Genomic DNA, 57,671 nt, shown 5'->3' on the forward strand with positions numbered 1-57,671 from the left:
CAGGAAGTCGGCCTCCTCGCTGCTGTGCACGCGCGCGCGGAAGTCGATGTCGTTGGTGTCGGTCCCGGTACGGGACCCGGCAGCGGCCGTTGGGCTCGTCAGTGCCGGTGACCGAGGGCGTGCCGGCGGTCGGCGTCACGGCGGTGGTGCACGCCCCAGGACGCGGAGTCGACATAGCGGCCGTGGTCGTTGCGCAGGGTGGCGGTGTCGCTGTCGTGGCCCCACACGGACTGACGGCGGTCCTGGTAGAGGTCCGTCATGGTGTCCCGGCCCTGCCCGGTGTGGACGCGGACCGTGGCACGGCCCGCCAGCCGGTAGTGACGGAAGGTGTAGCTGTGGCCGTCGGCGTCCGACAGCGTCCAGCCGCTGAGGTTCACGTCACGGCGGGAGGTGTTGGTGACGTCCACCCACTCCCGGTTCAGGGCGCGGCCCGAGAAGACCCCGCGGCCCTGCAGGTCATGCTGTACGGCGCTGATGACGACCGCGTCGCGGGGCGGCGTCGCGGGGTGCGGGGTGGAGGCCGCGGCGGGCAGGGCCAGTGCGCCCACCAGGGCGGCCGCCACGGCGGTGGCGGAGCCGAGACGACGGGCGGTCGCGGAGACGGATACGGACACGAGGTCCCCCTTTGCGGGGTTCGGGCACACCCGACGCGTGCGGTGCGAAGCCGCGGGTCACGAGGGTGTGTGGTGCGAGGTGGCGGCCGGGCGGCCGCGCAGCCACACCCTGCAACCGGGCGGTGGGACGCACGGAGCGCGCACCACGCCCATTACCGATCTTTCGCATGGCTATGACACTCGGCTGTAGCGTCCATTTATTAAGTGAATGGGAGGATTTGCCCCATATATGGGACCCTGCAGCCCCGCAGAAACCGTCAGCTCACCCGAAAGTGAGTAACAGTCAGCGGCCGATCGGTGCCGCCGACAGAAGTTGACCTTCCGGTCGTCATATGGAATTCCCCGATTGGTCGGCCGTGACGGGGGTTGAGGGAAAGCGTTTGCCATTACTTTTTGACATGCCCACACCCTTTCAGCGCACACCTCCCCGTAGGAGAGACCCCCATGCGCAGACTCGTTGCCTGCCTGGCGGCCGCGGTCGCCACCCTCGGCGGGCTCACGGCGACGGCCACTCCGGCCGCGGCGGCCGGCTCTGGCACGTTCAACGTGCTCACGTACAACGTCGCCGGGCTTCCGGAGTCGCTGTCGAGCGCATCCACGCCGCGCGACACCAGCACCACCGAGATCGGCAAGCGGATCGCGTCGTACGACATCGTCAACGTCCAGGAGGACTTCAACTACCACGCGTACCTGTACTCCACGGACACCCACCCGTACCGCACCGCGACCAGCGGTGGCGCGGGTATCGGCAGCGGGCTCAACACCGTCTCCGACTACGCCTGGGACGGCGACGACTTCGAGCGCGTCGGCTGGAACTCCTGCCAGATCGACTCCGGCGACTGCCTGACGCCCAAGGGCTTCACCTTCATGCGTGAGCGGCTCGCCGAGGGCGTCTACGTCGACTTCTACAACCTGCACACCAACGCGGGTACGAACGACGGCGACGAGGCCTCCCGGGCCGACAACCTCAGCCAGCTGACGTCGTTCATCAGCACCCACTCGGCCGGGAACGCCGTCGTGGTCATGGGTGACACCAACACCCGCTACACCCGCTCCGCCGACACCATCGCGGAGTTCGCCTCCAACAACGGGCTGACCGATGCCTGGGTCCAGCTGATCCGCGGCGGCAGCGCGCCGGCCAAGGGCAGCGACACCCTGCTCTGCGACCAGACCGGGGCCACCGTGCCCAACACCTGCGAGGTCGTCGACAAGGTCCTGTACCGCAGCAGCAAGCTGGTGACCCTGAACGCGACCTCGTACAACAACGAGCACGCCAAGTTCCTCAACGACGACGGTCTGATGCTCTCCGACCACGACCCGATCACGGTCGGCTTCTCCTGGTCGCAGAACCCGGACTTCCAGCTCAGCGACCAGTTCGGCGGTCCGCACGGCGACTACTACCAGGACCTTCCCAGCGTCCCGGCCGCCGCCCGCGCCACCAGCATCTCGCTGCGCTCCGGCTCCCGCGTCGACCAGGTCGGCATCACCCTGGGCAACGGCACCACGCTGACCCACGGCGGCACCGGCGGAACGGCGTCCTCACTGACGCTGGGCAGCACCGAGTACGTGACCACGGCGTACCTGTGCGAGGGCAAGTACAACAACACCACCCGCATCTTCTACGCGAAGTTCACCACCAACCTGGGCCACACCCTCGCCGGTGGTACGACGACCTCGGACTGCGTGACCCGCACCGCCCCGTCGGGCTGGCAGATCGCCGGCTTCCACGGCCGCTCCGGTGACGAGCTGGACAAGGTCGGCTTCATCTACACCAAGCGCTGACCGCTCCCGGCAGGCCGGCGAACGTCACCAACGGTTCGCCGGCCTGCCCTACGGGGTGGGCGGGTCCGTCGGTGATGATGGCCGGTATGCACATCCGCATCGACGCGACCGACCTGCCCGGACGGTCCTGCCCGGCGCCCGGGGACAGCGGTTTCTCCGAGTACGGCGGCATCCATGTGGCCGTACAGCGCCGGAACCGTCCCACCGAACTGCTCGACCCGCAGCCGGGTGACGCAGTCTCCGCGACCTGGACCCTGCCCTGCACCCCGGCGATCACGGCCACCGGGGTCGACTTCAAGGGCCCTTACGTCCAGGGCGGTCCGAGCGGCCGGTTCGTTTACCTGTCCTGGGGGACCGTGGACGCCGACGGCGGCTTCACGATGTTCCGCCGGGCCAAGCTGCTCCTCGACGCCGTCCCGGACCCGGTGGCCGAGGCGGCGGTGCGGGACGGCCTGCTGGTCGGCAGGCTCGGCCTGACCGACGCCCGTGGCATGCCTCGCTGTGCACGTGTCGTACCGCCGGTCGTCGTCTGGAGTGCCGGGAGCGATCCGCGGCCGCAGGCCGTGCGGTAGTCGGCGAGGGCGGTCGCGAGGGGGAACGGGCGCCCAGGTGCCCGTCGGGGTGTACGACGAAGCCGGTGGGACCGCCGGGGCGGTAGAGGCGAGCGAACTCGCCCGCGCATGCGCGGGTGTTCGGGCGCCAGGGGTGCCAGGTGCCCGGTCTGCGCCCGATCGGCCAGGGGTGCCCGGCGGATCAGGTCGGCTTTCCGAGAAGCGGGCCCTCTCGGCCGGGCCGAGCGGGGGCGATGAGGGTGCCCCCGCGCGAGCTGGTTCGAGCGCGGTCGATCAGCCGCTACCGCGGCGGGCGTTCCCCCGGCCGCAGACGACAACGCGGTTGGGACCCCTCTGGCGAGTGCGTGCCAGGGCCCGCGACACCGGCACGATCCGCCGGACACTCCCTACGCGCGGGAGCCGTAGGTGCGCAGCTTCCGGTAGAGCGTCGCGCGGCCGATGCCCAGGGCTGCGGCCGTGCGGGCCTTGTTGCCGCCGTTGCGGCGCAGGGCCTCCAGGATGGCGGTGCGCTCGGCGTGCTCCATGGGGCTCAGCGGGCGGCCGGCGGGTCCCTCGCGTACGGGATCGGGCAGTTCGGCCCGCCGGACCGGACCGGTTGCCCGGCGGCGCTGCGCCAGCGACCGTACGACGTGGGCGAGTTCGGTGACATTGCCGGGCCACGGGTACCGCTCCAGCGCGCGCCGGGCGTCGGGCGTCCAGGTGAGCGGGGGCTGTCCCGGATCGGGCGCCGGAGTCACGGCGGTGAGCAACTCCCTGATGTCCTCCGCGCGTTCCCGCAGGGCGGGCAGGGTGACCGAGCGGGCGGCCAGGGTGTCGAGGAGCCGTTGGAGACACGGGCCGGGTGGCGCACCCGGTGTGTAGGTGACCAGCAGACGGGTGGTGGGCCGGGTTTCCAGGAGGGCGACGATCGCCGCCACGTCCGGCTGCGCCAGGCGCTCGGCATGGCGGAGCACCAGGCCGCGGGGTGCTGCGGGCAGGGCCTGGCGCAGTTCCCCTTCGGCCGCGTCGAGGACGAGCGGGTCGCCGTCGCCGAGCAGCTCACGGGCCAGGGAGGTCTTCCCGGTGCCCCGTTCGCCGACGAGCAGTAGCGGGGCTCGGGCAGTGGCCAGTTCGGCCGCGCGTTCGGTGACGTGCCGCCAGGGCACCGAGTGCCCTGCCAAGGCGGTCGGCGGCCGTCCGGTGGGGGCGGCGGATACGCGGTCGTACGCGGGTTCGAGTACGGCGACGGCACCGACGACCGCTCCCAGGTGCCTGACGGGTGTCACCTCGGCGCCGCCCGGGAGCCGGGTGCCGGGGCCGTCCTGGCACGGCTCCGTGTGCACGGTGCGTTCCAGGTCCTCGATGTCCCGGGTCGACAGCAGCCGGCCCGCCGCCTCGCTCACCAGCCTGCTGTGGCCGGCGAACGCCACCACCGGCCGGTCCTGCCCCTCGCACGCCGCGAGGAAGGTGTCCAGCAGAGCCCGCTCCGGCGGGCGGGCGTGGGCCCGCAGTTCCGCCTCGATCGCAGTGGCCGTCGCCTCGGCCAGGGCCGCCTGCGGGTGCGGGGCACAGCCGCCGCACAGGGCCGACGCCACGGTGACCGTGCCGACCGGCTTGCCGTCGCCTGGGGCCCGCAGCGGCACGCTCACCGCGGACACCTCCTGCCACACGTCGAGGAAGTGCTCGGGCCCGTGCAGCTCGGCGCGGTGGCCGGTGCGCAGGGCCAGAGCCGCGCTGTTGGGCCCGACCCGCTGCTCGGAGAGGTCGGGGCGGAGCGTGTCGTGCGGGGCGTGTCCCGCGGCCCACAGCACCCGCAGCCGGGCGTCGGTGAGGACGAGTGCCGCGTACTCGTGGGCGAGGACCGGGCGCAGGCGCTCCAGCACCGGCCGGGCCGCATCCAGGAGTGCGGGGGCGGGTGGCGACGGGGCCTGGGTGGCGAAGGGTTCGTCGTCGTCGGGCCGTACGCCGAAGAAGCGGGCCCGGCGCCAGGCGGCGGCGACCTCGTCCGGCACGTCCTCGGACAGGGAGTGGCCGGCGAGGAAGCGGGCGCGGGCCCGGCGCAGTTGGCCGAGGGCGGGGCGGCCGGAGGCGTGCCGCTCGGCCGTGGGGGGATGCTCTGCGGTGGTCATGGCGTCCCTCACCGTACCGGGAACAGTTGAAGGAGCAACGACCGGTGTCCCCCCCGTCGGGTTCCGCCGTACGCCGCGTGTCTCGGATTGAGACACCCATGACCGCCCCGACCGTTTCATGATCTTGAACGGTCGGTTTCCGTCCTTCCCCCACCGGAGCGTTCCCCGTGCACACCGATGTCGTCACCGACGTCCTGATCGTGGGCAGCGGCCCCGCAGGCGCCGCCGCCGCGCTGGCCCTGAGCACCTACGGCGTACCGAACATGGTCGTCACCCGCTATGCGAGCCTCGCCGACACCCCGCGCGCCCACATCACCAACCAGCGCACGATGGAGGTCCTGCGCGACCTCGGGGTGGAGCAGGAGGTGGTGGCCAAGGCCACTCCGCAACACCTGATGGCGAACACGACCTTCTGCACCAGCCTGGCCGGTGAGGAGCTGGGCCGGGTGCGCTCCTGGGGCAACGACCCACTGGTGCAGGCCGCGCACGACCTCGCGAGCCCCACCCGGATGTGCGACATGCCGCAGCATCTGATGGAGCCGGTGCTGGTGGACGCGGCGATCGCGCGCGGGACCGTCTTCCGCCACAGCACCGTCTACAAGTCGTATACACAGGACGCGGACGGCGTGACCGTCACCGTCGAGGACCGGGTGCGCGGGGACGAGTACACCGTCCGGGCCAAGTACCTCATCGGCGCGGACGGCGGGCGCTCCAAGGTGGCCGAGGACGCAGCGCTGCCGATGGGCGGCCAGATGGGCGTCGCGGGCAGCATCAACATCGTCTTCGACGCCGACCTCGGCAAGTACACCGCCCACCGCCCCTCCACCTTGTACTGGGTGCTGGCCCCGGGTGCGACCGTCGGCGGCATCGGCGCGGGCCTGGTGCGCTGTGTGCGCCCGTGGACCGAGTGGATGATCGTGTGGGGGTACGACGTCACGGCGGGCGCCCCCGACCTCACCACCGAGTACGCGGAGTCGGTCGTCCGCCAGCTGGTCGGCGACGACGACATCCCCGTGACCGTCAGGTCGTCCTCGGCGTGGACGGTGAACGAGATGTACGCCGAGACGTACTCCAACGGCCGGGTCTTCTGCGCCGGTGACGCCGTGCACCGGCACCCGCCGTCCAACGGGCTCGGCTCGAACACCTCCGTCCAGGACTCCTACAACCTCGCCTGGAAGCTGAAGCTGGTCCTCGACGGCACCGCCGGCCCTGGCCTTCTGGACAGCTACACCGCCGAACGCGCGCCCGTCGGCAGGCAGATCGTCACCCGGGCCAACAAGTCGATCGGCGAGACGGCACCGATCTTCGAGGCGCTCGACGGTCTCACCCCGCAGACCCCCGAGCAGTTGTGGGCCAACATCGCCGCCCGCAAGGAGGCCACCGACGCGGCCGAGAAGCAGCGGGCGCGGCTGCGCGAGGCGATCGCGTACAAGGTGTACGAGTTCAACGCGCACGGCGTCGACCTCAACCAGCGCTACTCCCCCGAAAGCTCAGCCGCGGTCGTCCCCGACGGCACCCCCGACCCCGGTTTCGCCCGCGACCCGGAGCTGTACCACCAGCCAAGCTCCCGCCCGGGCGCCAAGCTCCCGCACGCCTGGATCACTTCGGGCACCCGGACCGTGTCGACCCTGGACACCGTCGGCAAGGGCAGGTTCGCCCTGCTGACCGGTATCGGCGGCGCCGGCTGGCTACGCGCGGCGGACGCCCAGGACCTCGACATCGCCACGGTCGTCATCGGCCCCGGGCAGGAGTACGAGGACCCGTACGGCGACTGGGCCCGGCTCAGTGAGGTGTCCGACGCGGGCGCCCTGCTGGTGCGGCCCGACGGGTATGTCGCCTTCCGGCACCCCGCCGCCGCCGAGAACGCGGAGGAACTCCTCACCCAGGCACTGCGGCAGATCCTCAGCCGAGCCTGACCGATCCGGAGTGACGGCCCTGCCGTCCCCGGAACCACGCGACACGAAAGGTGAACAGCATGGCCCTCGGGCTGCTCAGGCGCCGGTGGTCCAAGGACTCCCCGGCCCGTTCGGCGGGACTCACCCTGCCCCTCCCGTCCGGTGCGGGCGGCGTCGCCCGGACCGTCCTGGACCCCGTCGACCAGCCGCTGGGCGGCGCGGAGGTCACGGTCACCGCGCTCGACACCCACCAGGTGGTGGCACGGGGCACCACCGATCCCTTCGGTTTCTTCATGGCCGCGTTGCCGCCCGGGCGCTACAGCCTGCTGATCGTCGCCGAGGGCCTGGATCCGCACCGGGAGACCGTGGAGATCGTCGCCGACAGCTGTCCGGCGCCCGGGCAGATCCGGTTGCAGCCGGCCCGGCAGCTGCCGTTGCCGCCGACCGGTGGTTGGGTCTTCGATCCGCCGCACACCGCGATCCGGTTCATCGCCAAGCATGTCGGCATGGCTCATGTGCACGGCCGTTTCGAGCGTTTCGACGGCGCGATCAGCGTCGCCCCGGACATGGGCCAGTCGACCGTACGGGTGCGCATCGACGCGTCGAGCATCAACACCGGGAACACGACCCGCGACAACCATCTGCGTTCCGGGGACTTCCTGGACGTCGAGCGGTATCCGTACATCGACTTCGCCAGCACGCGCTTCGCCTACCGGGGCGGCAGCAAGTGGACGCTCCTCGGCTCCCTCACGATGCACGGTGTCAGCCGGTCGGTCTCCCTGGACACCACCTACCTGGGCACGGTCAACGGCGGCTACGGCGAGGAGCTGCGCTGTGCCGCGCTCGCCACGGCGGAGCTGCACCGCGAGGACTACACCCTCAACTGGCGGTCGATGCTGGCCCGCGGCATCGCGGTGGTGGGTCCGACGGTGCAGCTGGAACTGGACGTCCAGGCGATGTACCGCTCGCCGGACACGCCCACTCCCCCGGAGTGACGATCACGCCATCTCATGCTGTGCGCCGGAGCCTCCCCGGCCGGGGCGTAGCCGCAGGCAGCAATCGGCGCACCAGGTGCGAAGGAGTCACCGACCACGTGCGGATGCGCGGACACGGAGCCGTCGTTCACTTCCCGACTCCCTGCTGGGGGGATCCGACGAAATGCGCTGGTCAGGCACGACATCAGGGTCCCTGAAGATCGTTTCCCGCGACCTCACTGATCATTTCCCACAGCCCTGACCAGGGGCGCTTCGACGAAGGCCCGACTGGGTCTTGCCGGTGCCCGGGCCGAGGAAGACCACGTTCTCCTTGCCGGTGATGAAGTCCAGGGTGCCCAGATGGGCCACCGCCTCCCGTTTCAGCCCGCGCAGGTGATGGAAGTCGAACTCCTCCAGGGTCTTGCGGGCGGGGAAACGGGCTGCGCGGATGCGGCCTTCTCCGCCGTGGGACTCGCGGGCGGCGACCTCGCGCTGCAAGCAGGCGGCCAGGTACTCCTGATGCGTCCACTGGCGTCGGCCTTACGGAGCTTGGTCATCATCGGCAGCTCCTGCGAACGCCGCAACGACTCCACCAGCGCGCCCAGCAGAGCGTTCAGGAAGGGGTGCAGCTCCTCCTCGTCGAAGGACTTGAACCGGTAGCCGAACCCCGTCAGAGCGATGGTGTCCAGGGTGAGCCGGGTGAAGTCGTCGGTGATGTTGACCGGCTGACCCGCCCTGCGCTGACCTGCTCGATGCCGGCGATGTCCATGCCGTAGATGCCCTCGGGTGCGCAACCCCGACCGTGAGCGCGACCACTCCCGCCCGGCCTGTGATCGAGTTCATCCCCATACGTCGTACGAAACCCGTTATCGTACGGGGTGTGGAAAAGCCGAAGCGTCCCCCGCGGGGAACCAGGAAGAGAGACGTGCCTCTGACCGAGGCCGGGATCTACGCCGCCGCCCTGCGGCTCATCGACGCGGACGGGGTCGAGGCGCTCACCATGCGCAAACTCGCGACCGTGCTGGACGCGAACCCGATGTCGCTGTACCACCACGTGCCGAACAAGGAGGCCGTGCTGCGCGGCGTGGCGAGGATGGTCGGCGCCCAGTTCCGTACCGTGACGCTTGAGGACGCTCCCTGGCAGGAGCGCATCCGCCTGCTCGCCACGGACTTCCGGACGCTGGCGCACCGTCATCCCAAGCTCATGGGCTACTCGTTCAGCCACCAGCCGGGCTTCATCCAGCGCGAGGACCCGTTCCTGGTCGCGCTGACCGCCATCCTGGCCGCCGCGGGGGTTCCGCTCTCGGAGATCCCGGAGATGTCTGCTGCCGTGAGCGCCGTCGTCACAGGTGTCCTCACCGCCGAACTCAACGGCGCGCTCCACCAGTGGGCGAACATCAAGCCCCCCACCGTCCCCACCGCCGACGAAAACGGTCACACGAGTCCAGGCCCCGATGAGGACCGCATCTTCCGCCTGGTCCTGGACACGATCATCACGGGCCTGGAAGGGCGATTCGCCGCCGAGCGCGACGGCCAGGGCGCCGGCCGTTGAGTCCGTGGTCCTCAGGCGCTGCGGCCTGAGGCAGGCTCGTGGTCGGGCGACCCGGGCCGCAGCGCGTAGTAGAAGAGCACGGGAGGCACCCATCACCACCGGAAAGGCCGTCTCGGTGCGGCCCCTGCAGATACGCGGTGTGCTGCGGCTGGGCCGGGCGACCGACCTGTGGCCCAAGGCAGCACTCAGTGTCCTGCTCGCGATGGCCGTGCCCAGTCTGGTCCTGCTGGCCGTGGGGCGCGTCGACCTGATGATGTACACCGTCGGCGGGTCCACCTGCGCGCTCTACGGGCACAGCCTGCCCTACGCCGCCCGCGCCCGCGCTCTGGCCTGGGTGGTGCTCGGTATGGTCGCGAGCATCGGGGTGGGCCTGGCGACCGCGGCGGCCACCGACAGCACCGCGGTCCGGGTCGTTGTGGCGGCTCTTCTCGCCGCTGCGCACAAGCTGGTGTGCGAGGCCGCCCGGATCGGGCCGCCGGGCAACGTCGTTTTCACCTTCGTCGCCGCCAGCTGTGCCTTCTTTCCGCAGCGCTTCGCCGACATCCCCGCCCACCTCGCGCTCACCCTTGCCACCGGACTGCTCGCCTGGCTGGTGTGCATGGCCCCCGGCCTCGTACGGTCCCGGGAACCGCAGCGCCTGGCGGTGGCCAGAGCCCTCAACGCTGCCGAACGGCTGACCAGCACCCCGGACGACGACCCGGGCCGTGTCTCGGTCCGCCGAGCCGCGGCCGCGGCGACAGCCGAAGCCTGGCGCACGGTGTCGCTGGCAGGTGTCCGCTCTCCGGAGCGCCGGACCCTGGAACGGCTGCTGGTGCTCGCCGAATCCGGCCGCGCGGACGCCCGGGAACTCGGCCACTGGGCGGGACTCCTGCGCGGAAGCGCGCCGCTGCCCGATCTCCTACCGCCCTGGCCGGGAGACGACCAGGTCACCGGCGCTCCCACCGAAACACCGAGCGCGGCCTGGCGCAGACCGCTCGGCGGCGGCCGGCCGAGTCGGCGTCACATCCGCCTGCCGAGCGTCCTACGACCCGGTTCACACCTGCTGCTGCTCAGCGCCCGGGTCGCGGTCGGCTGCGCCCTGGCCGGCTGGGCCTCCATGGCATTGGGGGTCGGCCGCCCGTACTGGGCCGTGGTCGCCGCCGCCTCGATCTTCCAGTCCAGCCTGGTCCTCACCTGGCGACGCGCCCTCAACCGGGTGTTCGGCAACTTCGTCGGCCTCGCGCTGTTCGCCGCCCTGCTGCCGATCACCCGCACCGGACCAGTCGCCCTCGTCCTGGCCGTCCTGTTCTTCCAGGTCGCCACCGAGGCGACGATCAGCCGCGGCTACTGGCTCGGCCAGGTCTGCATCGTCCAGATGTCCTTGCTGATGCCCCAGTTCGCGCATGCGCAGCCGACCGGCGAGTTGCTCAGGGACCGAGCCCTCGACACCGTCACGGGCTGCACGCTCGGACTGCTCGTCGCCATTGCGATCGCCGACCGCCGAGCTGTGGACCGCGTCGAGAGCGCCCTGGCGAAGGTGGCGGCATCCCATGCGGCCGCCGCGCGGTTGATGGACCAACCGTCCACCCCCCAACCCGCCGATCTCGTCCGTGCCCGTTGCCGTCTGGCGAGCGCTTTGGCCGAGTTGTGGGAAGCCGCCGAGGTGGCCTCCGGCGAGTGGTGGCAGCGTGCCCTGCCCGGAGAGCGCATCGCAGCCGCCGAGCAGGAGAGCCACCAGATGCTGAGCTTGCTGGCTGTGTCACTTTCTGTGGAGCAACGGCGCTGAGCACGAGGACGGGGGACCTCCGCGTCAGCGGATGTCCCCTCCGTCCCGTCGAGTGACCACCTCCGGTCGGTCACATCACCTGCACGCCGGTTGCCACGGTGTCCCGGGTGCCGTCGTCCTCCTGGGACAGCAGGCCATGGAACGTGGCCAGCAGGCGTGGCACGTCCGCCATGCCGACGGCGCCGCCGAAGACGTAGTGGTCGGGGCGCAGCAGCAGGGCCTGTTGCCCGGTCCGGGCCAGGTAGCGCAGGTAGGTGCCGTCGAGGTCGATGACATCGGCCGGCCCCTGTGCCGCCTGGTCGTCGATGACCCTCAGCAGGCGGATCCCGATCCCCTCGCACCAGGCCAGGGCGTCCTCGTCGAGCACCTCACTCGGGTCCCGGGTGGCCAGGAGGGTGAACCCGGTACCGACGGCCTGGTCGAACAGGCCGGTACGGCCCTGGTGGCGCACGCGTCCTTGCGGCCCGAGCTGCCCGGCCGGCTCCACCGGTGCGCCGGTGGCGTCGCAGGCCAGCAGGCCGCCGGTGAGGGGGCGGTGCGGCAGGAAGACGTCCGGGTCGCCCTTGCCGTTGCGCCACACGTAGTCCTCGGCGGGTTCGCACAGGGTGGGCAGCTCGTCCAGCACAGAAGCCAGGGTCCCGGCCACCTCGTGGTCGAAGACCACCGCCCGCGGTAGCGGGTAGGCCTGCGGCCAGCGTTCGACCACACCGACCCGCCACCCGCGGATGGCGAGCTGGACGGCCGTGGCCAGGCCGACGGGCCCGGCGCCGACCAGAAGTTCGAGCCGACCTGGTGGCGGCCGAGGCCCCAGACATGCGTGAAGTCCTCCAGGACCCAGGTACTCACGATGTCTTCCATGATCACCTCAGCTGTCGTTCACATGGGCCGCGGACATGGAGCCGGGCAGTGCCCGAGTGGCCCATACGAGTGGTCGACTCCCGCCGCCCGTACCTCGAGTGAACGGCACCGCCCGCGGCAGCTCTCGGTCCGCGAAGCCAAAAAGCATCCTTGCCTTTGCGCCGAGAGGCTGCCGCGGTGTTGGGGGGATAGAGGCGCCGGGGAGGCGGGATCGGCTGCGTCTGGTGTGCGGGACGTCTCCGAGCACCTGGTCGGGCGGGGTTCCCCCAACTCGACATTGCCATACGTCGTACGGTATCAATAGCAGTGCAACTCCGTACAGCGTATGGAAAGTGGTTGTCCTGGCCACTCACCGTGATCAGCCCTGCCGGCAGGCGGCTGGTCCGGTGCGGCCCGGGCCACGCAGTGCGGTTCCGCTCCGCCACCAAGGCCCCCTGATTCAGGCCTCCGTGACCGCTTCTCATCTGTTTCCTTCTTCACTGCTACGAAAGGCACGCCATCATGGCTGACATCCGTCGTCGCGCCGCCCTCAGCAACGCCCTTGCCCAGGAGATCCTGGCCGCCGCCACGAAGGCTGCGGCGGAACTCGGCATTCCGTCCTCCATCGCCGTCGTCGACGAGTCGGGACACCTCAACGCCTTCACACGGATGGACGGCGCGGCTCTGCCCACCATCGAAGTCGCTCAGGACAAGGCGTACACCGCGGCGGGGTTCGGGTTTCCCACCGACGTCTGGCACGACATCATCAAGAACGACGAGCCGCTGGCCGCCGGCGCACCCACCGGCATCCGCCGTCTGATCGTCTTCGGTGGCGGCCTCCCGATCAAGGTCGACGGCGAGATCATCGGCGGCGTCGGGGTCAGCGGCGGTCACTGGTCCGACGACATCAAGATCGCCCAGGCGGGGCTCGCCGTGCTCGGCTGACCGCCGTCCGCTTTACGGACGCGCTCGGCGGAGCCGGCTTCGCACGACGACCCCGGCTCCGCCCCCGCCTTCCCCCTCCGCTCCTGCGCAGGGAACCAGCGACCCAATGAATCAGCCCTGAGATGATCAAGGAGTAGTTCGCCCATGCCTGCAGTTCTGATCCACGGCGTGCCCGATACCCACCATGTATGGGACGGCGTGCGCCGGCACCTGACCCGAAGTGATGTCGCTGCTTGGGACCTGCCCGGCTTTGGAGCCCCGCGGCCGCAAGGCTTCGGCCCCACCAAAGAGGAGTACGTCGCCTGGCTCATAGAGCGGCTGGAGGAAGTCGGCGAGCCGGTGGACCTGGTCGGCCATGACTGGGGCTGCATGCTCACCGCGCGCGTCGCTTCCCTGCGGCCGGACCTGGTCCGTACGTGGGCTGGGAGCAACGCTCCGATCAGCGCTGAGTACGTCTGGCATCCGCTGGCCAAGCTCTGGCAGGACCCCGTCGAGGGCGACCGGTGGGCAAAGCAGTACGACGCCGCTGCCTTCGCCAAGGACTTGACGGACAACCTCCAGGTTCCGGCTGAGCTGGCCAAGGAGACGGCCGGCCGCGTAGACGGGACCATGAGGGACAGCATCCTCAAGCTGTACCGCTCCGCTCTGACGGTGGGCGCGGAGTGGGAACCGGAACTCGCGAACCTGTCGGCGCCGTCCCTGGTGTTCTGGGGGGCTCTCGACCCGGTCTGCCCCATCGAATTCGGCGAGAAATTGGCCGCCTCCGTACTAGCGTCCCGGCTCCTCAAGCTGGACAGCAGCCACTGGACGCCGCTCCAGAAACCGGCCGAGGTCGCTGCAGCCCTCGAGGCGCACTGGAATGCCTGATACTCCAGTCGGAATGTCCTGAGCTGTTGGTCGCCGTGGCCGAGACCCCAATCCGGCCACGGCGCCACCCGTTTCGAGATTCCCCTCAGCCGCCCGCCAGCAGGTTCGCCAGTTCCATGCCCCAGTGTCGCCGATCGGTCAGACAAGGCAGCAGTTCAGGACCCGCGCAGCCACGCGACATCACGCCCGGAATCTCAGTAGGTAGCAGTCAGGGCATGGCTCGGGGCTCGGCCGCTGCAGTCGACGACGGACACCACCGGGTCGGACACCCCCTGACCACCCCGCCGGCATTCAACCCAGCGGAGCACGGTATCCACAACCTCGACCCGCTGGCCTGCGCTAGTGACCAGTGGTAACGGACAGTACTCGCCACGCACGCTCACATACAGCGCCGCGAGCCGTACCACCCTCGACAGGAAGTGGTGCGGGAGCATGCGCGGCCAAAAGGGGCGTAAAAAGGGCGTATGGGTGCACCAGGCATATCCGGAGACCGCCTGCCGGAGGAGCGCGCGGGGCGTGGGCTGTTGGTGATCGCACTCGCGCTGATCGTGGCCATCACTGTGGCGGACATCGGTATCGGAGCCAGTGTCCATCTGGGCCCGTTGCTGGTCATTGCGCCGACTTTGACCGCCTCCTTCGCCGGTCCGCGGCTGACCGCTCTGGTCGGGGCTCTGGCGGAGGTCGCCCTGGTGATCATCTCCATATTCCACGGCGGGCTGACCACGACCAACCACGTGGCGCAGCTCATCGCCCTGGCCGTGCTGTCGGCTCTGGTCGTCTTCATCTGCTACGTGCGGGAGCGGCATGCCCGGGAGCTGAGCCGGGTGCGGTCGGTGGCCGAGACGGCGCAGCGGACTCTGCTGCGGCCTCCACCTCGCCGGATCGGGCCGTTGCGGATGGCCTGGCTGTATCTGGCCGCCGAGGACGAGGCCCAGATCGGGGGCGACCTCTTGGCGGTCGCCCGCGCCGATCATCCCTGCACCCGGGTGTTGATCGGCGACGTTCGAGGCCATGGCCTGGCCTCTATCGGCGAGGCGTCGGTGGTGATGGGCGCGTTCCGTGAGGGCGCTCACCGGTACGCCTCCTTGCCCGAGCTCGTCATCGCCGTCGAAGACAGCGTCTGCCGGAACCTGGACGAGGTCGCCGACACAGCGCACGACGCCGGCGAGCACTTCATCACCGCTGTCATGCTCGACATCCACGATCAGGGCTCACAGGCTGAGATGCTCAACTGCGGCCATCCGCCACCACTGCTGATCCGTGGAGACCAGGTGACCGTCCTGAACTCCCGACGGCCTGCGCCCCCGTTGGGCCTGTGCGCCCTCTGCGTACGGGACTACCGCACCGACCCGTTCACCTTGGAACCGGGCGACATGCTGTTGCTCTACACCGACGGCGTGATCGAAGCCCGCTCACCGACCGGAGCCTTCTACCCGCTCGCCGAACGGGTCGCCTCCTTCCCCGCCTCAAGCCCAGACGCCCTGCTGCACCACATTCACCGCGACCTGCTCGAGCACACCGGTGAGCAGTTCACCGACGACGCCGCTTTCCTGATCATCGAACGCACCCCCTCGCGCCATCTGCACCGGCCGCACCTCATGTCCTATACCGGAGGATCTTCCACAACCGGCTGACCGTCACCGTCGTCGCCACCATGCGGTGTATTGATGGCCATCATGGGGCCGCTCGCCGCCCGCACCAGCGTCCCGTCACGGCGGCGCAAGCGTCAGCGAACCCCGTCGTCGGTGTCCTACGTGGTGAGGCGGACGTTGACCCGGTATGGGGCGGGGAACGTGGAGCTGGATAGTGCCGGACGGCTTGTGGGGAGATCGGTAGGCCGCTGATCCCGGAGCAACGGGTGCGGCCGCAGGGCGGTGGGACGACGAACACGCCTGATGAGACGCTGTTCGCGGCCACCACCTACGTGCTGGATCCTCACCGAACTCCGCACCGACCCCGCCCGCGCGACCGGACTCCTGCGCGCCCTGCTCGTCCTGACGAACCTCGAAGTCAAGCGCTGAGCCCATCTCAGCCTGGCAGGAAGCCCACCGGGGGCGAATGAGGGCCATGGGCGAGCGCATCGAGCCGTACGACGACGCTCTGGACGCCTGTGCTCCCCCTTGCGCCTCGTGGCCTTCGCCGCTGCTACCGGAGCCGACGAACCTCTCCCGACGGCAGTGGGCCCTCCCCACGAGGTGTTCCCGCGGAGAGGGCCCATTCACGCTCGGCGCTCGCATGACAGTGGTTTACCTGCTGTTCTTCACCGGCCGACGAAGCACGTCCCTGATCCCCAGAGGCGTACCTTCAGGCGAGTACCGGGTGGGGGGTTGTTCGACCATGCGTCTCTCCTACGGATTCGGAGAGCTGGTCCCGCATCCTTTGCGCAGATCGTTGTTGGAGCGGGTCTTGGGGCCCCAGCCGATCCCGCTGGCGTAGCCCTGGGTGCGCCGCACGACACCGGTGGCTCGTGCGAGCTTCTCCATCGTGACGTTGGGGTTGCGCCGAGCTCCTGGCGGGCCGTGTCCAGGATGCGCGCCCGGTTGGACCGTCCATTGCGGCGCTGCGGCGCGCGGGCCACAGGCTTGGTCACGACAAACCTCCGATGCTGGACCGGATCGACGAGGCCACCGCCATGGAACAGCGCCTCGCTCCCTCCGGGGCCGGGTAATTGCGTGAAATAAGCCGTGGAGCAACGAGAATTTCCACAAATGGTGGGCAGTCGTCGTCCTCAAGCCAGTACGCGGTCACGGTCCTCTTCAGCTTGCAGCGGGAAGGGGGCGCCTGGCGACGTCGTGGGCCTCATCCGCGGAGAGGCCGAGCATGTGCAGGAGCATCTCGGCCATGCTGTCCGAGGCATGGCTGTTGTCCACCTCGGGCTGGGTGAACCACAGCTCCAGGAGCGCCAGCAGGCTGCCGTTCAGCGCGACCAGGACGAGGACCGGGTCGACCACGGTGAAGCGGCCCGAGGCTATGCCCTGCTCCATGTCGTGTCTCGCGCGCGGAGCCAGTCCGCGGCCGGCGTATATGCGGCCGAGCCCGCTGTGGCACAGGATGCGCATGATCTCCGGGTGTGCTCCGGCCATGCGGGCGCTGAGCCGCACGCCGCCGGCGAGGCGCTCGGCCGGATCGTCGAGGCCGCCCAGACGTTCGTCGATGGCCTGGGCGTACTCCTCCAGGGCGTCGGCCACGGCCGCGTCGAACAGATCCGGCTTGCATGTGAAGTGGTTGTAGAAGGAGCCGAAGCCAACGTCCGCGCGCTCTGCGATGGCCCGAATGCTGGTGCTGGTGTCGCCGGACTCGGCCAGGATCGTCCGCGCGGCGCGGACCAGTGCCCGCCGAGTCTCGGAGCGACGGCGCTCGAAGCGATTCCTGGGTGAGCCTGACATCGTCATCACCCGCACATAAAGGCAACAGTTCTGACGTTTTCATCATTGCATTGCCATCGCCGCCTGTCCAACCCCGGGACGCCTCCACTCGCGACTGCGCGCCTCCACCTCCCGCCTCGGCCCCGCGCCTGATCATTCGATCAGGCCTGAAGGTACTTGACAAGCAAGCCATCGCGTCTGACTATTTCATCAGAACTGGGCAAAGTAGCCTCAAACCGGACATACGCCGCGCTGGGGGCCGTTCCACCAGACATTGCCGTTCCCCCACGGCTGCAGATCAGCCTCCGCGCCGCACCCCGACGCTGTCTCACCTCCGCACCGATGGGATGAACCGCGATGACGAACACCGACCACACCTCACTCGCCGAGCAGGCCGGCTCCCGCGAGATACCCGACGCGGCCATAGCGATGATCGATGCAAAGGGGACCGTGATGGGGTGGACGCAGGCAGCTGAGCAGCTTGTCGGCTACTCGGCCCAGGAGGTGGTGGGCCGGTCCGCCACACACGTGCTGCCGCCCCCCGAGGACGCCGGGAGGGGTAGTGCAGTCGCCGAGCAGTGCCGTGCCGAGGATGGCTGGTCCGGCACCGTGAAGGTGCGCCACCGCGACGGCCGCACGCTCACCATGACGCTGCGGGTCTCGTTGCTGTGGGGGCAGGACGCCGACACCCGGTGGCTGGTGTCCGTGACCGACATAGGCTCCCTGTCCTCGGGGGTGGTCAACGGACCGGTGCGGGAGTCGCTCCTTGCCCACGCACCGATCGGCATCGCCGTTTGTGACCCGCAGCTGCGCTGTGTCTGGGTGAATGACGCCTCGGAGCGGTACGACGGCGTGCCTCGTCATCAACGGTTCGGACGCCGTCTGAAGGACTCGCTGCCCGCGGTCGAGGCCGAAGCGCTCGAGGTGGTGATACAGCAGGTGCTGGAGAGCGGCAGCACCATGGTGCACGAGTTCCGGGCGTGGCCGCCGGCGGACCGGCGCCGTGAGCATGCGTTCTCGGCGTCGTTCTTCTGCCTCCAGGGCGCGGACGGCACACCGCTGGGCGTGTGCTGCATGATCGTGGATGTCACCGGCAACCGGCGGGCGCGTGAGCGCCTTGCCATCCTCAGCGAGGCCAGCACCCGCGTCGGCAGCACCCTCGACGTCATGCGGACCGGGCAGGAACTGGCCGAGCTGGCTGTGCCCCTGCTGGCCGACCACGCCCTCGTCGACCTGGTGGAGTCGGTTCCGTTCGGCGTGGAACCCTCGGCAGGGACCGGCACGACAAGCGGCCGCACCCCGCCGCTGCGCCGGGCCGGGCTGGCCTCCGTCGACCTGAGTCTCCTGGAACTGCCGTGGGTGCGCGAGGAGGTGATCCATCTCCACCCGGCCTCGCCCCTCGCCAACGTGCTGCGCACGGGCAGGTCTCACCTGGAACCGGTGCTGGACCCCCACGGCCCCTGGGTCGACCACGACCCGGTGCGGGCGCAGAAGGTACGTGACACCGGGGTCCACTCGTTGATGGTCGTGCCCATCCGTGCGCGGAGCAGCGTGCTGGGCCTGGCGGTGTTCAGCCGCTCCGAGGAACAGACGCCGTTCCAGGAGGGCGACCTGCTGCTCGCCGAGGAGCTCGTCACCCGGGCCGCGCTCAGCCTGGAGAACGCTCTGCAGTACGCGCGCGAACGTGCCGCGGCCCTCACGCTCCAACGCGACCTGCTGCCCCACCGGGTGCGAGGCGGTGTCGCCGTCGAGGTGGCTTCCCGCTACGTGCCGGCTGACATGGACCGCGGCGTGGGGGGTGACTGGTTCGACGTGATCGAGCTGTCCGGCGCCCGGGTGGCCCTCGTCGTCGGCGACGTGGTGGGTCACGGCATCAACGCCGCGGCGACCATGGGCAGACTGCGCACCGCCGTGCGCACGCTCGCGGACCTCGACCTGCCCCCCGCCGAGCTGTTGGCGCACCTCGACGACACGGTCCGGCGGTTGAACGACGAAGACGTCGACCCTTCCGACAAAGTCCTCAAGGTGGTGGGCGCCACCTGCCTGTACGCCGTCTACGACCCGGTCACCCGACGGTGCACGTTGGCGCGGGCCGGGCATCCGCCGCCCCTGATCATCGACGCGCAGGGCCAGGTCACCATCCCCGACCTGCCCGCCGGAGCCCCGCTCGGCCTCGGTCTTGGCCTGGTCCCCTTCGAGTCCGTGGAACTGGAACTGCCCGAGGGGAGCCTGCTCGCGTTCTACTCCGACGGCCTGGTCGAGTCCCGCGACGACGACATCGACGTCGGCCTGCACCGCCTGGGCGCCGCCCTGGCACAGCCGGGCCCATCCCTGGAGGACCTGTGCTCGCGGGCGATGCAGACCTTGCCGACTCAGGCACAGCCCGACGATGTCACCCTGCTCCTTGCGCGCACCCGCGCACTCGAATCCGCGCAGGTCGCCTCCTGGGACCTGCCGGACGAACCGGCCACCGTCCCGACCGTCCGGCATCTGGTCGCCCGTCAGCTCAGCGAATGGGGGCTGGAGCCGCTCGTGACGCCCGTGGAGCTGATCGTCAGTGAACTGGTCACCAACGCCATCCGCCACGGCGACGGCCCGGGCCGCCTGCGGCTCATCCAGCACCGGGTTCTGACGTGTGAGGTCTCCGACACCCACACCGGTCGGCCACGCCCCCGCCATCCCCGCGGCCTCGATGAGCACGGCCGCGGCCTCTTCCTCATCGCTCAGCTGTCCCGCAGGTGGGGCTCCCGCTGCGCAGGAGACGGCAAGATCGTCTGGGCCGAACAAGACCTGCCGCCCACCGCCGTCGCGGTGTGACGTCGTCGCCCCGCGATCTTCCAGGGAAGGCCAAAAATGACTATGAACCATGCAAATGACACCCATTCGGCAAGCGCCTCCCAAGGGTCGCTGAGCGTCTCCGACGCCCATCCCAGCGGCAGCGCGTACGTCTTCGCGGACCTGGCAGCCGCCGTGCTCGACGGCCGAGGTGCGGTGGTGCGGTGGACCGAGGCAGCAGCGGACCTGACGGGGTTCACCGCCGAGGAGGTCTGCGGCCGCCCCGTGCAGGAACTGGTGGCCGGCCTCCCCGACGAACTGCGCAGCGCCACGAAGATGCCGGCATCCGGCCGGGTACGGCTGTGGCACCAGTACGGCCACACGATCGACGTCGCTTTCCGCACCACCAAGGTGAACGGCTCGGCGGAGTTCCTCGTGCTGGCGGCACCCGCACACCACGTTGCCGACCACGAGAACGGCGCGGCGCTCCTGCGCGCACTGTCCTCACAGAACCGGATCACGGTCGCTCTGCACGACACGGATCTCACCACCGTGCAGACGAACGGCACGCCATGCACTCCCGACGGCCGACCGGTACAGCCCGGCACCCGGCTGTGCGACGTGCTATGCGCCGAGGACGCCGTGAACCTCGAGGCAGTACTGCGCCAGGTGCTCGACACGGGCGCCCCGGTGGTCCGCAGCAGCCTGCAGGTGAGCTGGCGGCACGAGCCGGCGCGGCGGCACGCACTGTGGCTGTCCGCCTTCCGGCTGGAGGACGCGCGAGGACGCCCCACAGGGGTCGTGGCCCTGTACATCGACGCCAGCGACCAGCTGCGCACCCGCCGTCACCTGGACCTCGCCCACCAGGTGGCCGAGCAGGTGGGAGGGTCCCTGGATGTCGTGCGCACCGCGCAGGACCTTGCAGACGTACTCCTCCCCACGTTCGGAGATCTCGCCGCAGTCGACCTCGCGAAGTCCGTGTTCGACGGGGAGGAACCCCCCAAGCGGCTGGGCGGTGGAGATCTCCACCTGCGCACCGCGGCCCTGGCACCGGCCACCGCGGTGTGGCCGACCGGCATCAAGCGCGGCAACCCCGTCCCACCGCTGTCCGACCACCCCCTCCTGCGCAGCTCGCAACGCGGCAGGACAGTCGTCTACGGCCGAGACGACTTCGTCGCCCTGATCGGCGGCAGACAGGTGGCTGAGTATCTCCTCCCGGAAGACGCCCACACAGTGATGGTGGCACCGCTGCACGCCCGCGGTCTCACCCTCGGCGCCATATCGGTCTGGCGTACCGGCCGATCCGACCCGTTCACCAAGGACGAGGTTGATCTCATGACGCAGATCGCCTCACGGGGTGCGCTCGCCATCGACAACGCCCGCCGTTACACCCGCGAGCACCGGGCGGCAGTGGCGCTGCAGCAGAGCCTGCTTCCTCCGCCCACGACCGACACCCCGGCAGCCGAGACCGCCGCCGTCTACCTGCCCGCAGGCGGCGGAGCGGAAATCCGCGGCGACTGGTACGACGCCATCGCTCTGCCCTCTCTCCGCCTGGCCCTTGTCTCCGGAGACGTGGTCGGCCACGGCATGCCCGCGACCGCCACCATGGGCCGCCTGCGCACCGCCATCCAGACCCTCGCCGACCTCGAACTCGAACCAGACGAAATGCTCACCCGGATCGCGGACCAGGTCCAGCGCCTCATGGCCGAAGCCCCACCCGACCACCACGACGTCGTCGGCGCCACATGCCTGTACGCGGTCTACGACCCCGTCACCCGGCGCTGCGCCATAGCCAGTGCCGGGCACCCGCCACCCGTCCTGGTCCGGCCCGACGGGACCGCAGAGACCGTCGGGATCGCACCGGGGCCACCACTCTCCATCAGCGACATGCCCTACGAGACCACCACGATCGACATCGAGCCGGGCAGCGTCCTCGCACTCTGCACCGACGGCGTGGTCGAACGGCGCGACCACGACATCGACCAAGGACTCCGGTACCTGACGGATGCGCTCGCCGCGTCCTGCCGTCCGGATCGCGCTCTGGACGAAACCGGCCGGGCTGTCCTCGCCGACCTGGCCGAGCAGGCGCCGCGCGACGACGCGACCCTGCTGCTGGCCCGCACCCGCACCGTCCCGGCGGAGGACACCGCACACTGGGAGATCCCACCCGATCCGGCCGCCGTCTCCGAGGCCCGAGGATGGGCAACCCGCCAACTCACCATGTGGGGCCTGGACGACCTCCTCTTCACCACCGAACTCATCGTCAGCGAACTGGTCACCAACGCGATTCGCTACGGTCGTGCGCCGGTGGAGCTGCGGCTGATTCGCCACGACGTTCTGGTCTGCGAGGTCACCGACGCCAGCAGCACCCAGCCCCGCCTGAGGCGTGCCCGCACTACCGACGAGGGAGGACGCGGCCTGTTCCTCGTCGCCCAACTCGGCGCGCGCTGGGGCTGCCGCCATGGCCAGAACGACAAGACGATCTGGTCCGAGCAGATCATCGAGTGTCCCCACTGAGGCCGCCAGGCGATCCACGATGTTCGGCCGACCCCGCGTCGGCGACGAACTGTACCTGCGCCCGGCGCCCACCCCACGGCGGTTCGTCACGCTGTGCCGCCCGCCGGCGAGGAGGAGGTGGCCTACGGCCGGGAGGTCGGCCTGGTGTGGGGCGAGCCGAACGGCGGATCCGGCAACCCCGCCGTGGAACGGCACGCGCAGACCACCATCCGCGCCACCATCTCCCGCCGCCCCTTCGCCGGAGGCAAGCGCTGACCGTTCGTCGCGTCCGACGGGCCACCGGGTGCGGGGCATCAGCCCGGTGGTCCGGGCTCCCACACCGTCCGGCCGGTCCCGTCGCGCCCCTAAGCGCGCCCGCCCGCCCCGCCAAGGACGGCTGAGCCTGCGACCGGGTCAGGACCCCGGCGGCGCGGTCCGCAGGGCCCGCACCACCGCCCAGACGACAGAGATGAACGGCACGGCCACGACGGCGCCGATCACCCCCGCGACGATGCTGCCCGCGATGACGGAGACAGCGACGACCAGGGGGTGCAGGCGCACCGCCCAGCTCATCACCAGGGGATGCAGCACATGACCCTCGAGCTGCCCGATGACGACGATGAGCACGAGGACGGCCACGGCCGTGAGCGGCCCGCGCCCGGCCAGCGCGACCACGGTGGCCACACTCAGTGCCACCGGTGAGCCGATCAGCGGGATGAAGGCGGCGAAGAACTCCAGAAGGGTGAGCGGCAGCGCGAGCGGCACCCGCAGCACCAGCAGGGCGATGCCGACGAGTACGGCGTTGGTGGCGGCCACGATGATGATGCCGCGGGTGTACCCGGCGAACGTCCGCCAGGCGGCGTGCCCCGCCCGGTCCCACGCGGTCCTGGCCCCGGCGGGCAGCAGCTCGCGGCTCGTCCAGGCCCACAGCCGTTCGCCGGAGCTGATGAAGAAGACGGAGGCGAAGAGCGCGAGCGCGCCTCCGGTGATCAGCTCGACGAGGGTGCCGAACCCACTCAGCGCCCTACTGGCCAGGTTGGAGCGGTGAGCCTGGATGTAGTTGACGATCTGCTGCTGGAGATGCGAGAGGGCGCCCGGGCCGAGCCGGAAGGGCGGGCGCTGGAGCCAGACCTCGATGCGATGGATGCCGCCGCGGAACTCGTCGGCCAGCGTCGCCGACTCCTGGGCGACCGCGTCGCCCACCAGGGCCAGCAGCCCGAAGAACACGCAGATGCTGCCGACCAGGCTCACGGCCACGGACAGGGGGCGGGGTAGCCAACGGCTCAGCAGATCGGTGAACGGGCGCAGCACCGAGGTGATGACCAGACCCAGGAACAGGGCTACGGCGATCAGCTGGAAGCGGCCCAGAACGATGAAGACGCCGTAGACGACGATGCCGAGCACGATGAGGCGCCAGGCATAGGCGCCGGCGATGCGCAGGCCGGGGACGACGACCGCGCTGACGGAGGCGGAGGCCCGCGGATCGCGGGCGCGCTTCGGGATCCACACCGCGCGGGCGGACCGGGTGCCCGGCGCCGCGCCACGCCCCCGGCGCGCCCGGCCCCGCCCGGCCGTCGGCCCGCCCGCACCCGCCACCGCACCTCCCGTTGCCAGCCTTCGTCACCTCGGGTGCACATGAGGGCACCTCTAGTGCACGTTAGGGGCAATTCGGGCGGGGGGCGGGGTGCGCTGCGCCAAGTGGGTCAGTGTGCCGCCGTGGTGGTCACGGCCGTACGGGCGGCTCGTTCGACGAGTTTCACGCCGTCCGGCATGGACGCGTTGCCGTTGGAGAGGACCGCGACGAGGTAGTGGTGACCGCCGGCCGTGACGCGTCCGACGCTGTTGATGTCCCACAGGTCGGTGGTGGTGCGCATCAGCCAGCCGTTCTTCAGCGCCCACCCGGAGTCGGCGGCGGCCGAGACGCCCCAGGACTGGCCGGCGGCGATCTCGGTCATCAGGGTGCCGATACGGCTTCGGGACGCGGTGTCGAGCGGTGTGGGGCCGGAGCCGAAGATCGCGCGCAGCAGCCGTATCTGATCGCCCGCCGTGGTCCGGGTGAGCCCCCAGCGCCCACCGGAGCCGGCCGTGGTGGCGGTCAGTCCCAGCCGCTTGTTGGCCGACTCAAGGCCGGAGGCCCCGCCGATGGCCCGCCACAGGGCGCTGGCCGCGTCGTTGTCGCTGTCGCGGATCATCACCTCCGCGAGGGCGCTCTCCCGCGCGGTGAGGGCGCGCCGGTGGTCCCGGGCGTGGAGCAGCAGCGAGGCGAGGATGTCGACCTTGACGATGCTCGCCGTGTCGTACGGCGTGTCGTCACCGTAGACCGCGGGTTCCCGGCCGGTGCCGTCCAGGTCGAGGACGGCGGCGGTCACGTGCGCCTCGGCCGGTGCCCGCACGGCCGTACGGAAGTCTCCGGAGCCGGAGACGGAACCGGCCGCCAGGGCCGCCGGCGCGGCGCCGGCGAGCAGGGTCACCACCGTGGCCACGACGGCGAGGGTGCGATTGAGCATGCGGGAGCCTCGGCAGTTCAGGTCGGAGGGACGCAGAACTGCGAACGTAGACAAAATGCGCGGTCGGCGACGTGACGGCCGCCACGAAACGGGCAGTTCCGGGCAAATTGTGAGCAGAGCAACAAGGCCGCAGGCGAGGCGGGCAATCCGGGAGACGGAACACGGATTCCGTAGGCCTCATCCGGACCTTTCCGGGGGAAGAATGTGACCACAGTGACGGACGGACCCCTGGGAGGTGCCATGAGCACATCGGCGGAACCGCGGGTGAGCGGTCTGGAGGTCCGGTCCATCGACTATGTGCCACTGGACGAGCGGCACGGCAAGCTGTGGCACCTGGGTCCGCTGTGGTTCATGTCGAACGCGCAGATCGCCACCCTGGCCGTGGGGCTGATCAGCATCACGGAGGGCGGCAATCTGATCTGGTCGCTGCTGGCGATCGTCGCGGGCACCGTGATCGGCACGTTCTTCATGGCCTTCCACTCGGCGCAGGGGCCGCAGCTGGGGCTGCCGCAGATGATCCAGTCGCGCCCCCAGTTCGGCTATGTCGGGGCGCTGCTGGTGTGGCTGTTCGCGTATGTGCAGTACGCGGGCTTCAACGTGTTCAACACCAGCCTGGCCGGTGAGGCCCTGAACACCACGATCCACGGCGGCGTGAAGCTGTGGGTGATCGTGGTCACCGCCGTCGCGTTCGCCATCGCACTGGTGGGCTACGACATCATCCACAAGGCCGAGCGGTTCCTGACCTACACCTTCCTCGTCATCTTCGGGATCTTCACCGTCGGTGTCCTGGTCACCCTGCACTACCCCCCGGGCTCCTTCGACCTCGGCGCCTTCAAGTGGACGCCGTTCCTCGCCCAGTTCGGCGTGGTCGCCGGATACCAGATCAGCTGGGCCATCTACGTCTCGGACTACTCGCGCTATCTGCCGCCGGACGTGACGGTCCGCAAGACGTTCTACTGGACCTACTTCGGGTCGGCGCTCGGCGGCATCTGGCTGATGGTGCTCGGGACGCTGCTGGCCGCCTGGGCCGGCGACAGCTTCGACACGATCCCCTCGATCAACGCCGCCGGCGACAAGGTCTTCAACGGCTTCGGCGCGATCGTGCTGCTGTTCGCCGCACTGGGCCTGATCTCCGTCACCGCGCTGAACATGTACGGCGGTTCACTGACGCTGATCAGCGCCATCGACTCGTTCAAGCGGGTGCGGCCGACGCTGGGCGTGCGTCTGATCACCATCGGTGTGACCGCGATGCTCTCCCTGGTCGGCGCGCTGGCGGCGACCTCGAACTTCCTGACGAACTTCAACAACTTCCTGCTGCTGGTGCTCTATCTGTTCATCCCGTGGACCTCGGTGAACCTGATGGACTACTACGTGGTGCGCCGCGGCCACTACGCGATCGCCGAGATCTTCAAACCCAACGGCATCTACGGCCGTTGGGGCTGGCGCGGGATCATCTCCTACCTGGTCGGCTTCGCCGTGATGATCCCGTTCTTCTCCGTCGGCACGCTCTATGTCGGTCCCGCCGCCAAGGCCCTCGACGGCGCGGACATCTCGTTGTTCGTCGGGCTGCCGGTCTCGGCGCTGCTGTACTGGTGGCTGACCCGCTCGGTCGACGTCGAGGCGGAGACCCGCATCGCCGAGGCGGAGGCCGCGGCACTGGAGCAGGCCGCGCACGAGCACCGGGAACCCGAGGTCTAGGCGTTCACAGGCGGCTGCGCTCCGATCCCGGCGCTGTCTTCCGGGCGCTGCTCGCGCAGGCCCAGCACGATCCGGCGTTCGCCGGGGAGTTCCGGTCACGTTGCCTGGATCCGCAGCGCCGGCGCGACCGCGCCCTGCTGGAACGGGCCGTGGCGGCGGGCCGGTTGCCCGCCGGGCTCGGCCTGGACACCGAGACGGACCAGTTGGTGGGCCCGCTGTACTACCGCGTACTGGTGTCGGCCGGGCCGGTCGGTGAGGAGTTCACCGACGCCCTTGCCGACGCGTTCCTGCTGCGGCACGACGGGCCGGTGCCGGTCCCATGAGTCACCGGCGCGCTCAGTACGCGGAGTTGACGTTGTCGATCGAGCCGTAGCGGTGGGCGGCGTAGTTGGCGGCCGCGGTGATGTTGGCCACCGGGTCGGTGACGCTCTTCGCGGTGCCGTTGACGTGGTACGCGTTGAAGGTGGGGTCGATCACCTGGAGCAGCCCCTTGGAAGGGGTGCCCTTCTGGGCGTTGACGTCCCAGTTGTTCTGGGCGCTCGGGTTGCCGCCGGACTCGCGCATGATGTTGCGCTTGAGGCCGTCGTAGCTGCCCGGAATGCCCTTGGACTTCATGATCTGCAGGGACTGCTTGATCCAGCCGTCGAGGTTGTTCGAGTAGCCGGACTTCTGCCCGGAGGTGGCGCGGCTGTCGTTGCTGGAGGCCGTGACCGCGGTGGAGGCGTGCACCTGCGTCGCTTCGGCGGCCTGCGCGGTCGTCGGCATCAGCGTGAGGGCGGCGGCTGCGGCACCGGTGGTGGCGAGGCCGGTGAGGCCGAGGGCGCGCAGTCGGGCGATGCGGGTGCGAGTGGCCATGGTCATATAAACGAATCTCTCCGGTGGGGACGGCGTCGGCGCCGGCCGCTGTGTGCGGCGGCGTGGGGCGGAGCCCCGTACAACCGGCGGGAGTGGGCGGACCCGGCGGTGATCCGCTCGGTCCGTCACCGTCTCCCGGCGACGACAGCCATGGTTAGCGGTGGCCGGAGCGGGACGCAATGATGTGACGTACTACCTGACATCGTATAAACCACCGAATTGCCCCTTTTCAGGCGGCTTGCCTGGCGTTCAGGGCGTTCCGGGTCTACGACGCCCGATAGGATGTGATCTGGCTCCTATGGGTGGTGTCACGCTTTCCGGGCCCTTCGAGGGCTGTCGCCGACCCCAGACGGACGTCGCCGCACAGCTCACGTACAGCCCGCCGGGAGAGCATCGTGGGCATGTCTGACACCCCCACACTCGCGGCGGGCGCGATCCGTGTGCTGATCGTCGACGACGAACCCGAGCTGACCGAGTTGCTCTCGGTGGCCGTCACCGCGGCAGGCTGGCGGCCTTTCGTGGCGCAGGACGGGTACGGCGCGCTGAGCACCGCCCGCCGGTACAGCCCGCACGCCGTCGTGCTGGACGGCATGCTGCCCGACCTGGACGGGATCCAGGTGCTGCGTCGGCTGCGGTACGAGAACGCCGGGCTGCCCGTGCTCATGCTGACCGCCCGGGACGCGGTGGAGTACCGGCTCGACGGGCTGTCCTCCGGCGCCGACGACTATCTGACCAAGCCCTTCTCCCTGGAGGAGGTGATGCTCCGGCTGCGCGTGCTGCTGCGCCGCTCCGGGGCCGGCGAGGCCGCCGAGGAGGAAGGGGTACGGATCCTCGGCGACCTGCTGCTCGGCGAGAAGACCCGCGAGGTGCGCCGGGGCGGCACGCCGATCTCGCTCACCGCGAAGGAGTTCGACCTGCTGCGGTTCCTGATGAGCCACCCCCGCCAGGTACTCAGCAAGACGCAGATCCTCAACCACGTGTGGAACAGCTCGTTCGACGGCGGCGGGAATCTGGTCGAGGTCTATGTCTACGGCCTGCGAGCGAAGATCGACAAGGAGCGCCGGCCGATGATCCATACCGTGCGGGGCGCCGGATACGTCCTCAGACCTGCGGACGACGAGGCATGACGGCGGTCCGCCGCGCCCTGGCTCATCTCCGCGGGCGCTCGCTGCGGGCCCGTATGGTCCTCGTCCACGCCATCACCCTGGCCGCCGTCTGTGCGGCAATGGCCCTGTGCGGCAATGGCCCTCGCCACCGTGCTCGTCCAGCGCTACTACCTGATCCGGGACCTGGACCAGCGGGTGAGCGACGCCGCCGAGCACAGCCAGGGCGGGCGGGAACACGGGCCGCCCGGCGCGAACCTCGGCTTCCTCAACGAACGGGGCCAGCACACCGGCACCCTGGCCGCCCTCGTCGACGGGGGCCGGATCACCACGGCCGAGGTGGTGACCGACGACCGACCGCACACCCTCACCCCCGCTCAGCGCGCCGCCCTGAGCGGCCTTCCGGCGGACGGGACCCTGCACACCCGGACCCTCCCCGGCCTGGGCGCCTACCGGCTGACCGCCGTCGGCGAGGGCGGCACCACCATGCTGGCAGGGCTGCCCGTGGGAGACGTGCAGCACATGATCGACTCCCTGGTCGTGGTCGAGGCCGGTATCGCCGGCATCGGGCTGGTGCTGGCGGGATCCGTGTCCGCCGTGGCGATCCGCCGTCAGCTGCGGCCGCTGCGGCGGGTCGCCACCACCGCCGTCGAGGTCTCGCACGCGCCGCTCGACCGGGGCGAGGTCAGCGGGCTCACCCGGGTGCCCACGGCGGACACCGATCCGCGCACCGAGGTCGGCCAGGTCGGCGCCGCCCTCAACCGGCTGATCGACCACGTGGAGTGGTCCCTCTCCGAACGGCAGCGCACCGAGGAGCACATGCGCCGCTTCCTCGCCGACGCCAGCCACGAGCTGCGCACCCCGCTCGCCTCGATCGCCGGATACGCCGAGCTGATGCTGATGGGCGTGGACACCGGGAGGATCGAACCGGAGCTGGCCTGGCGCCGTGTCTCCGACCAGTCGGCGCGGATGACGGGACTGGTCGAGGATCTCCTGCTGCTCGCCCGCCTCGAGGAGGGCAGGCCGCTGGAGGCGGCCGAGGTGAACCTGGCGACCCTGGTCGGGGACGCGGTCTGGGACGCACGGGCGGCCGGGTCCGACCACCACTGGCAGCTGGTGCTGCGCCTGGACGCGCCCGCCACGGTGACCGGCGACCCGTCCCGGCTGCACCAGGTGGTGGCCAACCTGCTGGCCAACGCCCGGGTCCACACCCCCGCCGGGACGCGCATCACGGTGACGGTGGAGTCGGCGGACGGGCACTGCGCGATCCGGGTGCACGACGACGGGCCTGGCATACCCGCCGCTCTGCTGCCGACGGTCTTCGAACGCTTCACCCGGGGCGACGCCTCCCGCTCCCGCGCCCCCGGCGCCGAGGGCGGTGCGGGGCTGGGGCTGGCGATCGCGGCGGCGATCACCCAGGCGCACGGCGGCCGGGTCGAGGTGGACGGCGCGCCCGGCGGCACCGAGTTCACCGTCACGCTGCCGCTCGCCGGCAGCGCCGCCCTGATTCCCCTGAAGGTTTCCTGATCCTCAGCATCCTCATTTGACTTCCTCCCCCGCCTAATGGCGGGGGATTCCAGCGGTCGCCCGCTGGGGTTCCTGCTTCACCGACGACTGCCCCGTCCGGGAGGACTCCCGTTGAGGTCTTACACCGTCTCCGCAGGCAGACGCCGCCAGCCCGGCGGCGAGAATGTTGCGTGCCGCGTTCACATCGCGGTCATGCACAGCGCCGCAGTGACACGTCCACTCGCGGACGTTCAGCGGCATCTTCGCCGCGACCGTGCCGCAGGCCCCGCACAGCTTGCTGCTGGGGAACCATCGGTCGATCACGACGAGTTCGCGCCCGTACCAGGCGCACTTGTACTCCAGCATCGACCGGAGTTCCGTCCACGAAGCATCGGAGATGGCGCGCGCGAGCTTGCCGTTCTTCAGCAGGTTGCGGACGGTGAGGTCCTCGATCACGACCGTTTGGTTCTCACGGACAAGTCGAGTCGACAGCTTGTGCAGGAAGTCGCGGCGCCGGTCGGCGATCCGCGCGTGGACTCGGGCGACCTTCACGCCGGCCCTGGCCCGGTTGTTGGAGCCCTTGGCCTTGCGGGACAGCTCCCGCTGAGCGCGGGCGAGACGGGCGCGGTCCCGGCGCTCGTGCCGGGGGTTGGCGATCTTCTCCCCGGTGGACAGTGTCACCAGGGAGGTGATCCCGGCATCCAGGCCGATCGTCGCGTCGGTGGCGGGCGCGGGGACGATGGTGTCTTCGACGAGCATCGAGACGAACCAGCGTCCGGCGCTGTCGCGGGACACAGTCACAGTCGTCGGCTCTGCTCCTTCAGGGAGCGGACGCGACCAGCGGATGTCCAGCGGCTCCGCCATCTTGGCCAGAGTCAGCTGCCCGTCGCGCCACTTGAAGGCGCTGCGGGTGTACTCGGCCGACGCGCGGGATTTCTTCCTGCTCTTGTACCGGGGATACTTCGCGCGCTTGGCGAAGAAGTTCCCGAACGCCGTCTGAAGATGGCGCAACGCCTGCTGGAGCGGGACGCAGGACACCTCCGTCAGGAAGGCCAGCTCCTCGGTCTTCTTCCACTCCGTCAGCGCGGCCGACGACTGCACGTAGGAGAGCCGGCGCTGCTCGCCGTACCAGGCCCGCGTGCGGTCCTCCAGCGCCTTGTTGTACACGAGGCGGACGCAGCCGAACGTGCGCGACAGCTCGGCCGCCTGCTCGTCCGTGGGGTAAAAGCGGTACTTGAACGCCCGCTTGACCTGCTGCGTCACGCCTCACACCGTATCAGATTCCGTGTGAGTAGCGGGTGTCGGCCGGTGGACGGTGGACGCCGGTCCGCCCTGGCGGCGAACCGGCTTTCCCTGCCCTGCTCGGCAGGAGCTTCGTTTCCTCCCCCGGCTGAAGCCGGGGGTATCCACGAAGGAGAACCCCGATGACCCCAGGTCACCGCCGCTCTCCGGGCCCTTGCGGTCAACTCGCTTCAGCGCAGCCTCAGTTGGCCGCACCAGGCTGGTCGCCCGGTGGCCGTCCACGAAGGGCGCGCCCATGACGAAGGGAGCCGCATGTCCGAGATCGACACCGGCGAAGGCGCGACGCGGATGCCGGAAGCCTCGGAGCGTCCCGAGGCGAGTCGTCGTAACTTCATGCGCAAGGTGTTCTTCGCGTCCGGGGCGACGGCCCTGGTGACCATGGGCAGCGCCGGGGCCTGGACGGCGCTCGCCGACGACAGCACGGGTACGGCCGACGCCTCGGCCAGCCCCTCCCCCAGCGCTCCACCGAGCGGTGGCCCGGGCGGTGGCGGCGCCGGTGGTCCGGGCAACGAGTCGCTGACCGAGGAGTTCTTCGGTCTGACGACTGACGGCAAGCGGATCGACGACCTGTTCACGATCCACTCGACCAAGGTCGACACGGCCCCGGTGATCTCCGCCGCGAACGCCTTCCTGGCCGGACTGACCGACACCCAGAAGTCCGCGACGCGGTTCACCATCCACTCCACCGAATGGCGGTTGTGGAGCAACGTCGACTCCTACACCCGGCAGGGCGTCTCGCTCGCCGATCTCAGCGCCACGCAGAAGGACCTGGGCACGGCCCTGCTGAAGGCCGCGCTCAGCGCCGACGGCCTGGAGACCACGGAGAAGATCCGGAAGATCAACCAGGCGGCCGGCGAGGCGATCGGCAACACGAAGTCCTTCAACGAGGACGCCTACTACTGGACGCTCATGGGCACCCCGTCCGCCACCGAGCCCTGGGGCTTCCAGTTCGACGGCCACCATCTGGTCATCAACTACTTCGTGCTGGGCGACCAGGTCGTCATGAGCCCCTGCTTCTGGGGTTCGGAGCCGACCACCATGGAGATCGACGGCGAGACGGTCACCGTCTGCCACGAGGAGGTGCTCGCGAGTCTCGCCTTCGTCAACTCCCTCACCGCCGAACAGCAGTCGGTCGCGATCGCCTCGGCCACCAAGACCAACGAGTCGATGAAGGCGGGCGCCTTCTCCGACAACGCGGTCCAGGCCTACGAGGGCATCCGCGGCAAGGCCCTCACCCGCGTACAGAAGCAGAAGCTCCTGGGTGTCGTCGAGGCGTTCACCGGGCGGGCCAGGGCCGACGCGGCCAGGGTGCGGCTGGCCGAGGTGCGGTCCCGTCTCGACGACACGTATGTGACCTGGGCCGGTGGCACGGGTGCCGACGACGCGTTCTACGTGCGGGTGCACAGCCCGGTGGTCTGGGTCGAGGTCGACTGCCAGGGCCCCGGTCCGCTCGCCGGGGCGTACGGCGCGAGCCAGGGCAGCGGCCCGACCCAGATGCATGTGCACTCGGTGATCCGTACGCCCAACGGCAACGACTACGGCAAGGAGCTGATCCGCCGGCACTACCTGACGTCACCCCACCACCGGTAGTCCCTCCCCCAGGGGCTTCCACCGCAGGTGAACGCTCTCCCCCGCCGAGTCCGCCCGCAGCAGGGACAGGCGGGGGCGTACCGCGTCGGTGCGTGCGGCAGGCGGCTTGCGGCGGCCGGCCCCGAACTGCACGGGCCATTCGGCGGCCGGTCCCCTGTAGTCCTGGTCGGCGGCCGCGTGCAGGGTCCAGTGCGGGTCGTACAGATGGGTGCGTCCTACGGCGCACAGGTCGGCGCGGCCCGCCAGCAGGATCGAGTTCACGTCGTCGTAGGAGGCGATGGCGCCGACCGCGATCACGGCCGCGCCGGTCTCCGCGGCCACCTCGTGGCGGATCCGGTCGGCGAAGGGGGTCTGGTACGAGCGGCCGTAGGCGGGGCGCTCGTCCTTGGTGACCTGGCCGGTGGAGACGTCGATGGCGTCCGCGCCGTGCGCGACGAAGGCGCGGGCGATCTCCACGGCGTCGTGTTCGGTGTTGCCGTCGGGGGCCCAGTCGGTGGCGGAGATCCGCACGGTCATCGGCCGCTCGGCGGGCCAGACGGACCGGACCGCGTCGAAGACCTCCAGGGGGTAGCGCAGCCGGTTCTCCAGCGGGCCGCCGTACTCGTCGGTGCGGTGGTTGGCGAGGGGGGAGAGGAAGGAGGAGAGCAGGTAGCCGTGGGCGCAGTGGAGTTCGAGGAGGTCGAAGCCGGCCTCGGCGCCACGGCGGGCCGCCTCGACGAACTCCGCGGTGATGGCGTCGAGTTCGGTGCGGGTGAGTTCACGCGGGACGGGCGATCCGGGGCCGTACGGCAGTCCGGACGGGCCCACGACCTCCCAGTTGCCGTCAGGGAGGGGCTCGTCCATGCCCTCCCACATCAGACGGGTCGAGCCCTTGCGGCCGGAGTGGCCGAGCTGAAGGCCGATACGGGCGGTGCTGCGTTCGTGGACGAAGGAGACGATCCGCTGCCAGGAGTCGCGCTGTTCGTCGTTCCACAGCCCGGTGCAGCCGGGGGTGATACGGCCCTCGGGCGAGACGCAGACCATCTCCGTCATCACCAGCCCCGCCCCGCCCATCGCCTTCGAACCCAGATGGACCAGGTGGAAGTCACCGGGCACGCCGTCGACGGCGGAGTACATGTCCATCGGGGAGACGACCACCCGGTTCTTCAGCTCCAGCCGCCCGATGCGGAAGGGCTGGAACATCGCGGGTGCCCGGGTGCTCAATCCCTGCGCCGCGGCGAAGGCTGCGTCGACACGGTCGGCGAACTCCTCGTCGCGGGTGCGCAGGTTGTCGTAGGTGATACGGCGTGAACGGGTCAGGAGGTTGAAGCAGAACTGGGTGGGTTCCTGGCCGGCGTACATGCCGATGTTCTCGAACCACTCCAGCGAGGCCTGCGCGGCCCGCTGGGTGGACTCCACGACGGGCCGCCGCTCGCTCTCGTAGGCGGTCAACGCGCTTTCGGTGTCGGGGTGTTCGTGGAGACAGGCGGCCAGGGCTAGGGCGTCCTCCATTGCCAGCTTGGTGCCGGAGCCGATGGAGAAGTGGGCGGTGTGGGCGGCGTCGCCGATGAGGACGAGGTTGCCGTGGTGCCAGTGCTCGTTGCGGACGGTGGTGAAGTTCAGCCACTTGGAGTTGTTGGCGAACACCTGGTTCCCGCCGAGTTCCTCGGCGAACAGCTCCCGGATCCGGGCCACGGCCTGCTCGTCGGAGACACCGGGCGCGAACACGGTGTGCTCCGTGACGTCGAAGCCGGCCCGGCGCCAGACGTCCTCGTGCATCTCGACGATGAAGGTCGAGCCGGTGTCGGAGTAGGGGTAGCCGTGGACCTGCACAACCCCCCACTCCGTCTCCTTGACGAAGAACTGGAAGGCCTCGAAGACCCGGTCCGTGCCCAGCCACATGTACTTGCTGCGCCGCCGGTCCAGGGACGGGCCGAATGCGTCCGTGTAGGCCGCGCGGACGCCCGAGTTGACGCCGTCCGCGCCGACGACGAGGTCGTGCGAGGCGCGCAGTTCGGTCACCTCGGGTGCCGGGGTCGAGAAGTGCAGGGTGACGCCCAGTTCCCGGCAGCGCTCCTGGAGGAGGTGCAGCAGTTCCTTGCGGCTCATCGCGGCGAAGCCCTGGCCGCCGACGGTGTGGCTCTCGCCCCGGTAGTGGATGTCGATGTCCGTCCAGCGGGCGAAGCGGCGGGACATGGCCTCGGCGAAGACGGTGTCGGCGTTCTCGATGCCGCCGAGTGTCTCGTCGGAGAACACCACGCCGAAGCCGAAGGTGTCGTCGGGGGCGTTGCGTTCCCACACGGTGATCTCGTGGGCGGGGTCCAGCTGCTTCAGCAGCACCGCGAGGTAGAGCCCTCCCGGGCCACCGCCGATGATCGCGATCTTCAAGGGAGTTCCTCTCACCGCTCAGCGGCCTGTTCGGCTTCGATGATCTTGCGGAGCGCGAACCGCTGTAGTTTCCCGCTGGTGTTGCGCGGCAGGACGTCGTGGAAGCGGACGTCACGCGGGTACTTGTAGGGCGCCAGGACCTGCTTCACGTGGTCCTGGATCTCCTTGGCCTTCGCCGGGTCCCCGGTGACACCCTCGCGCAGGACGACGAAGGCGCAGACGACCGAGCCGCGCTCCGGGTCGGGGCGGGCCACTACGGCGGACTCGACGACGTCCGGGTGGGTGTCGATGGCGGCTTCCACCTCGGGGCCGCCGATGTTGTACCCGGAGGAGACGATCATGTTGTCGCTGCGGGCGTGGTAGTGGAAGTAGCCGTCCTCGTCGCGGTGGAAGATGTCACCGGTGACGTTCCAGCCGCCCACGACGTAGTCCTGCTGGCGCTTGTCGTCGAGGTAGCGGCAGCCGACCGGGCCGATGACGCCGAGCCGCCCCGGCTCCCCCGGGCCGAGTTCCGCGCCGTCGAGATCCAGGATCGTGGCGCGGTAGCCGGGCACGGGACGTCCGGTGGCGCCGGGCCGGATGTCGTCGCCGGTTGCGGAGATGAAGATGTGCAGCAGTTCGGTCGCGCCGATGCCGTCGATGACCTTCAGTCCGATACGGTCCCGCAGTTCCTGCCAGGTGGAGAGCGGTATGTGCTCGCCGGCCGACACCCCGACCCGGACGCTGCTCAGTTGGCGTTCCTTGCCGTCGCGCACGATCGCCTTGTAGGCGGTGGGCGCGGTCGCGAGGACGGTGACCCCGTGTTTCTCGACGAGGTCGGCGAGCTGGGCCGGTGTCGCCGTCTCGGTCAGCAGGGCGCAGGCGCCGGCCCGCAGCGGGAAGACGACCAGCATGCCGAGGCCGAAGGTGAAGGCGAACGGCGCGGTGCAGGCCACCAGGTCGTCCTCGCGCAGCCCCAACAGGTGGCGGCCGAAGGTGTTGTCGATGGACAGGATGTCCCGGTGGAAATGCATCGTGATCTTGGGGACGCCGGTGCTTCCCGAGGTGGGGCCGAGGAGTGCCACGTCGTCGGCGGCCGTCTCCACGTCCCTGAACTCACCGGACTTGGCGGCGCACCGGGTCACCAGGTCGTCGGGGCCGGGCCCGCCGTACTCGACCAGCCGCACGCCGGGCAGGACGGTGCGGACCTCGTCGGTGAAGCGGTGGTCCACCAGGGCGACGGCGGGCTTCGTGCGTTCGGCGATCGGGGTGATCTCGCGGGCGCGCAGTGCGGCCATGGTGGTGACCACGACCCCGCCCGCTTTGAGGACGCCGAGCCAGCAGGCCACCGTCCAGGGGGTGTTGGGCGCGCGCAGCAGGACGCGTCGGCCCGGTACCAGGCCCAGGTCCTCGGTGAGGACCTGGGCGACCTGGTTGGCGCGGGTGCGCAGTTCGCCGTACGTCCACAGCTCCCCGGCCGGGGTGCGCAGGGCGGGTCGGTCGGGGCCGTGGCGTTCGACGGCCGCGTCGATGAGCTCGGTGGCCGCGTTGAGGCGGGCCGGGTAGCTCAGTTCGGGTGTGGTGAACTCGATCGTGGGCCACAGTTCGGCGGGCGGGAGATGGTCCCGGGCGAAGGTGTCCAGGTGCGAGGAGGGTGAGAGCGGAACAGCCAACGTGGGGTTCCTTCCGGGAGCTCGCCGGTGGCGCACGGCGGGCGGTCAGGCGGGGCGGAGCATGCCCTCCTGGACGACAGTGGCCAGGTGACGGTGGTCGCGGGTGAAGAAGCGTCCGGTGCCGAGGCCGCGGCCCGCGTCGGCGGCCACCGCTTCCTGGGCGTAGAGGAGCCAGTCGCCCACCGGTGCGGGGCGGTGGAACCACATGGCGTGGTCGAGGCTGGCGGTGACCAGGCCGGGATCGGCCCAGGCCAGGTTGAGGACCCGCAGGACGGGTTCGAGGATCGTGTAGTCGCAGACGTAGGCGAGGGCGGCGAGGTCGCGCTGGGCGTCGGTGAGTCCCTCGACGGGGCGCAGTGCGTCGAACGGCCTAAGCCAGACCGCCTGATGGGGCAGCCGCTCGCCCTCGACGGTGAGGTAGACGGGTCCAGGGACATGGCGCATGTCGAAGCCGCGGCCGGTGCGCCAGTAGGACTTGGACTCGTCGGTCATGGTGCCGCCGGTGCGGTCGGCGAGGTACTCGGCGGAGCTGGGCAGGGTCTCGGGGTCGGGGACGTCCCCGGTGAACTCGGCGTGGAAGGAGGCGCCCGGCTCCCCCGCCGCGAAGTTGGCGAGGCAGACGTAGAGCACCTTGCCGTTCTGGTAGCCGCGCACCTGGCGGGTGCTGTAGCCGCGGCCGTCGCGCACCACCTCAACCTCGTAGCGGACCTCGGCGCCGATGTCGGCCGGGCGCAGGAAGTAACTGTGCATGGAGTGCATCGACTTGCCGTCGGTCACCGAGCGCATCGCGGCGGCGGCGGCCTGGGCGACGAGGTCGCCGCCGTAGGCCTTGGGCCAGGGGCAGGGCTGGGTGGTGGCGGTGAAGGCGAGGTCGAAGTGCTCGGGCGCGGCGGGCTTGAGCGTCAGGGCTGCGGTGACGATCGCGGAGGTCGGGGCGGCGATCATCGGTTCAGCCAGTCGCGCAGGTCGGTGTCGGCCACGTCGGGCAGGTTCACCACGATGTTCTCCGGGGTCCGGGTGGTCATCCAGACGAGCGGCTTGGTCCTGGAGAGGTTGCACTCGACGTGCGGCATGAAGGGCGGCACGAAGACCCAGTCGCCCTCCGTCATGTCGACGTAGTCCTCGAACTTCTCGCCGAAGTAGATCCGGGCCCGGCCGGACAGGACGTATCCGCCGGTCTCGGCCTCGCCGTGGTGGTGGGTGACCGAGCGGTAGCCGGGCTCATTGCTGACCTTGCCGTACCACAGGCGGCGCGCCGGGGTGTGCTGGGCGCTGACGCCCGACACGCGGACGGCTCCGCCCGAGTCGGCGGTGTTCACGTCCTCCTGCCCGCCCCGGGTCACGACGGGCGCGACGATGCCGGTGGGCAGCCGGTACATCGCGTTGTCGCCTTCGAGTCGGTACTTACTGAGGTCGGGCTCCATGGAACGGCTCCGTTTCCCTGGAAGGCTGCGGGGGTCCGGAAGAGGACCGCGCTCTATCTCGTATCTTTCACGGTCGTCATTTATTGTCAATACGACCGGCCGTGCGGCCGGAGCCGGACACCACCGAACCGGAGGCCTCATGACTCCCGTCGCCGTGAACCCGCCCGAACTGCCCGCCCCGAGCGGCTACTCGCACGGGACGCTCGCGGGAAACACGCTCCATCTGGGCGGCCAGACCGCACTCGATGCCGATATGAAGATCGTTCCGGGCGGGATCGTCGAGCAGTTCCGCCAGGCGTTCGGCAATGTGCTCACCACGCTGCGGGCGGCGGGCGGTGAGCCGGCGGACCTGGTGAGCGTGACGATCTATCTCACCGACATCCCCGACTACCAGGCGCACGGCAAGGAGATCGGCAGGGTGTGGCGGGAGCTCGCGGGGCCGGTGTATCCGGCGATGGCGGGCATCGGCTGCACCGCGCTCTGGCAGCCGGAGGCGATGATCGAGATCCTCGGCGTGGCCGTGATCCCGGAGGAACGGCTGGTCAGGCCATAGGCCTAGGACGTGTGGATGACCGCAAGCGCGTGTTCGCGGGCGGGGGACCGCAGCGTCCTGTCGAGTTCTTCGAACAGCGCGCCGGCGGTCTCGCCGCGCCAGCCCGGCGGCAGCAGGGACAACGGCAGGCCGGGATCGCGGTAGGGGAGCCGGCGCCACTCGGTGAGCATCGGCAGATAGATCCCGAACGCCTCGTGCGGCGAGATCCCGCCCGCGGCCGCGCGCTCGCGCACCGGCCCGTACCGCGCGAGGAAGTCCGCGTACAGCGCGGTCAGCTCGTCGAGGTCCCACCACTCACGGACCTTCGCCGACAGGTCGCCGAAGGCGAAGTGGTCTCCGGTGAAGATGTCGACGTACGGCGTCAGTTCCAGGCGTTGCAGGGTGCTGCGGGTCTCGTCGGCGAGGATGCCGGGGGCCACCCACACTCCGGGGGCCGCGGTGCCGAAGCCCAGACGGGTCAGGGCCGTGCGCAGGGCGTGGCGCTTGTCGCGCTCGGACTCGGGCACCGAGAAGACGACGACGAGCCAGCCGTCTTCGGCCGCGGCCCGGTTCCGCTCGAAGATGCGTGTGTCGCCCTCCGCCAGCACCTCAAGCGTGCTGTCGGCGACGGCGTACCCGGCGGCCCCCTCGTGGCGCTCGCTCCGCAGCACCCCGCGCCGCTTCAGCCGGGAGACCGCGGAGCGGACGGCCTGCCCCTCCACCCCGAGGTCGGCCATGAGGCGTATCACCGAGGCCACGGAGAGCCAGTTGTGCTCACCGCGCGCATACAGCCCGAAGAGGGTGATGATCAGGGGGCCCAGCCGGCTGTCCCGGCCGCCCGCACCGACGGCGAACGACGGCTCGACCTCCGCTGTCATGTCCACCCACCTCCGGCCGATGTCACCCTTCTGATCGCCAAGCAGCCTATCGCGCGCGTCGGCGCTCCACCGGCGCCGCGGACGCCCGCACCGGCCCCTCGCCCACTCCCGCCGGGCGGCCTGCGAGGCTGCCGCCCGGGCATCGATTTCGTCCGCGCCACCGTTGTTCCCGATACCTCCGGAAGTTCTGGTACTTCTGGTACTTCTGGTGCCTCTGTTGTCTCTGTTGGGGAGTCCGACATGACCACACCCCGGGACCTGTTCATCGTCACCGTGTACGACGCCGCCGCCCGGCCCGTCGAGCAGGGCGACCTCTCGCTGGCCCTCGCGGGAGCCGAACTGGTCGATCTCCTCGGCGCCGGGGCGGCCACCCTCGACGACGAGCTCATCGTGCCCGCTCCCCAGGGCGGCACGGGCGACCGGCTCCTCGACCAGGCGGAGGCGGCACTGAAGCGCGACACACCGTACGAGTCGGTCGAGGACTGGCTGTGGCGCCGGGGGCGCGGCCTGTCCGCCGCCTACCTCGCCGAACTGGAGGAGGACGGGACGGTCACCCGGCAGCGGCGGCGCTGGCTGCCGCTGCCGACCGGGCGGACGGCGCCGGCCGACTCGCCCGAGCATTCCCGGGCGCGCGAGCGCTGGACGTCGGGTGAGCCCGTGCTCGCCGCCTTCGCGGCCGCCGTGGGCATCCAGGACGAGGCGCCCAAGGACCTCGCGAGTGCCGTCTCCGACGCGACCGTGACGGTGGTGGCCGCCGTGGACGACGCCGTGACGGAGCTGGCCGCCGTCCGGCAGCGGCGGGAGATCGAGAACGCGGCCTTCGACAACGTGTGGCGCGGCCTTTGACATGCTCCTCGCCCTGAAGGACTCCGTTGGGGAATCCGCAAACCGGCGTCCCGGGCTCGTTGTGGTTGGCATGATCGTTCTGTTCGCCGGAACGAGGGGTGGGGCTGGGTGTCGCTGGAGTCGCGGGACGACCGTGGGGTGCCGGAGCTGACCGCTCGGGTGGTGCGGGCGTCGTTCCCCAGGGGCACGCTGGCTGTCCGGGTGCGCGAGACGCTCGGCCCGCTGTTCGATGACGAATCCTTCGCGGAGGCGTTTTCGACACGGGGGCGTCCGGCCGTCTCTCCGGGGGCGCTAGCGTTGGTCTCGGTGCTGCAGTACGCCGAGGGACTCACCGACCGGCAGGCTGCTGACCAGCTGCGGGCCCGCATGGACTGGAAGTTCCTCCTAGGGCTGGAACTGGACGACCCGGGGTTCGACTTCTCCGTTCTCAGTGACTTCCGCGCCCGGCTGATCGAGCACGGCCTGGAGGAGAAGGTCCTTGACCTGGTCCTGCAGCGGATCTCCGACCTGAGGCTGCTGCGTTCTGGAGGGCGCCAGCGCACCGACTCCACCCATGTGCTGGCAGCGGTGCGGACGCTGAACCGGATGGAGTTCGTCGGGGAGACCCTGCGTGCCGCGCTGGAGGCCCTGGCCGCGGCCGCCCCCGACTGGCTGTCCCCGCTGGTCACTGCCGACTGGGTCAAACGCTATGGCGCCCGGGTCGACTCCTGGCGCTTCCCCAAGGGCGAGAACGTGCGCACCGAGTGGGCGGTGCAGGTCGGTCGGGACGGCTTCGCAGTCCTTGAGGCCGTCTATGCTCCCGGGGCTCCTGCCTGGCTGCGGCAGATCCCCGCGGTCCAGATCCTGCGCCGGGCCTGGGTCGAGCAGTACCACCGCGACGGCGAGGGGGTGCGTTGGCGGGAGGGCAAGGACCTCCCGCCGGCCAGAGAACGCCTGGCCTCGCCCTACGACCCCGACGCCCGCTACGGCACCAAGCGCGGCTCCGGCTGGTGCGGCTACAAGACCCACCTGAGCGAGACCTGCGAGCCCGACGCCCCGCACCTGATCACCCACGTGGCCACCACCGACGCCACGGTCACCGACACCGAGATGACCGAGCCCATCCACCAGGGCCTGGCAGCAAGGGAGTTGGTGCCAGGCGAGCACGCGGTGGACGCCGGCTACGTCACCGCCGCCCACATCGTCACCGCCCGCGACGACCACGGTGTCGACCTGCTGGGCCCGGTCGGACTCGACACCTGCCATGAGCGCTCGGGTGAAGAGCACTTCGCCCAGAGCGCCTTCACCGTCGACTGGGAGCGCCGACAGGTGACCTGCCCCCAGGGCCTGACCAGCGTCAGCTGGTCCGACCAGCGCAAGGCCAGTGGTACCCCGCTGGCCCGCATCCACTTCGCCGTCACCGACTGCGCGGTCTGTCCGCTGCGGGCCAGGTGCACCACGGCCAGCAACGGCAAGTGGGGACGCAGCCTGACCCTCCTGCCCCGCGAGCAGCAGGAAGTCCTGACCCAGCACCGCCGGGAACAGCAGACCGAGGAATGGAAGAAGCGCTACAACGTCCGCGCGGGCGTCGAGGGCACGATCTCGCAGGCAGTCCGCCGCACCGGCATCCGCCGCACCCGCTACACCGGCCTGGCCAAGACCCATCTCGGCAACGTCCTCGCCGCCACCGCGATCAACGTCATCCGACTCGACGCCCGGCTCACCGAAACCCCGCTCGGCCAGACCAGAACCTCCCACCTTGCCCGCCTCGACCTCGCCGCCTGAAACCGCGATCACGACCACCGGTTTGCGGACTCCCCAACGGAGTCCTGAAGGGCGAGGATTCTGGCCTTCTCGACTGGTTGCTGTGCCGCTACGCGGCACGCCGCGCCGATCTTCGGCAGGCTCGGACGGCCACTGCCGGTGATGTTCCAGCGGGCGTTGGCGGTGAACCGGATCGACTGCCGCGTGTCCTTGCGGGACTTGAAGCGGGTGCGCCCAGCTTCCGTCCCTTGCGGGTGCCCGTGAGGGAGGCGAAGAAGTTGCGGTACGCGGTCTCGGCGTCGCGCAGGGACTGCTGGAGCACCACCGCGGAGACCTCGCCCAGCCAGCACCGCCCGGCTGTCCGTTTCGCCTCCGTGATCAGGCGCGTGGACAGCTGGCCGGCCGTCAGGAACGGCTGCCCGGCCCTGCGGGCGTCTTCACGGGTGCGCCCTGGCCGGCGCGGCCTGCTGAGCGGCATCGGGGTACAACCGGAAGGCGTACCGGAGCTGCATGACGATCACGCTAGGCAAGTCGAACCCACGTCGTCACCGGGAACATGCGAACGACCCGTCACCGTCACGAGCAGGGGTTCGAGAAGCCGACGCAGGGCTCCGATGTGCCGCTGGACGACGTTGACGGCGCTGTCCGGCGGGTCCTGGCCTCAGAGCGCGTCGACGATCTCGTGGACGGTGACCGGATGCCCCGCCTCGGTCAGCAACAACGGGAGCAGCGCGCGCTCCTTGGGCGGTCCCAGCACCAGTTCCGTGTCGTCGCGCCAGGCGCTGGCGACGCATGGTTGCGCCGCCACGGAGCGTCGCACGCGAGGAACCGGCCACGCGGACGGCGATTCCGCATACCGCCGCCGCCCTACCGGTTCCGGCGAGCCCACGTGCCGCACGCGCCCCGGCGGCTCACCCCCGTACCCTCGTTCGGGACACGCCTCACCCGTCCGTATATCGACCCGGTCGCCGAGAACGAGAGGAATCCGTATGAGGATCGCGATCCTGGACGACTACCAAGGCGTGGCCCTGGGCCTGGCCGACTGGGATTCGCTCCACGCCGAGGTGCATGTCTTCAGGGATGCCTTCGAGAACGAGGAGGCGGTTGTCGCGGCGCTCTCCGAGTACGAGGTCGTGGTCGCCATGCGGGAGCGAACTCCCTTTCCGTCCTCGACCCTGGGCAGGCTGCCGCGCCTGAAGCTGCTCGTGACCACCGGACCGGTCAACGCGGCGATCGATCTGGACGCCGCCAGCGGTGCGGGCATCACCGTCTGTGGTACGGGCTATTTCGGGTACCCGACGGTCGAACTCACCTGGGCGCTCATCCTCTCAGCGGCACGCCTGATCCCGCAGCAGGTCGACTCCGTACGCCGGGGCGGCTGGCAGGAGGGCCTGGGGACGAGCCTCAGGGGCGCCACCCTCGGGGTACTGGGCCTCGGCCGGCTGGGGACCGCGGTCGCGGAGATCGGGCGGGCCTTCGGTATGCGGACCATCGCCTGGAGCCGGAATCTGACGCCTGCGGACGCGCAGGCGAAGGGAGCGGAACACGTCTCGCAGGACGAACTGTTCGCCCGCTCCGATGTGCTGAGCATTCACGTCGTACTCAGCGAGCGCACCCGGGGCCTGGTCGGTGAGCGCGAACTGGGCCTGATGAAACCGACGGCGATCCTGGTGAACACCTCGCGCGGGCCCGTGGTGGACGAGGCGGCACTGATCGGCGCACTGACCGAGAAGAGGATCGCGTCGGCGGCGCTGGACGTCTTCGACCGGGAACCGCTGCCCGCCGATCACCCGCTGCGCACCCTGCCGAACGCCGTGGTCACCCCCCACATCGGGTACGTCAGCCGGGATCTGTACGAGGTCTTCTACCGGGACGCGGTCGAGGACATCGCGGCCTGGAGCGTCGGCACGCCCGTGCGCACACTGTCCTGACGCCCTGATCCCCGTACCGGCATGCCGGTGGGCTGCGGCATGCCGGTCTTGTGCGGATGTGCGGTTCAGGACGGCAGGGTCCAGCTCTGGTTGGCGGCACCCGAGCACGACCAGATCTGCAGCCGGGTGCCGTTGGCCGAGCTGGGGCCGGTCGCGTCGAGGCACTTGCCCGACTGGGGGTTGACCAGGGAGCCGTTCGCGCCGGGCTGCCAGACCTGTGATCCGGTGCCGTTGCAGTCGTAGAGCTGCACCTTGGCGCCGTTGGCCGTGGAGGCCCCGGTCACATCCATGCACTTGCCGAGCGCGGTGAGCGTCCCGGCGGTGGACACGGTCCAGTTCTGGGCGCTGGTGCCGTTGCAGTCGTAGAGCTGTACGGCGGTGCCGTTGGCGGTGGCGGCACCGGCCACGTCCACGCACTTGCCGCCATAGCCGTGGATAGGGCCGGTGGTGTTCGCGGGTGGGGTGACGGGACCGGACTGGCTGGCCGCCCACTTGATCTCCTGGAGCAGGAGCTGGTTCTGCTGTGCGCTCGCGAACGTCGACGACAGGGCGGTGTTGGTCGAGTAGTCCATCGCGTTGTGGCCGAAGTTGTTGTAGACCATCTTGTAGTGGCGGTTGGACCAGACGATCGGGTAGTAACCGCTGTACCAGGTCTGGTTGGGGTCGGTGCCGATCGGGAAGGTGGACGGCGCCATCGAGGCGAGGATGTCGATGTCCGGGTTCTGCCGCAGGTCGTTCTGCCAGCTGTACCACTCGCTGACCGAAGACGGGATGGTGGCCGGGAGGTTCGCGGTCGCGGGGTGGGCGGGGTCGTCGATCTGAAGGGTTTCCGCGGTCGGGCCCCAGGTGTTGCTCTTGAAGGTGCCGGTGCCGAGGAACGTGTTGTGGTACCAGGGCCAGTCGCTGGTGTTGTCGTTGTACGCCGAGACGTGGAAGCCGATGAAACCGCCACCGCCGGCCATGTAGCTCTGGAAGGCGGCCTGTTGCGACGCGGTGTGCGGGTAGTTGTCGAGGAACATCACCACCTGGTAGTTGGCGAGCGTCGCGGAGTTGAGCCGGCTCCAGTCCGTGGTCGCGGTGTAGGTGAAGCCGTTCTGGGCGCCGGCCTGCGGGAACCAGGAGTTGGCCTCGTGGTCGAAGCTGATGTGTGCCGCGTCGTACGTGCCGTCGTAGAAGGCGATCACATTGACGGGCGTGGCGGCCCGGGCGGTGTGTGCGGGTCCGGCCTGGACGCCGAGCACCACGGCGACCAGGGCGAGGAGTCTCAACAGGGTGCGGGGCCAGGCCATGTCCGGGTGGGGGGTGATCATGCCGGGACCTTCCTCATACGTGAACGTCGGAAGACATACGTAGACGTGCCGCATTGAAGGCCCTGGTACGCGTACATGTCAATGGTGCAGACCAAACAGCGGTGGGTGCCGTGTCAGAGGCTCACGCCGTGCGGAAGCGGTTGATGGCCGGCCCGTGCCGTGCGCGCAGTTCGGGGTCGGTGACACCGAGGCCCTCCCGCGGGGCCAGGCACAGCACGCCCACCTTGCCGTGGTGGTGGTTGCGGTGGACGGCGGTGACGGCCTGCCCCGTATCGGTGAGCGGGTAGGTACGCGAGAGGGTGGGGTGGATCCGGCCCTTGACGACGAGCCGGTTGGCCTCCCAGGCCTCGCGGTAGTTGGCGAAGTGGGAGCCGATGATCCGCTTGAGGTGCATCCAGAGGTAGCGGTTGTCGAACTCGTGCCGGTAGCCGGAGGTGGAGGCGCAGGTCACGATCGTGCCGCCCCTGCGGGCCACATAGACGGAGGCGCCGAAGGTCTCCCGGCCCGGGTGCTCGAAGACGATGTCCACGTCGTCGCCGCCGGTCAGCTCGCGGATGCGCCTGCCGAACCGCTTCCACTCCTTCTGGTCCTGGGTGTCCTCGTCCCGCCAGAACCGGTAGTTCTCCGCGCCGCGGTCGATGATCGCCTCGACGCCCATCGCACGGCAGATCTCCGCCTTCTGCTCGCTGGAGACCACACAGATCGGGGTCGCGCCGCCCGCCAGCGCGTACTGGGTGGCGTACGAGCCGAGACCGCCGCCCGCGCCCCAGATCAGCACGGTGTCGCCGACCTTCATGGCGGCGCCGTTGCGCGAGACGAGCTGACGGTAGGCGGTTGAGTTGACCAGGCCGGGGGCGGCGGCCTCCTCCCAGGTAAGGTGCCCGGCCTTGGGCATCAGCTGGTTGGCCTTCACCAGCGCCAGTTCGGCCAGCCCGCCGTAGTTGGTCTCGAAGCCCCAGATCCGCTGCTCCGGGTCGAGCATGGTGTCGTCGTGACCCGCCGCGTCCTCCAACTCGACGGACAGACAGTGCGCGACCACCCGGTCACCGGGCTGCCAGCGACGCACCCCGGGCCCGGTGCGCAGGACCACTCCGGACAGGTCGGAGCCGATCACGTGGTAAGGCAGGTCGTGCCGGGCGGCCGGGCCGCCGGTGCGGGCGTAGCGTTCGAGGAAGGCGAAGGTCGGCACGGGCGAGAACAGCGCGCTCCACACCGTGTTGTAGTTGACGGAGCTCGCCATGACGGCGATCAGGGCCTCGCCGGGGCCGGGCACCGGGGTCGGCACGTCACTGAGGTGCAGGGACTTGGCGGGTTCGCGGTCACCGACCGGGACACCGTCGAACATGTGCTGTTCGTCCTTGAGCAGCACGGTGGCCCGGTAGGACTCCGGTACCGGCAGGGACGCGAAGTCGTGTGTCTGCGCGTCGGGTGACTCGATCGCGGCGGCCAGGTCGGTCATCACCACAGGCTTCCTTCGGTCTGGGGGGCGTGCTCGGGGACGGTTCGGTCAGGCGCCGGACCCCGGCCCGGGGCGGAAGGCCGCCAGGTCCTCGGTCAGCGCCCGGACCACTCCGGCCTGCTGCTCGGCCAGGTAGAAGTGGCCACCGGGGAAGTCGCGCAGGGTGAAGGCGCCCTCGGTGTGGTCGCGCCACTCCCCGGCCTCGGCGAGGGTGACCTGCGGGTCGTCGTCGCCGACGAGCACACTGATCGGGCAGCGCAGGCGCGGCCCCGGCAGGTACCGGTACGACTCCACGGCCGTGTAGTCGCCGCGGATCGCCGGCATGATCATCTGGATGATGTCGTCGTCGAGGAGCAGCCGCTCGTCGGTGCCGTTCAGCCGGCGGATCTCGGCGATGACACCGGCGTCGTCCATCGAACGGACCCCGCGGTCGCGCACCTTCGGCGGGGCGGTGCGGCCGGAGACGACCAGCCCGAGCAGGTCGAGCGAGGAGCCCCGCTCGATCCGGCGGGCCACCTCGAACGCCAGGCAGGCGCCCATGCTGTGCCCGAACAGCACCAGCCGACGCCGTGGCAGGGACTCAAGGACGGTGAGGATCTCGTCGGCCAGCCGGGAGATCGACGTACGGGGCGGTTCGGCACGCCGGTCCTGGCGGCCCGGGTACTGCACGGACAGGACCTCGGCGACGGAGGCCAGCCCGTCGGCGAGCGGTCGGAAGTAACTGGCGGAGCCACCCGCGTGCGGGAAGCAGACCAGCGACACGTCGGCATCCTCGGGTGCCGGCCGGTAGCGGCGGATCCAGAGCTCTGGTGCGGTCAGGGTGTCGGTCATCCCCGTAGTCTCCGTGTGCGGTGAGGCGGCGTGTGCTCGGGTTCGGGACGCCGTGCGGACGCGGTGCGTGCCCACCGGAGACCTCCGGTGGGCGTCCGCCCGGTGTCCTGCGGGTCAGCCGGTCACCCGGACCGGCAGTTCGGCCAGGCCGCGCATGATGATGTTGGGCACCCGGGCCGGGGCGTCGGTGACCGGTTCCAGGTCCAGCGCGGCCAGGGCGGACACCGCGGCCTGTGCGGTGAGCCGGGCCAGCGGGGCGCCGACGCAGAAGTGGATGCCGAGGCCGAAGCCCAGGTTGCGGCCGGCGGGCCGGTCCAGCTTCAGCTCGTCGGGATCGTCGTAGACGTCCGGGTCGTGGCTGGCGGCGCCGATCATCAGCATGACCTGCTCGCCCGGCTGGACGGTCTGCCCGGCGATCTCGGCCTCGGCCAGGGCGACCCGGGAGATCATCTGCACCGGCGTGTCGAAGCGCAGCATCTCCTCCACCGCTGCGGGCACCTGGCCGGGGTGGTCGCGCAGCCAGTCCCGCTGGTCGGGGCGGCCAAGCAGCGCGAACATGCCGTTGCCGATCAGGTTCACCGTGGTGGCGTACCCGGCGGAGAGCAGCAGGGTGCACGTGACCTCCAGCTCCCCCGGGGTCAGTTGGTCGCCGCCCTCCTCGACGGCGACCAGCTCGCTGATGAGGTCGGTTCCCGGCTTCGCCCGGCGCTGCTCGGCCAGCTCGCCGATGTACCGGTACAACTCGGCGCGGGCGTCGTCCCGTTTGGCGATCTCCTCGGGCGCGAGCAGGAAGCTCGGGTCCAGGCCGCGGGCGATGTCGCCGGACAGCTCGTCGAAACGGGCGGCGTGCTCGGCCGGGACGTCCAGGAGCGCGTTCTGCATCCGGCCGGGCAGCGGGTGCGCCACCGCGCTCATCAGGTCGATCGGGCCCTCGCCGGCCTCGGCGCGCGCGGTCTCGATCAGCTCGCGCACGACCCGCTCGGCGATGGTGCGCATCCGGTCCACCTGGCGGGCCGCGAACGCCTTGCCGACCAGGGCGCGGATCCGGGTGTGCTCGGGCGGGTCGGAGAAGATGAACGGCCGCACCACCGTGCCGTCGGCCTCGGTGCGGAAGTGGTCGGCGACGGTGGCGCCGTCGCCCCAGCCGAAGCGCTGGTCGCGCAGTACGGCCGAGCAGGCCTCGTGCCCGGTCACCGCCCACAGCCCCAGGGGGGTGCGGGTCACCGGGCCCTTCTCGCGGATCTGCGCGTAGATCGGGTAGGGGTCGGCCAGGAAGGCCGGGTCGAAGGGGTCGAAGGGCAGCAGCTGCGCTATGAAGCCCGGGTCGAGCATGGGTGCCTCGGTCATCGCTGTCGTTCCCAACCCCGCGCGGGACGGCCGTCGCCACGCGGAAAAGAGTCTCGGTACAGATCTCGGTACGGAGGGGCAAGGGGTGCGCGGGGGAGGTCAGCCGGCGGCGGCCGGGGTGGCCGCGGTGAAGGTCACCGGCAGCTGGTCCAGGCTGTTGGCGACCAGGCTGGGCGTCCAGGTCAGCTTCTCGTCGGGAACGGCAAGTCGGAGGTCGTCGAACCGGTCGAACAGGGTGCGCAGGGCGATCCGGGCCTTGAGCCTGGCCAGGGGGGCGCCGATGCAGAAGTGGGTGCCATGGCCGAGCGCGAGGTGCTTGGAGGCGTCGCGGTGGATGTCCAGCGTCTCCGGGTCGCCGAACTGGCCCGGGTCGTGGTTGGCCGCGGCCAGCGAGATCATCACGTGCTCACCCGCCTTTACCTGGGCGCCGCCCAGCTCCATGTCCTCCGTGGCGAAGCGGTACACCACGGTGAACACCGGGCTGGTCAGCCGCAGCAGTTCCTCGATGGCCGGGCCGAGCCCCTCGGGGTCGTCCTTGAGTTCGGCCAGCTGCTCCGGGTTGCGCAGCAGCGCGAGGATGCCGTTGGAGAGAAGGTTGATGGTGGTCTCGGCGCCGGCGAGGAGCAGCAGCATCACCGTGGAGCGGATCTCCAGGTCGGCGAGGGCGTCGCCGTCCTCGTTGGCCTGCACCAGACCGGAAATGAGGTCGGGCCCGGGGTGGGCACGGCGCTGCGCGGTCAGCTGGGTCAGGTACTCCTCGAACCAGCCGACCGAGGCGACGACCTCCTCGGGGCTGGAGGAGTTGCCGAGGCCCACGAATATGTAGGTGTTGCGCTCGAACTCCTCGACGTCGGCGAGCGGCACGCCGAGCATCTCGTAGAGCACCGTGGAGATCAGCGGCGAGATGAACGAGGCCTTCAGGTCGGCGGTGCCGGCCTCGGCGACCGCGTCGAGCAGTTCGTCGGTGATCTGCTGGATCCGCTCGCCGAGGTCGGCCACCCGGCGCGGGGTGAACGCCTTGGAGACAAGTCTGCGCAGCCGGGTGTGCTCGGGCGGGTCGGCGAGGTTCATGTGCTGGTTGAGGATGGACTTACGGCCGTCGTAGCCCAGGGAGGGCCACAGCTCGGGCAGCGCGTTGTCGAAGTGCTTGCTCAGCTTGCGGTTGTTCAGTGCGGCGAGCGCGTCCTCGTAGCGGGTGATCATCCATACCGGGTTGCCGTCGGGCAGCAGCAGCTGCTCCACCGGGCCGGGTTCGGGCAGCCCGGGCGCCCAGGGGCGGGGAACCGCCGTGGCGGCGGCGTGCACGGGACAGCCGGTGACCGGCGCACCGTCGGGATTGGGCATGTCGTGTCCTCTCGTCGTGGGGTGCTCGGCTCGTGGGGTGCTCGGCTCGTGGGGTGCTCGGCCCTCACCGGTCGATCGCGGCCGGGGATGACGGGGTGGGGACCAGTTCGGTGAGCCGTGCGGCGGCGTCGGGGAACCGGTCGGCGGCGCCGGCGGCGGCCACATAGCCGTCCGGGCGAAGCAGCACGAACTTCTCGGTGGCGCCGTCCAGCGGGAAGTGCGCGACCAGTTCGGGCAGCCGGTCGGCCAACTCGGCAGCCTGATAGGCCAGTTGGGTGCCCTTGCCGCCGTAGGTGATCAGCTGGAACCGGCCGGCCAGTTCGTCGGACGGCTTGGGGATCCACCGGGGGTCCCGGGTGCCGGGGCGGGGCCGGGCCCGTTGTTCCGTGCCGCCGAACAGCACGTCGGGGTAGTGGCTGCGCCAGCCGGCCAGCATCGGGGCGTAGCCGCGGGCCAGTACGCCGGTGGCGTCGAGCAACCGCCAGGTGAGGTTGCGGATCTGACGGGCCAGCGGGCCGACCACGGCCTGCCGGGCCATGCGGCCGGTGGCCTGGAGGGTCTGCGCGATCGCGGCGCGGCGCTCGGGGTCGTAGGTGTCCAGGACCGACTCGTGCAGCCGGCCGTGCACCACGCCGGCCAGCTTCCAGGCCAGGTTACGGGTGTCGGGGATGCCCAGGTTGAGGCCCTGGCCGCCGATCGGGCTGTGGACGTGGGCGGCGTCGCCGACGAGGAAGCACCGGCCGGAGCGCAGCGCGCCGGCCACCCGCTCGTCGCTGGAGAACAGGGTCACGGTACGCACCTCGGTGAAACGGAGCCCGCCGGGGCCGCGTTCGTCCAGAAGTGCCTGGGCCTGCTCGGCGGTGGCCTCGGTGCCGTCCGGGACGGCGCCGGAGATACGGAACTCGCCGCCGGGCAGCGGGGCGATCAGCGCGACGCCGGTGTCGGCGAGGAAGTAGTGGATCTCCTCGGAGGTGAGCCCGCTCATACCGTGCTCGCCGTCGATGCGTCCCTCGGCGAGCAGGAAGGCGGCCGGGAACCGGGCCCCGGAGAAGTCGATGCCCAACTGGGCGCGGACCTGGCTGTGCAGCCCGTCCGCGCCGACCACCCAGTCGGCCTCGATCTCGGTGGTGGTGCCGTCCGCGCGGCTCGCGATGACGGTGACCGTGTGCGCGTCCGGCACGACCTTGGTGACCCGGGTACCCCACTCGACGTCGACGCCCCGGTCGGCCAGTGCCTCGGCGAGCAGCCGGCCGGTGCGCTCCTGCGGCAGCACCAGCGGGGCGTTGGCCTCGCTGAGCGGCACGCGCACACTGCCGCCGGAGCCCAGGTGGTAGTGGAGCGCGGCGGGCTGGACGCTGTCGCGGGCTGCGCGCTCGGCGAGCCCGAGTTCACCGAGCACTTCCCGTACCGGCGGCCACAGCAGGATCGCCCGGGAGCCGGTGTGCGGGTGGTCGGCCGCGTCCACCACGGTGACCGGCACGCCGAGCCGGCTGAGCTGTGCGGCCATGGCCAGGCCGCACGGGCCCGCGCCGACGACCAGAACGGTGGTACGTCGTTGTGTCATCGTTTCTCCAACCACTCGTGCACCGCCTGGGCAGTACGGTCGGCGTGCTCTTCGAGGACGGTGAAGTGGTCGCCGGCCAGCTCCACCACGTCGTGCGGGAACGCCCAGGAGGCCGGCGGGCGGTCGAACCCGGTGAGTGGCTCGGTGGCCCGGGCCACCAGGACCGGCGTGGTCGAGTCGGCGGGTTCCCAGTCGGTGAGCAGCCGCAGATAGCCGCCCATCGCGGTGAGCCGGGCGTCGGTGACCGCGCCGCTCTCGGCCAGCCTCGCGAACATCTGCTCGAACAGGGCGGCGCCGTCGGTGGGGAGTTCGGGGCCGAAGACGAAGGTGTCGATGAGGACCAGCCCGGCGGCCGGCCGACCCCCCGCGGCCAGCCGGGCGGCGACGCCGTCGGCCAGCAGGCCGCCGGAGGAGTAGCCGACCAGCACCACCGGCCGCTCCCCCGCCGCCGCCTCCACCCGCCGGGTGAGGGCCTCGATGGCGGTGGGCCGGTCGGCGGGCAGCGGTTCGCCGTCGAGGTAGCCGGGCAGAGCGAGTGCCGACACCGCGCGCCGGTCGCGCAGTCCGGCGGCGAACCGGGCGTACTGGTGCGGTCCTGAGGTGGCCAGCACCGTGGGCAGGCAGACCAGCACCGGGCCTTCGTCGTGTGCGGTCAGCTCCACCGGTCCGGGCAGCGGGCCGGCCTCCTCGGCGGAGCCGAAGGTGGCGCGCAACTTGGCGGCGGCGCCCAGCAGTTCGACGAACTCGCCGGTCTTCTCGGCTTCGGTCGCCTCGCGGCACAGGCTCGCGAACATCCCGGCTTCGGGGGTGTCGGCCGGGTCCGGGCCGAGTTCGCCCTGCAGGTGACGGGCGAGCGCCTCGGGGGTGTCGTGCTCGAAGAGGGTGGCCGCGGTCAGCCGTACCCCGGTGGCCGCCGAGAGCCGGTTGCGCAGCTCCAGGGTGGTCAGCGAGTCAAAGCCGTGTTCGAGGAAGCGGCGGTCCGGGTCGATCGCGGAGCCGTCCGCGAAGCCCAGGACGGCCGCGGCCTGCCCGGTGATCGCGGCCAGCAGCGCGCCGTACCGCTCGGCGGCGGGCAGGGCGGCCAGCCGGCCGGTGTCCGGGGCGGCCGGCCCGGTGGTCTCACGTCGGCCGCGCTGGGGGGTGAACTCGGCGATGAGCGGGCGCGGCCCGGTGAAGGTGTACGCGGCGCGGAACCGCGGCCAGTCCACATCGGCCAGCAGCAGACGGGTGTCCCCCGCCGTGAGCGCGGCGCCGAGCGCGGCCAGGGCACGGTGTTCGTCGAGGACCGCGATGCCGCGGTCGGCCAGCCGTTCCCGGCGGGTGGCCGCCGTCCCGGTCGTGTCGGCCGGGTCGTCCCAGGGTGCCCAGGCCACCGACAGTGCGGGCAGCCCGGCCGCGGCTCGGTGTTCGGCCAGGGCGTCCAGCGCGGCGGCGGCCGCGGCATAGCCGGCCTGCCCGACGCCGCCGAAGGTGCCGGACACGGAGGAGAACAGCACGAACGCGGTGAGCGGGGTGTCGCGGGTGAGGTCGTGCAGATGCCGGGCGGCGGTGACCCCGGGGTGGGGGGCGGCGGTGCCGTCGAGGGCGGTCAGCGGCGCCTCGGCCAGCGGTACGGCGGTGTGTATCACGGCGGTGACCGGCTGCCCGGCGAGCAGTTCGGCGACCGCCTCACGGTCCGTCAGGTCGCAGGCGACGGTATGTACTTCGGTGCCCAGGTCGCGCAGTTCGGCGACGACGTGCGCGGCCACGGTGGCGTCCGGATCGACGGGCAGCAGCAGCGCGGGGGCGCCCGCCGCGGCCAGCCAGCGGGCCGTGGCCGCGCCGACGGCGGTGTCGGCGCCGGTGACCAGGGTGGTGCCGGTGGGCCGCCATGCGGCGCCGGCCGGTGCGGTGCGCGGGCTGCGCACCAGGCGGCGGGCGAACAGCCCGGCCGGGCGGACGGCCAGTTGGTCCTCGCCGGTCCGCCCGGACAGCGCCGCGCACCAGCGGGTCAGCGCCCGTTCGTCGGCCTGGGCGGGCAGGTCGACGATGCCGCCGGTGAGGGCGGGGTGTTCCAGGGAGACGGTCGGGGCCAGGCCCCACAGTCCGGCCCGGTCGGGGTCGCCGTCCGGCTCGGCGTCCAGGGCCACCGCTGCCGTGGTGGTGAACCACAGCGGGGCCGCCACGCCCGCTTCGACGAGGGCGCGGACCAAGGCCGCCGCGGCCGGCCGGCTCAACAGGGCCAGGACGCCGGTGGGTTGCACGCCGGCCAGCGCGGTGCGCAGGGCTTCCGGGTCCGGCGGGCCTGCGGCGACCTCGACCCGGATCACCCGGGCGCCGTGCCGGGCCAGCGCGTCGGGTTCCGGCCCGGTGTGCCCGGGGGGTACGGCGACCAGCCAGTCCCCGGCCAGCCGGGCGCTCGCGGGGTCGGGTACCGGCCGCCAGTCCAGGGTGTAACGCCAGGAGTCCATGACGGACTGCTCCCGCCGCTGCCGCCGCCACGCGGACAGCGCGGGCAGAACGGCCGCCAGCGGTGCGGTGTCCAGTTCCAGGGCGTCGCTGAGGCCGGCCAGGTCGGCCTTCTCGACCGCTTCCCAGAAGCCGGACTCCATCGGGTCGGACGCTGCCGTGGCGGCGGTGGGGTCGGGGTCCGGCCAGTAGCGCTGCCGCTGGAAGGGGTAGGTGGGCAGGTCCACCCAGGCGGTGTCCCGGCCGGCCAGGGCGGCGCCCAGGTCGACCGGGGCGCCGCGGGTGTACGCGTCGGCCACCGAACGCAGGAAGCGGTCCAGGCCGCCCTGGTCCCGGCGCAGCGAACCGACCGCGACGGCGTCAGTGCCGGCGTCCTCGGCGATCTCCTGCACGGCGGTGACCAGCACCGGGTGCGGGCTGACCTCGACGAAGAACCGGAACCCGGCGGCCAGCAGGGTGCGCACGGCCGGGTCGAAGGCCACCGGCCGGCGGGCGTTGTCGAACCAGTACTCCGCGCCCAGGGTGCCGGTGTCCGTGAAGGTGCCGGTGACGGTGGAGCAGAACGGCACCTCGGTGGCGGTGGGCCGTACGCCGGCGAACATGTCCACGATGCGGTCGTGCAGCGGGTCGACCTGGTCGCAGTGCGAGGCGACGGTGGAGGCGACCAGCCGGGCCCGCAGCCCGTCGGCGGTGGCCTCGGCGACGAACCGCTCGAGCCCGGCCGGCTCGCCGACCACGGTGACCGCGTTGGGTCCGTTGACCCCGCCGATGTGCAGCGCGCCGCCCTGGGCGGCCAGCCGGGCGCGGACCTGCTCCTCGGGCGCGGCCACCGACACCACTGCCCCGTTGCCGCGCAGTTCGTCGGCGAACAGCTGGCTGCGCAGCACCACGATCTTCAGCGCGTCGTGCAGGGTCAGCGCCCCCGCCGTGTAGGCGGCGGCGATCTCGCCCTGGCTGCTGCCGACCACCGCGGCCGGGGTGAGGCCGTAGGAGCGCCACAGCTCGGCCAGCGACACCATCACGGCGAACAGCACCGGTTGCAGGATCTCGATGCGCTCCATGTCGGGCGCGCCGGGCGCCCCGCGCAGTACGTCGGTGAGGGACCAGTCCACGAAGGCGCGGGCCGCGGTGTCGCACTCGGCGAGGTGTGCGGCGAACACCGGGGCGGAGTCGAGGAGTTCGGCGGCCATGCCCGCCCACTGGGAGCCCTGGCCGGGGAACACGAACACCACCCGGTCGTCCGGTGCGGCGGTGGCGCTGACCAGGGTGTCGTGCGACCTGCCCGTGGCCAGGGCGGCCAGGCCGGCGGCGGCGGTGTCCGCGTCGTCGGCGACGACCACGGCGCGGTGTTCGAGGGCGGCGCGGGAGTGCAGCAGGGCCGCGGCGAGGTCGGGCAGCGGGGTGCCGCGCCGTACGAGGGGCAGCAGGCGTTCGGCCTGGGCGTGCAGGGCCTCCCGGGTGCGGGCGGAGACCGCGAGCGGAACCGGTGCGGACACGGGCGGCGGAACCACTCCGGAACCCGCGAGCGGAACCGGCGCGGAGCCCGGGAGCGAAACCGGACCGGAGACAGGCGCGGGAACCGGCACGGAGCCCGGGGGCGAAACCGGACCGGAGCCCGGGAGCGAAACCGGACCGGAGACGGGGGCGGGAACCGATGCGGAGCCCGGGAGCGAAACCGGTGTGGAGCGCGGGGGCGTAGCCGGTGTGGCTGTCGGTGTGCCCCGGCCGTCGGTGGGGGCCTCGCGGTCCGGCTCCGGGGCCGCGAACTCGTCGGCCTGTTCGAGGAGTACGTGTGCGTTGGTGCCGCTGATGCCGAACGCGGAGACACCGGCACGGCGCGGGCGGCCGGTCTCGGGCCAGGGTTGCTCCTCGGTGAGCAGCGCCACCGCGCCGGAGGCGAAGTCCGCCTCGGAGGTGGGCGCGTCCACGTGCAGGGTGCGCGGCAGCCGGTCGCCGCGCAGCGCCATCACCGTCTTGATGATGCCGCCGACCCCGGCGGCCGCACCCGCGTGGCCCAGGTTGGACTTGAGCGAACCCAGCCACAGCGGGCGGTCGGCGGCCCGGTTGCGGCCGTAGGTGGCGAGCAGCGCGTTGGCCTCGATCGGGTCGCCCAGCGCGGTCCCGGTGCCGTGCGCCTCGACGGCGTCGATGTCGGCGGCGGCCAGCCCCGCGTCGGCGAGCGCGGCGCGGATGACCCGTTCCTGGGAGGGCCCGTTGGGCGCGGTCAGCCCGTTGGAGGCGCCGTCCTGGTTGACGGCCGAGCCGCGCACCACGGCGAGCACGCGGTGGCCGTTGCGGCGCGCGTCGGAGAGCCGCTCCACCACCAGGATCCCGGCGCCCTCGGCCCAGGCGGTGCCGTCGGCGGCCTCGGCGAACGCCTTGGCGCGGCCGTCCGGGGCCAGGCCGCGTTGCCGGGACAGTTCCACGAACCCGGCCGGGGTGGACAGCACCGACGCTCCGCCGGCCAGCGCCAGCGAGCACTCACCGCGGGCCAGCGACTGGCGGGCCAGGTGCAGGGCGACCAGCGAGGCCGAGCAGGCGGTGTCCACGGACAGCGCGGGGCCCTCCAGGCCGAGCGTGTACGACAGCCGTCCGGACAGCACGCTGATCGCGTTGCCGGTCAGCAGGTAGCCCTCCAGGTCCTCGGCGGCCTGCGCGGCGAGCATCCCGTAGTCCTGAGCGCCGCTGCCGACGAACACACCGGTCCGGCTGCCGCGCAGCGACAGCGGGTCGATGCCGGCCCGCTCCAGCGCCTCCCATGAGGTCTCCAGGAGCAGCCGCTGCTGCGGGTCCATGGCAAGGGCCTCGCGCGGCGAGATACCGAAGAACGTGGCGTCGAAGTCGGCCACGTCGTGCAGGAACCCGCCTTCCTTCACGTAGGTGGTGC

General features: G+C 70.9%; 43 protein-coding genes and 3 pseudogenes (1 of these 46 running past the window's edge). 23 read left to right on the top strand and 23 right to left on the bottom strand.

Going from position 1 to position 57,671, the window contains the following annotated elements:
• Positions 1-98 precede the first annotated feature (98 nt).
• Positions 99-614 (bottom strand): lamin tail domain-containing protein, encoded by a 516-nt coding sequence (locus ABTY98_RS35360; protein ID WP_352225205.1) that lies wholly within the window; start codon positions 612-614, stop codon positions 99-101.
• Between the two features lie 444 nt (positions 615-1,058).
• Between ABTY98_RS35360 and ABTY98_RS35365 the strand changes: the two genes are divergently transcribed.
• Together ABTY98_RS35365 and ABTY98_RS35370 are read left to right on the top strand one after the other, a co-directional pair.
• The gene (locus tag ABTY98_RS35365) at positions 1,059-2,396 is read left to right on the top strand and encodes a jacalin-like lectin (protein ID WP_352225206.1); all 1,338 of its coding nucleotides are present in this window, start codon (positions 1,059-1,061) and stop codon (positions 2,394-2,396) included.
• 86 nt (positions 2,397-2,482) lie between these two features.
• Positions 2,483-2,968 carry a DUF5990 family protein gene (locus ABTY98_RS35370; protein WP_352225207.1) on the top strand — a complete coding sequence of 162 codons (486 nt, stop codon included), beginning with the start codon at positions 2,483-2,485 and terminating at the stop codon, positions 2,966-2,968.
• 386 nt (positions 2,969-3,354) lie between these two features.
• On the opposite strand, the gene ABTY98_RS35375 is transcribed toward ABTY98_RS35370, so the two are convergent.
• Entirely contained in the window at positions 3,355-5,076 is a 1,722-nt protein-coding gene (locus ABTY98_RS35375) for a sigma-54-dependent Fis family transcriptional regulator (RefSeq protein WP_352225208.1), read from the bottom strand.
• A 167-nt stretch (positions 5,077-5,243) separates the two neighbouring features.
• On the opposite strand from ABTY98_RS35375, the gene ABTY98_RS35380 reads away from it, so the two are divergent.
• On the top strand, positions 5,244-6,992 hold the full coding sequence (locus ABTY98_RS35380; RefSeq protein ID WP_352225209.1) for an FAD-dependent oxidoreductase: 1,749 nt from the start codon (positions 5,244-5,246) through the stop codon (positions 6,990-6,992).
• 59 nt (positions 6,993-7,051) lie between these two features.
• On the top strand, positions 7,052-7,966 hold the full coding sequence (locus tag ABTY98_RS35385; protein WP_352225210.1) for a YceI family protein: 915 nt from the start codon (positions 7,052-7,054) through the stop codon (positions 7,964-7,966).
• Positions 7,967-8,188: 222 nt separating this feature from the next.
• Here ABTY98_RS35385 and ABTY98_RS35390 read toward each other — a convergent pair whose 3' ends face one another.
• Positions 8,189-8,443 carry an ATP-binding protein gene (locus ABTY98_RS35390; RefSeq protein WP_502994433.1) on the bottom strand — a complete coding sequence of 85 codons (255 nt, stop codon included), beginning with the start codon at positions 8,441-8,443 and terminating at the stop codon, positions 8,189-8,191.
• Positions 8,444-8,870: 427 nt separating this feature from the next.
• Here ABTY98_RS35390 and ABTY98_RS35395 point away from each other — a divergent pair, with 427 nt between their 5' ends.
• Both ABTY98_RS35395 and ABTY98_RS35400 read left to right on the top strand, forming a co-directional pair.
• Positions 8,871-9,497, top strand: coding sequence for a TetR/AcrR family transcriptional regulator (locus tag ABTY98_RS35395; protein WP_352225211.1), 627 nt, complete (start codon positions 8,871-8,873; stop codon positions 9,495-9,497).
• Between the two features lie 115 nt (positions 9,498-9,612).
• Positions 9,613-11,262: an FUSC family protein gene (locus tag ABTY98_RS35400; RefSeq protein ID WP_352225213.1), complete on the top strand. Its 1,650-nt coding sequence runs from the start codon at positions 9,613-9,615 to the stop codon at positions 11,260-11,262.
• A gap of 70 nt (positions 11,263-11,332) precedes the next feature.
• Here the strand turns inward: ABTY98_RS35400 and ABTY98_RS35405 are convergent, their stop codons facing one another.
• The gene (locus tag ABTY98_RS35405) at positions 11,333-12,100 is read right to left on the bottom strand and encodes an FAD-dependent monooxygenase (RefSeq protein WP_352225248.1); all 768 of its coding nucleotides are present in this window, start codon (positions 12,098-12,100) and stop codon (positions 11,333-11,335) included.
• 521 nt (positions 12,101-12,621) lie between these two features.
• Here ABTY98_RS35405 and ABTY98_RS35410 point away from each other — a divergent pair.
• From ABTY98_RS35410 to ABTY98_RS35430, 5 genes and pseudogenes are all read left to right on the top strand, one after another.
• The gene (locus ABTY98_RS35410; protein ID WP_352225214.1) at positions 12,622-13,044 is read left to right on the top strand and encodes a GlcG/HbpS family heme-binding protein; all 423 of its coding nucleotides are present in this window, start codon (positions 12,622-12,624) and stop codon (positions 13,042-13,044) included.
• Between the two features lie 144 nt (positions 13,045-13,188).
• Positions 13,189-13,911, top strand: coding sequence for an alpha/beta fold hydrolase (locus tag ABTY98_RS35415; protein WP_352225215.1), 723 nt, complete (start codon positions 13,189-13,191; stop codon positions 13,909-13,911).
• A 464-nt stretch (positions 13,912-14,375) separates the two neighbouring features.
• The gene (locus ABTY98_RS35420) at positions 14,376-15,545 is read left to right on the top strand and encodes a PP2C family protein-serine/threonine phosphatase (RefSeq protein WP_352225216.1); all 1,170 of its coding nucleotides are present in this window, start codon (positions 14,376-14,378) and stop codon (positions 15,543-15,545) included.
• Between the two features lie 145 nt (positions 15,546-15,690).
• A pseudogene (locus ABTY98_RS35425) lies at positions 15,691-15,841 on the top strand (IS5/IS1182 family transposase); the annotation flags it as partial.
• A complete protein-coding gene (locus ABTY98_RS35430) occupies positions 15,807-15,932 on the top strand; it encodes a hypothetical protein (protein WP_352225249.1) in 126 nt (41 codons plus the stop codon). The pseudogene ABTY98_RS35425 and the gene ABTY98_RS35430, both read left to right, overlap by 35 nt.
• A 420-nt stretch (positions 15,933-16,352) precedes the next feature.
• On the opposite strand, the pseudogene ABTY98_RS42420 reads toward ABTY98_RS35430, so the two are convergent.
• Positions 16,353-16,501 (bottom strand): annotated as a pseudogene (locus ABTY98_RS42420) (TetR/AcrR family transcriptional regulator); the annotation flags it as partial.
• Between the two features lie 166 nt (positions 16,502-16,667).
• On the bottom strand, positions 16,668-17,303 hold the full coding sequence (locus ABTY98_RS35440; RefSeq protein ID WP_352225218.1) for a TetR/AcrR family transcriptional regulator: 636 nt from the start codon (positions 17,301-17,303) through the stop codon (positions 16,668-16,670).
• Between the two features lie 330 nt (positions 17,304-17,633).
• On the opposite strand from ABTY98_RS35440, the gene ABTY98_RS35445 reads away from it, so the two are divergent.
• The 3 genes from ABTY98_RS35445 (at position 17,634) to ABTY98_RS35455 (ending at position 22,823) form a co-directional block, all read left to right on the top strand.
• Entirely contained in the window at positions 17,634-20,093 is a 2,460-nt protein-coding gene (locus tag ABTY98_RS35445; RefSeq protein WP_352225219.1) for a SpoIIE family protein phosphatase, read from the top strand.
• A 36-nt stretch (positions 20,094-20,129) separates the two neighbouring features.
• Entirely contained in the window at positions 20,130-22,568 is a 2,439-nt protein-coding gene (locus ABTY98_RS35450) for an ATP-binding SpoIIE family protein phosphatase (RefSeq protein WP_352225220.1), read from the top strand.
• A 93-nt stretch (positions 22,569-22,661) separates the two neighbouring features.
• The gene (locus tag ABTY98_RS35455; RefSeq protein WP_352225221.1) at positions 22,662-22,823 is read left to right on the top strand and encodes a hypothetical protein; all 162 of its coding nucleotides are present in this window, start codon (positions 22,662-22,664) and stop codon (positions 22,821-22,823) included.
• A gap of 138 nt (positions 22,824-22,961) precedes the next feature.
• On the opposite strand, the gene ABTY98_RS35460 is transcribed toward ABTY98_RS35455, so the two are convergent.
• Both ABTY98_RS35460 and ABTY98_RS35465 read right to left on the bottom strand, forming a co-directional pair.
• A complete protein-coding gene (locus ABTY98_RS35460) occupies positions 22,962-24,143 on the bottom strand; it encodes an AI-2E family transporter (protein WP_352225222.1) in 1,182 nt (393 codons plus the stop codon).
• Between the two features lie 107 nt (positions 24,144-24,250).
• Positions 24,251-25,054 (bottom strand): serine hydrolase, encoded by an 804-nt coding sequence (locus ABTY98_RS35465; protein WP_352225223.1) that lies wholly within the window; start codon positions 25,052-25,054, stop codon positions 24,251-24,253.
• A gap of 240 nt (positions 25,055-25,294) precedes the next feature.
• Between ABTY98_RS35465 and ABTY98_RS35470 the strand changes: the two genes are divergently transcribed.
• Both ABTY98_RS35470 and ABTY98_RS35475 read left to right on the top strand, forming a co-directional pair.
• Positions 25,295-26,752 (top strand): purine-cytosine permease family protein, encoded by a 1,458-nt coding sequence (locus ABTY98_RS35470; protein WP_352225224.1) that lies wholly within the window; start codon positions 25,295-25,297, stop codon positions 26,750-26,752.
• Positions 26,647-27,075 carry a TetR-like C-terminal domain-containing protein gene (locus ABTY98_RS35475; protein WP_352225225.1) on the top strand — a complete coding sequence of 143 codons (429 nt, stop codon included), beginning with the start codon at positions 26,647-26,649 and terminating at the stop codon, positions 27,073-27,075. Before ABTY98_RS35470 ends, ABTY98_RS35475 begins: the two co-directional genes overlap by 106 nt.
• Before the next feature lie 13 nt (positions 27,076-27,088).
• Here ABTY98_RS35475 and ABTY98_RS35480 read toward each other — a convergent pair whose 3' ends face one another.
• The gene (locus ABTY98_RS35480; protein WP_352225226.1) at positions 27,089-27,613 is read right to left on the bottom strand and encodes a transglycosylase SLT domain-containing protein; all 525 of its coding nucleotides are present in this window, start codon (positions 27,611-27,613) and stop codon (positions 27,089-27,091) included.
• A gap of 395 nt (positions 27,614-28,008) precedes the next feature.
• On the opposite strand from ABTY98_RS35480, the gene ABTY98_RS35485 reads away from it, so the two are divergent.
• Both ABTY98_RS35485 and ABTY98_RS35490 read left to right on the top strand, forming a co-directional pair.
• The gene (locus ABTY98_RS35485; RefSeq protein WP_352225227.1) at positions 28,009-28,734 is read left to right on the top strand and encodes a response regulator transcription factor; all 726 of its coding nucleotides are present in this window, start codon (positions 28,009-28,011) and stop codon (positions 28,732-28,734) included.
• Between the two features lie 114 nt (positions 28,735-28,848).
• Complete coding sequence (locus tag ABTY98_RS35490; protein WP_352225228.1) at positions 28,849-30,237, top strand: sensor histidine kinase; 1,389 nt, start codon at positions 28,849-28,851, stop codon at positions 30,235-30,237.
• Between the two features lie 33 nt (positions 30,238-30,270).
• Here the strand turns inward: ABTY98_RS35490 and ABTY98_RS35495 are convergent, their stop codons facing one another.
• Positions 30,271-31,479 carry an RNA-guided endonuclease InsQ/TnpB family protein gene (locus ABTY98_RS35495; RefSeq protein ID WP_352225229.1) on the bottom strand — a complete coding sequence of 403 codons (1,209 nt, stop codon included), beginning with the start codon at positions 31,477-31,479 and terminating at the stop codon, positions 30,271-30,273.
• A gap of 291 nt (positions 31,480-31,770) precedes the next feature.
• On the opposite strand from ABTY98_RS35495, the gene ABTY98_RS35500 reads away from it, so the two are divergent.
• Positions 31,771-33,108, top strand: coding sequence for a DUF3500 domain-containing protein (locus ABTY98_RS35500; protein ID WP_352225230.1), 1,338 nt, complete (start codon positions 31,771-31,773; stop codon positions 33,106-33,108).
• Here ABTY98_RS35500 and ABTY98_RS35505 read toward each other — a convergent pair.
• From ABTY98_RS35505 to ABTY98_RS35520, 4 genes are read right to left on the bottom strand one after another with little or no spacing between them, the layout of a single operon-like run.
• Positions 33,091-35,475: a bifunctional salicylyl-CoA 5-hydroxylase/oxidoreductase gene (locus ABTY98_RS35505; RefSeq protein WP_352225231.1), complete on the bottom strand. Its 2,385-nt coding sequence runs from the start codon at positions 35,473-35,475 to the stop codon at positions 33,091-33,093. The two genes, ABTY98_RS35500 and ABTY98_RS35505, sit on opposite strands and share 18 nt — an antisense overlap.
• An 11-nt stretch (positions 35,476-35,486) precedes the next feature.
• A complete protein-coding gene (locus ABTY98_RS35510; protein ID WP_352225232.1) occupies positions 35,487-37,127 on the bottom strand; it encodes an AMP-binding protein in 1,641 nt (546 codons plus the stop codon).
• Between the two features lie 45 nt (positions 37,128-37,172).
• On the bottom strand, positions 37,173-38,072 hold the full coding sequence (locus ABTY98_RS35515; protein ID WP_352225233.1) for an acyl-CoA thioesterase: 900 nt from the start codon (positions 38,070-38,072) through the stop codon (positions 37,173-37,175).
• Complete coding sequence (locus ABTY98_RS35520) at positions 38,069-38,551, bottom strand: cupin domain-containing protein (RefSeq protein WP_352225234.1); 483 nt, start codon at positions 38,549-38,551, stop codon at positions 38,069-38,071. Before ABTY98_RS35520 ends, ABTY98_RS35515 begins: the two co-directional genes overlap by 4 nt.
• A gap of 139 nt (positions 38,552-38,690) precedes the next feature.
• Between ABTY98_RS35520 and ABTY98_RS35525 the strand changes: the two genes are divergently transcribed.
• Positions 38,691-39,104 (top strand): RidA family protein, encoded by a 414-nt coding sequence (locus ABTY98_RS35525; protein ID WP_352225235.1) that lies wholly within the window; start codon positions 38,691-38,693, stop codon positions 39,102-39,104.
• 2 nt (positions 39,105-39,106) lie between these two features.
• Here the strand turns inward: ABTY98_RS35525 and ABTY98_RS35530 are convergent, their stop codons facing one another.
• Positions 39,107-39,961: a PaaX family transcriptional regulator gene (locus tag ABTY98_RS35530; protein WP_352225236.1), complete on the bottom strand. Its 855-nt coding sequence runs from the start codon at positions 39,959-39,961 to the stop codon at positions 39,107-39,109.
• 240 nt (positions 39,962-40,201) lie between these two features.
• Here ABTY98_RS35530 and ABTY98_RS35535 point away from each other — a divergent pair, with 240 nt between their 5' ends.
• Both ABTY98_RS35535 and ABTY98_RS35540 read left to right on the top strand, forming a co-directional pair.
• Positions 40,202-40,807 carry a GOLPH3/VPS74 family protein gene (locus tag ABTY98_RS35535; RefSeq protein ID WP_352225237.1) on the top strand — a complete coding sequence of 202 codons (606 nt, stop codon included), beginning with the start codon at positions 40,202-40,204 and terminating at the stop codon, positions 40,805-40,807.
• A gap of 108 nt (positions 40,808-40,915) precedes the next feature.
• The gene (locus ABTY98_RS35540; protein ID WP_352225238.1) at positions 40,916-42,571 is read left to right on the top strand and encodes an IS1182 family transposase; all 1,656 of its coding nucleotides are present in this window, start codon (positions 40,916-40,918) and stop codon (positions 42,569-42,571) included.
• A 640-nt stretch (positions 42,572-43,211) separates the two neighbouring features.
• Here ABTY98_RS35540 and ABTY98_RS35550 read toward each other — a convergent pair.
• Positions 43,212-43,370 carry a hypothetical protein gene (locus ABTY98_RS35550; protein WP_502994434.1) on the bottom strand — a complete coding sequence of 53 codons (159 nt, stop codon included), beginning with the start codon at positions 43,368-43,370 and terminating at the stop codon, positions 43,212-43,214.
• Positions 43,371-43,539: 169 nt separating this feature from the next.
• Here ABTY98_RS35550 and ABTY98_RS35555 point away from each other — a divergent pair, with 169 nt between their 5' ends.
• The gene (locus tag ABTY98_RS35555) at positions 43,540-44,481 is read left to right on the top strand and encodes a D-2-hydroxyacid dehydrogenase family protein (protein WP_352225239.1); all 942 of its coding nucleotides are present in this window, start codon (positions 43,540-43,542) and stop codon (positions 44,479-44,481) included.
• A gap of 65 nt (positions 44,482-44,546) precedes the next feature.
• Here ABTY98_RS35555 and ABTY98_RS35560 read toward each other — a convergent pair whose 3' ends face one another.
• The 7 genes and pseudogenes from ABTY98_RS35560 to ABTY98_RS35590 form a co-directional block, all read right to left on the bottom strand.
• The gene (locus tag ABTY98_RS35560; RefSeq protein WP_352225240.1) at positions 44,547-45,791 is read right to left on the bottom strand and encodes a ThuA domain-containing protein; all 1,245 of its coding nucleotides are present in this window, start codon (positions 45,789-45,791) and stop codon (positions 44,547-44,549) included.
• A gap of 121 nt (positions 45,792-45,912) precedes the next feature.
• On the bottom strand, positions 45,913-47,250 hold the full coding sequence (gene ccrA, locus ABTY98_RS35565) for a crotonyl-CoA carboxylase/reductase (protein WP_352225241.1): 1,338 nt from the start codon (positions 47,248-47,250) through the stop codon (positions 45,913-45,915).
• A gap of 48 nt (positions 47,251-47,298) precedes the next feature.
• Positions 47,299-48,081 (bottom strand): thioesterase II family protein, encoded by a 783-nt coding sequence (locus ABTY98_RS35570; RefSeq protein ID WP_352225242.1) that lies wholly within the window; start codon positions 48,079-48,081, stop codon positions 47,299-47,301.
• Positions 48,082-48,195: 114 nt separating this feature from the next.
• A complete protein-coding gene (locus ABTY98_RS35575) occupies positions 48,196-49,428 on the bottom strand; it encodes a cytochrome P450 (protein WP_352225243.1) in 1,233 nt (410 codons plus the stop codon).
• 99 nt (positions 49,429-49,527) lie between these two features.
• Complete coding sequence (locus tag ABTY98_RS35580) at positions 49,528-50,772, bottom strand: cytochrome P450 family protein (protein WP_352225244.1); 1,245 nt, start codon at positions 50,770-50,772, stop codon at positions 49,528-49,530.
• A 64-nt stretch (positions 50,773-50,836) separates the two neighbouring features.
• Positions 50,837-52,336, bottom strand: coding sequence for an FAD-dependent oxidoreductase (locus tag ABTY98_RS35585; protein ID WP_352225245.1), 1,500 nt, complete (start codon positions 52,334-52,336; stop codon positions 50,837-50,839).
• A gap of 23 nt (positions 52,337-52,359) precedes the next feature.
• A pseudogene (locus ABTY98_RS35590) lies at positions 52,360-57,671 on the bottom strand (SDR family NAD(P)-dependent oxidoreductase) (its annotated part continues 265 nt past the right edge of the window); the annotation flags it as partial.

This window comes from Streptomyces sp. NPDC096040, assembly GCF_040303265.1.
GTDB lineage: Bacteria > Actinomycetota > Actinomycetes > Streptomycetales > Streptomycetaceae > Streptomyces.

Excerpts from the sequence above, each read along its gene's own strand:
- ABTY98_RS35490 (WP_352225228.1), top strand. The coding sequence starts at position 28,849 with ATGGCCCTCGCCACCGTGCTCGTCCAGCGCTACTACCTGATCCGGGAC.
- ABTY98_RS35530 (WP_352225236.1), bottom strand. The coding sequence starts at position 39,961 with ATGACAGCGGAGGTCGAGCCGTCGTTCGCCGTCGGTGCGGGCGGCCGG.
- ABTY98_RS35365 (WP_352225206.1), top strand. The coding sequence starts at position 1,059 with ATGCGCAGACTCGTTGCCTGCCTGGCGGCCGCGGTCGCCACCCTCGGC.
- ABTY98_RS35445 (WP_352225219.1), top strand. The coding sequence starts at position 17,634 with ATGACGAACACCGACCACACCTCACTCGCCGAGCAGGCCGGCTCCCGC.
- ABTY98_RS35585 (WP_352225245.1), bottom strand. The coding sequence starts at position 52,336 with ATGACACAACGACGTACCACCGTTCTGGTCGTCGGCGCGGGCCCGTGC.
- ABTY98_RS35555 (WP_352225239.1), top strand. The coding sequence starts at position 43,540 with ATGAGGATCGCGATCCTGGACGACTACCAAGGCGTGGCCCTGGGCCTG.
- ABTY98_RS35575 (WP_352225243.1), bottom strand. The coding sequence starts at position 49,428 with ATGACCGAGGCACCCATGCTCGACCCGGGCTTCATAGCGCAGCTGCTG.
- ABTY98_RS35570 (WP_352225242.1), bottom strand. The coding sequence starts at position 48,081 with ATGACCGACACCCTGACCGCACCAGAGCTCTGGATCCGCCGCTACCGG.
- ABTY98_RS35375 (WP_352225208.1), bottom strand. The coding sequence starts at position 5,076 with ATGACCACCGCAGAGCATCCCCCCACGGCCGAGCGGCACGCCTCCGGC.
- ABTY98_RS35410 (WP_352225214.1), top strand. The coding sequence starts at position 12,622 with ATGGCTGACATCCGTCGTCGCGCCGCCCTCAGCAACGCCCTTGCCCAG.
- ABTY98_RS35465 (WP_352225223.1), bottom strand. The coding sequence starts at position 25,054 with ATGCTCAATCGCACCCTCGCCGTCGTGGCCACGGTGGTGACCCTGCTC.
- ABTY98_RS35415 (WP_352225215.1), top strand. The coding sequence starts at position 13,189 with ATGCCTGCAGTTCTGATCCACGGCGTGCCCGATACCCACCATGTATGG.
- ABTY98_RS35440 (WP_352225218.1), bottom strand. The coding sequence starts at position 17,303 with ATGACGATGTCAGGCTCACCCAGGAATCGCTTCGAGCGCCGTCGCTCC.
- ABTY98_RS35370 (WP_352225207.1), top strand. The coding sequence starts at position 2,483 with ATGCACATCCGCATCGACGCGACCGACCTGCCCGGACGGTCCTGCCCG.
- ABTY98_RS35520 (WP_352225234.1), bottom strand. The coding sequence starts at position 38,551 with ATGGAGCCCGACCTCAGTAAGTACCGACTCGAAGGCGACAACGCGATG.
- ABTY98_RS35470 (WP_352225224.1), top strand. The coding sequence starts at position 25,295 with ATGAGCACATCGGCGGAACCGCGGGTGAGCGGTCTGGAGGTCCGGTCC.
- ABTY98_RS35535 (WP_352225237.1), top strand. The coding sequence starts at position 40,202 with ATGACCACACCCCGGGACCTGTTCATCGTCACCGTGTACGACGCCGCC.
- ABTY98_RS35450 (WP_352225220.1), top strand. The coding sequence starts at position 20,130 with ATGACTATGAACCATGCAAATGACACCCATTCGGCAAGCGCCTCCCAA.
- ABTY98_RS35420 (WP_352225216.1), top strand. The coding sequence starts at position 14,376 with ATGGGTGCACCAGGCATATCCGGAGACCGCCTGCCGGAGGAGCGCGCG.
- ABTY98_RS35500 (WP_352225230.1), top strand. The coding sequence starts at position 31,771 with ATGTCCGAGATCGACACCGGCGAAGGCGCGACGCGGATGCCGGAAGCC.
- ccrA (WP_352225241.1), bottom strand. The coding sequence starts at position 47,250 with ATGACCGACCTGGCCGCCGCGATCGAGTCACCCGACGCGCAGACACAC.
- ABTY98_RS35515 (WP_352225233.1), bottom strand. The coding sequence starts at position 38,072 with ATGATCGCCGCCCCGACCTCCGCGATCGTCACCGCAGCCCTGACGCTC.
- ABTY98_RS35480 (WP_352225226.1), bottom strand. The coding sequence starts at position 27,613 with ATGACCATGGCCACTCGCACCCGCATCGCCCGACTGCGCGCCCTCGGC.
- ABTY98_RS35385 (WP_352225210.1), top strand. The coding sequence starts at position 7,052 with ATGGCCCTCGGGCTGCTCAGGCGCCGGTGGTCCAAGGACTCCCCGGCC.
- ABTY98_RS35430 (WP_352225249.1), top strand. The coding sequence starts at position 15,807 with ATGAGACGCTGTTCGCGGCCACCACCTACGTGCTGGATCCTCACCGAA.
- ABTY98_RS35560 (WP_352225240.1), bottom strand. The coding sequence starts at position 45,791 with ATGATCACCCCCCACCCGGACATGGCCTGGCCCCGCACCCTGTTGAGA.
- ABTY98_RS35485 (WP_352225227.1), top strand. The coding sequence starts at position 28,009 with ATGTCTGACACCCCCACACTCGCGGCGGGCGCGATCCGTGTGCTGATC.
- ABTY98_RS35525 (WP_352225235.1), top strand. The coding sequence starts at position 38,691 with ATGACTCCCGTCGCCGTGAACCCGCCCGAACTGCCCGCCCCGAGCGGC.
- ABTY98_RS35580 (WP_352225244.1), bottom strand. The coding sequence starts at position 50,772 with ATGCCCAATCCCGACGGTGCGCCGGTCACCGGCTGTCCCGTGCACGCC.